48 protein-coding genes (2 of these 48 only partly in view) are annotated in these 57,296 nt (G+C 69.9%); 22 read left to right on the forward strand and 26 right to left on the reverse strand.

Going from position 1 to position 57,296, the window contains the following annotated elements:
- On the forward strand, positions 1-424 hold the 3' end of the coding sequence (locus tag H9L41_RS19740) for an MBL fold metallo-hydrolase (protein ID WP_034606221.1). 659 nt of this gene lie to the left of the window's left edge; 424 of the gene's 1,083 nt are visible here — the last part of the coding sequence; the start codon falls outside the window, past its left edge; the stop codon is at positions 422-424.
- A 71-nt stretch (positions 425-495) separates the two neighbouring features.
- Here the strand turns inward: H9L41_RS19740 and H9L41_RS19745 are convergent, their stop codons facing one another.
- The 3 genes from H9L41_RS19745 to mpl form a co-directional block, all read right to left on the reverse strand.
- The gene (locus H9L41_RS19745) at positions 496-972 is read right to left on the reverse strand and encodes a DUF4234 domain-containing protein (RefSeq protein ID WP_028444960.1); all 477 of its coding nucleotides are present in this window, start codon (positions 970-972) and stop codon (positions 496-498) included.
- Positions 973-1,006: 34 nt separating this feature from the next.
- Positions 1,007-1,516 carry a Crp/Fnr family transcriptional regulator gene (locus H9L41_RS19750; RefSeq protein ID WP_051318741.1) on the reverse strand — a complete coding sequence of 170 codons (510 nt, stop codon included), beginning with the start codon at positions 1,514-1,516 and terminating at the stop codon, positions 1,007-1,009.
- Between the two features lie 170 nt (positions 1,517-1,686).
- On the reverse strand, positions 1,687-3,075 hold the full coding sequence (gene mpl, locus H9L41_RS19755; RefSeq protein ID WP_028444959.1) for a UDP-N-acetylmuramate:L-alanyl-gamma-D-glutamyl-meso-diaminopimelate ligase: 1,389 nt from the start codon (positions 3,073-3,075) through the stop codon (positions 1,687-1,689).
- Positions 3,076-3,255: 180 nt separating this feature from the next.
- On the opposite strand from mpl, the gene H9L41_RS19760 reads away from it, so the two are divergent.
- Together H9L41_RS19760 and H9L41_RS19765 are read left to right on the forward strand one after the other, a co-directional pair.
- Positions 3,256-4,119, forward strand: coding sequence for a GGDEF domain-containing protein (locus tag H9L41_RS19760; protein WP_157461868.1), 864 nt, complete (start codon positions 3,256-3,258; stop codon positions 4,117-4,119).
- Between the two features lie 275 nt (positions 4,120-4,394).
- Positions 4,395-5,330, forward strand: a complete 936-nt coding sequence (locus H9L41_RS19765; protein ID WP_051318740.1) for a GGDEF domain-containing protein — start codon at positions 4,395-4,397, stop codon at positions 5,328-5,330.
- A gap of 492 nt (positions 5,331-5,822) precedes the next feature.
- Here H9L41_RS19765 and H9L41_RS19770 read toward each other — a convergent pair whose 3' ends face one another.
- From H9L41_RS19770 to H9L41_RS19785, 4 genes are read right to left on the reverse strand one after another with little or no spacing between them, the layout of a single operon-like run.
- A complete protein-coding gene (locus H9L41_RS19770) occupies positions 5,823-7,043 on the reverse strand; it encodes an ABC transporter permease (RefSeq protein WP_028444957.1) in 1,221 nt (406 codons plus the stop codon).
- Positions 7,040-7,744, reverse strand: coding sequence for an ABC transporter ATP-binding protein (locus H9L41_RS19775; RefSeq protein ID WP_028444956.1), 705 nt, complete (start codon positions 7,742-7,744; stop codon positions 7,040-7,042). Before H9L41_RS19775 ends, H9L41_RS19770 begins: the two co-directional genes overlap by 4 nt.
- Positions 7,744-9,039, reverse strand: coding sequence for an efflux RND transporter periplasmic adaptor subunit (locus tag H9L41_RS19780; protein WP_034606215.1), 1,296 nt, complete (start codon positions 9,037-9,039; stop codon positions 7,744-7,746). Before H9L41_RS19780 ends, H9L41_RS19775 begins: the two co-directional genes overlap by 1 nt.
- Before the next feature lie 28 nt (positions 9,040-9,067).
- The gene (locus H9L41_RS19785; RefSeq protein ID WP_051318739.1) at positions 9,068-10,393 is read right to left on the reverse strand and encodes a TolC family protein; all 1,326 of its coding nucleotides are present in this window, start codon (positions 10,391-10,393) and stop codon (positions 9,068-9,070) included.
- Between the two features lie 720 nt (positions 10,394-11,113).
- Between H9L41_RS19785 and H9L41_RS19790 the strand changes: the two genes are divergently transcribed.
- Together H9L41_RS19790 and H9L41_RS19795 are read left to right on the forward strand one after the other, a co-directional pair.
- Positions 11,114-11,698 carry a DUF2087 domain-containing protein gene (locus H9L41_RS19790; protein ID WP_028444955.1) on the forward strand — a complete coding sequence of 195 codons (585 nt, stop codon included), beginning with the start codon at positions 11,114-11,116 and terminating at the stop codon, positions 11,696-11,698.
- A gap of 125 nt (positions 11,699-11,823) precedes the next feature.
- Positions 11,824-12,696 (forward strand): GNAT family N-acetyltransferase, encoded by an 873-nt coding sequence (locus tag H9L41_RS19795; RefSeq protein WP_028444954.1) that lies wholly within the window; start codon positions 11,824-11,826, stop codon positions 12,694-12,696.
- 43 nt (positions 12,697-12,739) lie between these two features.
- Here the strand turns inward: H9L41_RS19795 and H9L41_RS19800 are convergent, their stop codons facing one another.
- From H9L41_RS19800 to ybaK, 8 genes are all read right to left on the reverse strand, one after another.
- A complete protein-coding gene (locus tag H9L41_RS19800; protein ID WP_028444953.1) occupies positions 12,740-12,910 on the reverse strand; it encodes a hypothetical protein in 171 nt (56 codons plus the stop codon).
- A gap of 315 nt (positions 12,911-13,225) precedes the next feature.
- Positions 13,226-14,284, reverse strand: a complete 1,059-nt coding sequence (gene mutY, locus H9L41_RS19805; RefSeq protein ID WP_051318738.1) for an A/G-specific adenine glycosylase — start codon at positions 14,282-14,284, stop codon at positions 13,226-13,228.
- A 268-nt stretch (positions 14,285-14,552) separates the two neighbouring features.
- Positions 14,553-14,996, reverse strand: a complete 444-nt coding sequence (locus H9L41_RS19810; protein ID WP_028444951.1) for a VOC family protein — start codon at positions 14,994-14,996, stop codon at positions 14,553-14,555.
- A 306-nt stretch (positions 14,997-15,302) separates the two neighbouring features.
- Complete coding sequence (locus H9L41_RS19815) at positions 15,303-16,889, reverse strand: ABC transporter substrate-binding protein (protein ID WP_034606088.1); 1,587 nt, start codon at positions 16,887-16,889, stop codon at positions 15,303-15,305.
- Positions 16,890-16,985: 96 nt separating this feature from the next.
- The gene (locus tag H9L41_RS19820) at positions 16,986-18,575 is read right to left on the reverse strand and encodes an ABC transporter substrate-binding protein (protein WP_028444949.1); all 1,590 of its coding nucleotides are present in this window, start codon (positions 18,573-18,575) and stop codon (positions 16,986-16,988) included.
- Between the two features lie 346 nt (positions 18,576-18,921).
- Entirely contained in the window at positions 18,922-20,037 is a 1,116-nt protein-coding gene (locus tag H9L41_RS19825) for a beta-ketoacyl-ACP synthase III (protein WP_028444948.1), read from the reverse strand.
- Positions 20,038-20,145: 108 nt separating this feature from the next.
- Entirely contained in the window at positions 20,146-21,549 is a 1,404-nt protein-coding gene (gene mdtD, locus H9L41_RS19830) for a multidrug transporter subunit MdtD (RefSeq protein ID WP_028444947.1), read from the reverse strand.
- A 332-nt stretch (positions 21,550-21,881) separates the two neighbouring features.
- Complete coding sequence (gene ybaK, locus H9L41_RS19835) at positions 21,882-22,376, reverse strand: Cys-tRNA(Pro) deacylase (protein ID WP_028444946.1); 495 nt, start codon at positions 22,374-22,376, stop codon at positions 21,882-21,884.
- 249 nt (positions 22,377-22,625) lie between these two features.
- Here ybaK and H9L41_RS19840 point away from each other — a divergent pair, with 249 nt between their 5' ends.
- Complete coding sequence (locus H9L41_RS19840; RefSeq protein WP_028444945.1) at positions 22,626-23,183, forward strand: GNAT family N-acetyltransferase; 558 nt, start codon at positions 22,626-22,628, stop codon at positions 23,181-23,183.
- Between the two features lie 36 nt (positions 23,184-23,219).
- Here H9L41_RS19840 and H9L41_RS19845 read toward each other — a convergent pair whose 3' ends face one another.
- Positions 23,220-23,930: a substrate-binding periplasmic protein gene (locus H9L41_RS19845; RefSeq protein ID WP_028444944.1), complete on the reverse strand. Its 711-nt coding sequence runs from the start codon at positions 23,928-23,930 to the stop codon at positions 23,220-23,222.
- A gap of 120 nt (positions 23,931-24,050) precedes the next feature.
- On the opposite strand from H9L41_RS19845, the gene H9L41_RS19850 reads away from it, so the two are divergent.
- The gene (locus H9L41_RS19850; protein WP_034606087.1) at positions 24,051-25,496 is read left to right on the forward strand and encodes a protein adenylyltransferase SelO; all 1,446 of its coding nucleotides are present in this window, start codon (positions 24,051-24,053) and stop codon (positions 25,494-25,496) included.
- Between the two features lie 121 nt (positions 25,497-25,617).
- On the opposite strand, the gene hutG is transcribed toward H9L41_RS19850, so the two are convergent.
- On the reverse strand, positions 25,618-26,556 hold the full coding sequence (hutG, locus tag H9L41_RS19855; protein ID WP_028444942.1) for a formimidoylglutamase: 939 nt from the start codon (positions 26,554-26,556) through the stop codon (positions 25,618-25,620).
- A gap of 112 nt (positions 26,557-26,668) precedes the next feature.
- Here hutG and H9L41_RS19860 point away from each other — a divergent pair, with 112 nt between their 5' ends.
- The 3 genes from H9L41_RS19860 to H9L41_RS19870 all read left to right on the forward strand — a co-directional run bounded on the left by H9L41_RS19860 (position 26,669) and on the right by H9L41_RS19870 (position 29,640).
- Positions 26,669-27,718, forward strand: coding sequence for an ABC transporter substrate-binding protein (locus tag H9L41_RS19860; protein ID WP_211236813.1), 1,050 nt, complete (start codon positions 26,669-26,671; stop codon positions 27,716-27,718).
- Between the two features lie 240 nt (positions 27,719-27,958).
- Positions 27,959-28,828 (forward strand): ABC transporter permease, encoded by an 870-nt coding sequence (locus H9L41_RS19865; protein WP_034606085.1) that lies wholly within the window; start codon positions 27,959-27,961, stop codon positions 28,826-28,828.
- Entirely contained in the window at positions 28,825-29,640 is an 816-nt protein-coding gene (locus H9L41_RS19870; RefSeq protein ID WP_051318737.1) for a quaternary amine ABC transporter ATP-binding protein, read from the forward strand. Before H9L41_RS19865 ends, H9L41_RS19870 begins: the two co-directional genes overlap by 4 nt.
- 250 nt (positions 29,641-29,890) lie before the next feature.
- Here the strand turns inward: H9L41_RS19870 and hutI are convergent, their stop codons facing one another.
- Positions 29,891-31,123, reverse strand: coding sequence for an imidazolonepropionase (gene hutI / locus H9L41_RS19875; protein WP_028444939.1), 1,233 nt, complete (start codon positions 31,121-31,123; stop codon positions 29,891-29,893).
- Between the two features lie 486 nt (positions 31,124-31,609).
- Positions 31,610-32,707: an ABC transporter substrate-binding protein gene (locus H9L41_RS19880; protein ID WP_187523548.1), complete on the reverse strand. Its 1,098-nt coding sequence runs from the start codon at positions 32,705-32,707 to the stop codon at positions 31,610-31,612.
- 202 nt (positions 32,708-32,909) lie between these two features.
- Between H9L41_RS19880 and H9L41_RS19885 the strand changes: the two genes are divergently transcribed.
- Positions 32,910-33,050: a DUF1289 domain-containing protein gene (locus tag H9L41_RS19885; RefSeq protein ID WP_265583852.1), complete on the forward strand. Its 141-nt coding sequence runs from the start codon at positions 32,910-32,912 to the stop codon at positions 33,048-33,050.
- 204 nt (positions 33,051-33,254) lie between these two features.
- Entirely contained in the window at positions 33,255-35,888 is a 2,634-nt protein-coding gene (locus H9L41_RS19890) for a bifunctional diguanylate cyclase/phosphodiesterase (protein WP_028444937.1), read from the forward strand.
- Positions 35,889-36,241: 353 nt separating this feature from the next.
- On the opposite strand, the gene H9L41_RS19895 is transcribed toward H9L41_RS19890, so the two are convergent.
- Both H9L41_RS19895 and aceA read right to left on the reverse strand, forming a co-directional pair.
- The gene (locus H9L41_RS19895) at positions 36,242-38,407 is read right to left on the reverse strand and encodes a malate synthase G (protein WP_028444936.1); all 2,166 of its coding nucleotides are present in this window, start codon (positions 38,405-38,407) and stop codon (positions 36,242-36,244) included.
- A 349-nt stretch (positions 38,408-38,756) separates the two neighbouring features.
- Positions 38,757-40,055, reverse strand: coding sequence for an isocitrate lyase (gene aceA, locus H9L41_RS19900; RefSeq protein WP_028444935.1), 1,299 nt, complete (start codon positions 40,053-40,055; stop codon positions 38,757-38,759).
- Between the two features lie 363 nt (positions 40,056-40,418).
- Here aceA and grpE point away from each other — a divergent pair, with 363 nt between their 5' ends.
- From grpE to H9L41_RS19950, 10 genes are all read left to right on the forward strand, one after another.
- On the forward strand, positions 40,419-40,976 hold the full coding sequence (gene grpE / locus H9L41_RS19905) for a nucleotide exchange factor GrpE (protein ID WP_034606083.1): 558 nt from the start codon (positions 40,419-40,421) through the stop codon (positions 40,974-40,976).
- A gap of 262 nt (positions 40,977-41,238) precedes the next feature.
- Entirely contained in the window at positions 41,239-43,155 is a 1,917-nt protein-coding gene (gene dnaK / locus H9L41_RS19910; protein ID WP_028444933.1) for a molecular chaperone DnaK, read from the forward strand.
- A gap of 24 nt (positions 43,156-43,179) precedes the next feature.
- Positions 43,180-43,518 (forward strand): four helix bundle protein, encoded by a 339-nt coding sequence (locus H9L41_RS19915; RefSeq protein WP_265583853.1) that lies wholly within the window; start codon positions 43,180-43,182, stop codon positions 43,516-43,518.
- Between the two features lie 63 nt (positions 43,519-43,581).
- Positions 43,582-44,706, forward strand: coding sequence for a molecular chaperone DnaJ (gene dnaJ / locus H9L41_RS19920; RefSeq protein ID WP_028444931.1), 1,125 nt, complete (start codon positions 43,582-43,584; stop codon positions 44,704-44,706).
- A gap of 205 nt (positions 44,707-44,911) precedes the next feature.
- The gene (locus H9L41_RS19925; RefSeq protein ID WP_157461867.1) at positions 44,912-45,061 is read left to right on the forward strand and encodes a hypothetical protein; all 150 of its coding nucleotides are present in this window, start codon (positions 44,912-44,914) and stop codon (positions 45,059-45,061) included.
- Between the two features lie 25 nt (positions 45,062-45,086).
- Positions 45,087-45,299, forward strand: coding sequence for a hypothetical protein (locus H9L41_RS19930; RefSeq protein WP_028444930.1), 213 nt, complete (start codon positions 45,087-45,089; stop codon positions 45,297-45,299).
- Between the two features lie 48 nt (positions 45,300-45,347).
- Positions 45,348-46,445, forward strand: a complete 1,098-nt coding sequence (locus H9L41_RS19935) for a sensor histidine kinase (RefSeq protein WP_051318736.1) — start codon at positions 45,348-45,350, stop codon at positions 46,443-46,445.
- Between the two features lie 229 nt (positions 46,446-46,674).
- Positions 46,675-47,484 (forward strand): glutamate racemase, encoded by an 810-nt coding sequence (gene murI, locus H9L41_RS19940; RefSeq protein ID WP_028444929.1) that lies wholly within the window; start codon positions 46,675-46,677, stop codon positions 47,482-47,484.
- A 294-nt stretch (positions 47,485-47,778) separates the two neighbouring features.
- Positions 47,779-49,146: an adenylosuccinate lyase gene (purB, locus tag H9L41_RS19945; protein ID WP_028444928.1), complete on the forward strand. Its 1,368-nt coding sequence runs from the start codon at positions 47,779-47,781 to the stop codon at positions 49,144-49,146.
- A gap of 232 nt (positions 49,147-49,378) precedes the next feature.
- Positions 49,379-50,890, forward strand: a complete 1,512-nt coding sequence (locus H9L41_RS19950; protein WP_028444927.1) for a YdgA family protein — start codon at positions 49,379-49,381, stop codon at positions 50,888-50,890.
- An 88-nt stretch (positions 50,891-50,978) separates the two neighbouring features.
- Here H9L41_RS19950 and ppnP read toward each other — a convergent pair whose 3' ends face one another.
- From ppnP to H9L41_RS19975, 5 genes are all read right to left on the reverse strand, one after another.
- Positions 50,979-51,260 carry a pyrimidine/purine nucleoside phosphorylase gene (gene ppnP, locus H9L41_RS19955; RefSeq protein WP_028444926.1) on the reverse strand — a complete coding sequence of 94 codons (282 nt, stop codon included), beginning with the start codon at positions 51,258-51,260 and terminating at the stop codon, positions 50,979-50,981.
- A gap of 333 nt (positions 51,261-51,593) precedes the next feature.
- Complete coding sequence (locus H9L41_RS19960) at positions 51,594-52,277, reverse strand: GAF domain-containing protein (protein WP_028444925.1); 684 nt, start codon at positions 52,275-52,277, stop codon at positions 51,594-51,596.
- Positions 52,278-52,344: 67 nt separating this feature from the next.
- On the reverse strand, positions 52,345-54,498 hold the full coding sequence (locus H9L41_RS19965; RefSeq protein WP_084299845.1) for a putative bifunctional diguanylate cyclase/phosphodiesterase: 2,154 nt from the start codon (positions 54,496-54,498) through the stop codon (positions 52,345-52,347).
- A 95-nt stretch (positions 54,499-54,593) separates the two neighbouring features.
- Entirely contained in the window at positions 54,594-55,205 is a 612-nt protein-coding gene (locus tag H9L41_RS19970) for an arylesterase (protein ID WP_028444924.1), read from the reverse strand.
- Positions 55,206-55,694: 489 nt separating this feature from the next.
- A protein-coding gene (locus H9L41_RS19975) for an IPT/TIG domain-containing protein (RefSeq protein WP_028444923.1) crosses the window boundary here: on the reverse strand, positions 55,695-57,296 show its 3' portion. The gene runs 1,080 nt beyond the window's last position; only the last 1,602 of its 2,682 coding nucleotides appear in the window; its start codon lies off the right edge, out of view; its stop codon occupies positions 55,695-55,697.

Here is a 57,296-nt window from a genome sequence, read left to right on the forward strand (position 1 = left end):
CTCCGGCCGCGGCCTGCGCGACGGCAACCGCACGCTGTGGGCTTCGTGGGTGATCGAGGCCGACGACCTCAAACTGTTCTTCAGCGGCGATAGCGGCTATTTCGACGGCTTCAAGGCGATCGGCGAGCGCTTCGGCCCGTTCGACCTGACGCTGATGGAGACCGGCGCCTACGACGCCCAGTGGCCCGACGTGCACATGCAGCCGGAGGAAACGCTGCAGGCCCACCTCGACCTGGGCGGCAAGTGGCTGCTGCCGATCCACAACGGCACCTTCGACCTGGCGCTGCACGACTGGTACGAGCCGTTCGAGCGGATCGCCGCGCTGGCGGCCGCCAAGGGCGTGCCGATCAGCACGCCGCAGATGGGCGAGGCGGTGACCATCGCCCAGCCGCCGGCGATGCAGGCATGGTGGCGCCAGGGCTGAACCGCCGGCGCGCAAGGGCAGGCGCCGCGCGGCGGGCCCGCAGTGTGCGCGGGCCTCGCGGCCGGGGCCGCTCAGTCGGTGGCGGGATCGCGGCTGCGCAGGTACTGGTTGGCCTTGTACTGGTGGTAGAACATGCTGAACACCAGCGCGAAGAACAGGTTGTTCCACAGCCGGTCGCTCGATCCGGCCCGGGTGAGCCGGTTGAAGCCGCCGCGGAAGGCCAGCGTCCAGCCGAGCCACAGCAGGTTGCCGAGCGTGCCGACGGTGTCGATCTGCTGGAGCGACACCGGCAGGACGCCCACGCTGGCCAGGAGGTAGGCCAGCACCAGGACGACCTGCAGGATCACGATGGCCCGGGCCAGGTGGAAGACCATGCGCGCGTCCGGCGCGATCTCGGCCAGCGCGGCCGAACGGGTCCAGAGCCAGTAGTACAGGTACAGGCTCAGGGTCACGACCGACAGGCCGATCATAAGCCAGACGCTGCAGTACTTCAGTTCGCGCGGCTTGTCGTGGATGGCGGCTTCGGTCGCCGCGTAGGGATTGGTCATGTTCGCTGCTCGAGGAATGGGGCGGATGACGGGATCAACCGACGAAGAAGCGCTGCGTCTCGCTGGCCAGCTTCTCGAACGCGCTGTTCTCGGCGTTCTGCTCGGCCGCCTCGGCCAGCCGCGCGTCGGTCTCGCGCAGCCGGTGCGCCATCATGATGGCCAGGTTGCGGTAGAGCTTGGTCTCCAGCGCCGGCAGGCGGAACAGGCTGGCACGCTCGAACACCAGCACCCGCACGTCGGTCAGCGCCACCACGCTGGCCGAGCGGTCGCCGAAGTCGATCAGCGCCAGCTCGCCGAAGGTATCGCCCGGCCCCAGCCGCGCCAGTTCGTGCTCGGCCACGCCGCCGAAGCGGCGCACCGCCACCTCGCCCGACAGCAGCACGTAGAGCTCGCGGCCCGGCTCGCCCTCGCGCAGCAGGCGCTCGCCGGCGGCATGCTGCTCGAAGCGGCAGGCCGACAGGAAATGCCGCGCCTCGTCCTGGGTGAAGCTGGCGAACAGGCGGACCGACTGGATCATCTTGTGGACGAGGGCTTCGTTGTTCATGTCGGTCTCGCATGCCGCCTGGGGCAGCTGACTGCTGTTGAAAGGCCCGGATCTCGCGTCGGCGAGGGCGGGGGTGCGGAATAGAACGGCGACCGCTCGTCGATCTTCATCGTCGCCCAAGCGCCCGGCATAGCCGGGCGGAGCGCCGAATCGAACGCTTGGCCGCCGTCTCAGCGACCTGCCAGGGCGTCGAGCAGCTTCTGGTGTACACCACCGAAGCCGCCGTTGCTCATCACCAGCACCTGGTCGCCCGGCTGCGCGGCCGCCGCCACCGCCTGCACCAGCGGCTCCAGCGCGTCGAAGGTCTGCGCGCGGGCGCCGAGCGGCGCCAGCGCCTCGGCCGGATCCCAGCCGAGCTTGGCGCCGTAGCAGAACACCCGATCGGCGTCGGCCAGGCTGCCCGGCAGCGCGTCCTTCATGGTGCCGAGCTTCATGGTGTTGGAGCGCGGCTCCAGCACCGCCAGGATGCGCGCGCCGGCGCCGACCTTGGCGCGCAGGCCGGCCACCGTGGTGGCGATCGCGGTCGGGTGGTGGGCGAAGTCGTCGTACACCGTGACGCCGCCGGCCGTGCCGCGCACTTCCATGCGCCGCTTCACGTTGCGGAATTCGCCGAGCGCGGCGATGCCGACCTCGGCCGGCACGCCGACGTGGCGCGCCGCGGCCAGCGTGGCCAGCGCGTTGAGCTGGTTGTGCTCGCCCATCAACGGCCAGCGCAGCCGGCCCTGCGATACGCCGTCGAGCAACACTTCGAAGCCGTCGTCGTAACGCTCGCCGATCTGCCAGCCGGCCGTGCCGCCGAAGCGCTCGACCGGCGTCCAGCAGCCGCGTGCCAGCACGCGGTCGAGACTGGCCTCGCGGCCGTTGGCGACGATCAGGCCCTGGCCCGGCACGCTGCGCACCAGGTGGTGGAACTGGGTTTCGATGGCGGCCAGGTCGGCGAAGATGTCGGCATGGTCGAATTCGAGGTTGTTGAGGATCGCGGTGCGCGGCCGGTAGTGGACGAACTTGGAGCGCTTGTCGAAGAAGGCGGTGTCGTACTCGTCGGCCTCGATCACGAAGAACGGCGAGCGCCCGCCGGGCTCCTGCCTCGGCGCGCCCGGCAGCCGCGCCGAGATGCCGAAGTTCTCCGGCACGCCGCCGACCAGGAAGCCCGGGGCGAGGCCGGCGTAGTCGAGGATCCAGGCCAGCATCGAGGTGGTGGTGGTCTTGCCGTGGGTGCCGGCCACCGCCAGCACCCAGCTGTGGATATCTCCATCATGCAGCACGTGCTCGGCCAGCCACTGCGGCCCCGATACATAGGGCAAACCCGCATCCATGATGGCTTCCATCAGTGGATTGCCGCGCGACACGACATTGCCGATGACATAAATATCGGCGCCCAGCTTGAGTTGGCCGGCGTCGTAGCCTTCAATGAGCTGGATGCCCGACGCCTCGAGCTGGGTGCTCATCGGCGGGTAGACGTTGGCGTCGCAGCCGGTCACCGTATGGCCCGCCGCGCGCGCGAGCTGGGCGATGCCGCCCATGAAGGTGCCGCAGATACCGAGGATGTGGATGTGCATGAAGGATTCTTTTGGACTGCGACGCTGCGCTGCACCGCCGGCTGCGGCGGGCTGGACAGGTCTGGTAAGATAAGTGGTTGACGATAAACGATCGAGTGCTCGATGCCCCCTACGCCTTCGCCCACGTTGACGCCGTCGGACATTGCCCGAATCGCGCTGAAGCGGCTTGCCGAGCTCGGTTTGCCGCCCACGCCCGAGAATTACACGAAATTCTACAACGCCATCGCCGCGATCAAGTCGCCGACCGACAAGACCGAGGAGGAGTTGAAGAGCGCCTACCAGGTGCTGTTCCGTGTGTCCGACGTGCTCGACGGCATGACCGAGACCTCCGAGGCCCTGCTCGAGGACCTGGTGCGCGGCGGCGAAGTGATGACTGACTCGCTCGACACGCTGCGCTCGGGCGTCGACCAGGCCACCATGGAAACGGTGCTGAGCAGCCTGATCGAATCGACCGGCTCGGTGCAGCAGACCGTCAGCGCCTCGCAGCGCGACCTGCAGGAACTCAAGGCGGTGATGGACAAGATCCAGTCCGACCTCGCCATCAACCGCAAGACGCTCGAGCAGGACCCGCTGACCGGCGCGCTGAACCGCCAGGGCCTCGAACACGTGCTGGCCAAGGAAGTGAAGCGCGCGCGCCGCGCCGCGCATCCGCTCACGGTGGCCATCATCGACCTCGACGAATTCAAGCTGGTCAACGACCGCCACGGCCACCTGGTCGGCGACAAGGTGCTGATGCACTTCTCCAGCATCACCAAGGCGGTGCTGCGCGAGAGCGACACCCTGGTGCGCTACGGCGGCGAGGAATTCCTGCTGCTCTTGCCCGAGACCGACATCAACGGCGCCCGCTACCTGATCGACCGGCTGCGCCAGGTGAACGCCCGCACGCCGTTCTTCCATCACAGCCACCACGTCGACGTGCGCTTCTCGACCGGCGCCGCCCAGCTCAAGTCCGAGGAGAACGGCCACGCCATGCTGATCCGCGCCGACGAGGCGATGTACCGCGCCAAGAACAGCGGCCGCGACCAGGTGGTCCTGGCCGACTGAGCCTGCGCCCCGCCGCGACGAGGCCGCCCATGGGCGGCCTTTTGCGTTCGCGGCGGCCTCGAACCGGCCGCATCCGCACGGGCGGCGCAGCGGTTCGCCGCAGCCGTGCCGGCCGGCGTGAAAAAATCGCTTTCACCGGACTTTCAACTTTTCACACTGTTCGCCCGCGGCAAATGGGCCGAGAATGATAACGATAGCTAAATAGAATATATTGAAGAAGTGATCCGGACCGGTGCGCGGCACCAGGCCACTTCATGACCGAGGATGGAACGACGATGATCTCCAAGCCCACGCTGACTCCTTCGGACATCGCCCGGATCACGCTCAAGCGGCTGGCCGAACTCGGCCTGTCGCCGACGCCCGAGAACTACGTCAAGTTCTACAACGCGATCGCCGCGATCAAGTCGCCGACCGAGAAGACCGACCAGGAACTCAAGAGCGCCTACCAGGTGCTGTTCCGCGTCTCCGACGTGCTCGACGACATGGCCGAGACCTCCGAGACGCTGCTGGGCGACCTGTCGCGCGGCGGCCAGGCGATGAGCGATTCGCTCGACGCGCTGCGCGGCGGGCTCGATCTGGAATCGCTGGAGAAGGTGCTCGACGGCCTGATCGAATCGACCGGCTCGGTGCAGCAGACCGTCAGCGCCTCGCACCAGGACCTGCAGGAACTCAAGGCCTCGATCGACAAGATCCAGTCCGACCTCAGCATCAACCGCAAGAACCTCGAGCAGGACCCGCTGACCGGCGCGCTGAACCGCCAGGGCCTCGACCACCTGCTGGCCAAGGAGGTGAAGCGTTCGCGCCGCGCCGTGCGGCCGCTGTCGGTGGCGCTGCTCGACCTGGACCGCTTCAAGCAGGTGAACGACCGCTACGGCCACATGGTCGGCGACAAGGTGCTGATGCACTTCGCCAGCCTGACCCGCGCGGTGATCCGCGAGAGCGACACGCTGGTGCGCTACGGCGGCGAGGAATTCCTGATCCTGCTGCCCGAGACCGACCTCAACGGCGCGCGCTACCTGATCGACCGCATGGGCAAGGCCACCGCCCGCACGCCGTTCTTCCACCAGGGCCAGCCGATCGAGGTGCGCTTCTCGGCCGGCGTGGCCCAGCTCAAGCTCGACGAGACCGGCAATGCGTTGCTGCTGCGCAGCGACGAGGCGATGTACCGGGCCAAGAACGGCGGGCGGAACCAGGCCGTGTTCGCGGACTGAATGCTTCCGGTCTCGATGGTCAGCGCAGCGCCCGGCAAAGCCGGGCGTTTATGCTTCGTGAGGAACTCCACCAACGGCCTGACCCTGTTTCAATCCAACTCCCCCCGCCTCGCCGCCGCGAGGGAGCCTCGCTGACGCTCGTCAGCGTCTATTTCAACCATCAATGCGACTCGGCCCGCCAGTCACCCTGTAGGAGCGGCTTTAGCCGCGAATGGCGGTCGCACTCACTCCAGCAATTCGCGGCTAAAGCCGCTCCTACAAAACCCACCAACAGCGCCGGCAACCGGCATGAGCGCAGCGACATGCCTAGCTGCAAGCGATACGGAGAGCGAACGAGCGCCAGCGAGGCTCCCTCGCGGCGGCGAGGGCGGGGGAGTTGGGGTAGATCAGGCAGTGAACCTTGGTCGAGCACATGCAGGCCTCGAACACCCGGCTCCGCCGGGTGCTGCACTAGAGATTCGAGCGGAACGGATGCATGCAGGCCAGCAAGGTTCACTGGTAGCGCAAAGCCTCGATCGGATCGAGCCGCGCCGCCTTCCACGCCGGATACAGCCCGAAGCCGACCCCGGTCGCGGCCGAGATGGCGAAGGCCGCCAGCGGCACGCTCCACTGCACCGCCACCTCCATCCCCATCGCCGCCGCCACCGCGAAGGCGCCGCCGACGCCGAGCGCGAGGCCGACCAGGCCGCCGATCAGCGACAACAGCAGCGCCTCGAGCAGGAACTGCATCAGCACGTCGCGGCCGCGCGCGCCGATCGCCATGCGGATGCCGATCTCGCGGGTCCGCTCGGTCACGCTGACCAGCATGATGTTCATGATGCCGATGCCGCCGACCAAGAGGCTCACCGAGGCGATCGCGCCCAGCAGCAGCGACATGGTGCGGGTGGCCTCAGCCGCCGAGTTGGCCACCGCGGTCAGGTTGTTGACGTAGAAATCGTCGTCGGCGCCCTCGCGCAGCCGGTGGCGCTGGCGCAAGAGGTCGGCCATGCCGGCCTCGACCGTCGCCATCGCGGCATCGGATTCGGCCTGCACCATGATCATCCGCACCGTGTTGCGGAAACGGCTGCCCGACAGGTTCCGCTGCGCCGCGGTCAGCGGCACGATCACGCTGTCGTCCTGGTCGCGGCCATCGAGGCTCTGGCCCTTGGCCGCCAGCACGCCGACCACCGTGAACGGCGAGGCGCGGATGCGCAGCGTCTTGCCGACCGGGTTCTCCTCGCCGAACAGGTTGCTGGCCACCGTCTGGCCGATCAGCGCGACGCGGCGGCCCGACTGCAGGTCGGACCAGTCGAAGCCGTCGCCGGCCTCGATCGGCCAGTCGCGGGCGTCGAGGTAATCGGGCGTGGTGGCGGTGATCTGCGAATTCCAGTTCTGGCCACCGTAGACCAGCTGCTGCATCACCGGCATCACCGGCGCCGCCGCGGCCACGCCGGGCAGCTCGCGGATCGCCTGGGCATCGTCGCTGGTCAGGCTGGTGGCGTTGCCGCCGCCGGTGCGCACGCCGGCCGCCTGCTGCGAGCCGGCCAGCACGATGAACAGGTGGCTGCCCATCGAATCGATGCTGCGCTTGACCGCCTGCTGGGCGCCCTGCCCCACCGCCATCATCAGCACCACCGCCGCCACGCCGATCACCATGCCCAGCATGGTCAGGCCGCTGCGCATGCGGTTGGCGCCCATCGCCTGGCGCGCCTCGTGGAACATCGCGGCGCTCATGGCCAGCTCCGCTGCGCCACCGGCGCGTCCTCGACCAGCAGGCCGTCGCGGAAGCGCACCAGCCGCTTGGCGTACTGCGCGATATCGGGCTCGTGGGTCACCAGCACGATGCTGGCGCCTTCGTCGTTGAGCCGGCAGAACAGCGCCATCACGTCCTCGCTGGTCTTGCTGTCGAGATTGCCGGTCGGCTCGTCGGCCAGGATCAGGCTGGGCCGGTTGACCAGCGCGCGGGCGATCGCCACGCGCTGCTGCTGGCCGCCCGAGATGCGGTTGGGCAACGTCTGGTGGTAGCGCGCCAGGCCGACCTGGTCGAGCACCGCGCGGGCGCGCGCCAGCCGCTCGCCGCGGCCGACGCCGGCGTAGACCAGCGGCAGCGCCACGTTGTCCTCCAGGCTGGCCCGCGGCAGCAGGTTGAAGCCCTGGAACACGAAGCCGATCGCATGGTTGCGCAGGCCAGCCAGCGCGTCGCGGTCGAGCGCGCCGGTGTCGCGGCCGGCCAGCCGGTAGCGGCCGGCGCTGGGCCGGTCGAGGCAGCCGAGGATGTTCATGAAGGTCGACTTGCCCGAGCCCGACGGCCCCATCACCGCGACGAACTCGCCGGCCTCGAGCCGGAAGTCGATGCCGTGCAGCACCGGCAGCGGGCCGGCCGCCGTCTGGTAGGTCTTTTCGAGACCGGCCACCTCGATCACCGCGTCCGCCATCAGAACCCCCGCATGCCGGGGCCGCCCGGGCCCATGCGGTTGCTGCCGCGGCCAGCGGCGGCCGGCGCCGCCTTGGCGTCGATCTTCTCGCCGACGATCACCTGGTCGCCCGGCTCGAGCTGGTCGCTGCTCACCGCGGTATTGCGGCCATCGCTGAGGCCGGTGCGCACCGGCACCATCGCCGGCTTGCCCTCGCGCAACACCCAGACTCGGCCGGGCCGGCCCTGCGGCCGTTCGCCGACCGGCGCACCCGCCTGCGCCTGTCCGGCATTGCGCGGCCGGCCCGCCGCTTCGCCGCCGGCCTGCCCGTCGCGGCCGCCGCGCTGGCCGTTCTGGCCGGACTTCCAGCCCTTGGCCTCGGGCGCGTCGGACGGCCGGTAGCGCAGCGCGGCGCTCGGCACCAGCAGCGTGTCGGCGACGCGGCCGACTTCGATATCGACGTAGGCGGTCATGCCGGGCAGGAGGCGCTGGCCCGGGTTGGCCACGTCGACCACCACGTCGTAGGTGACCACGTTGGAGGTGGTGGTCGGATTGAGCCGGATCTGCCGCACCCGGCCGGTGAAGGCCGAATCGGGAAAAGCATCGACGTTGAAGCGCGCCGGCATGCCCTCGCCGATCCGGCCGAGGTCGGCCTCGGCCACGCTGGCGTTGATCTGCATCTGGCTCAGGTCGCGCGCGATCTTGACCAGGGTCGGCGTCTGCAGGCTGGCCGCCACGGTCTGGCCCTCGTCGACCTGGCGGTCGATCACCACGCCGTCGACCGGCGACCGGATGATGGCGTTCTGCACGTTGACGCGGTCCTGCTCGACCTGGGCGGCCGACTGCGCCACCGAGGCGCGGGCAGCGCCGAAGTCGGCCTCGGCCTGGTCCAGTTCCTGGCGCGACACGTAGTTCTGCGCCGACAGCGCACGCATGCGCTCGGCACTGGCCCGCGCCAGCGTCAGCCGCGCCTGGTTGCTGGCCAGCGTGGCGCGGCTCTGCGCCAGCCGCGCGTCGAGCTGGGCGGTGTCGAGCTCGAGCAGCAGCTGGCCGGCCTTCACCGGGCTGTTGAAGTCGACGTAGAGCTTCTTCACCGTGCCCGACACCTGGGTGCCGATGCTGACCACCCGCACCGGGTTCAGCGTGCCGGTGGCGTTGACGGTCTGCACCAGCGCGCCGCGCTCGACGCGTTCGGTGCGGTAGCGCTCGGCGTCGGCCGCCGGATCGCGCCGCAGGTACCAGCCCAGCGCGGCCGCGGCGGCCAGCAGCAGGACGAAGGGAATGGCGTAGCGCCGCAGTCGGGAGGTGGGCTTCATGGGGTCGAGGCTCATGGGATTCGGGGGATCAGGGCTGCAGCGGGCCGGCCGGGTCGGCCGGCAGTTCGCCGCCGAGCGCCCAGGCGAAGCGGGCGCGCGCGTCGAGCCAGTCGTAGCGCGCCGCCACGCGCTGCTGCTCGGCCCGCGCCGCGGCGCTCTGGGCGTTGAGCAGCGCCAGCACGTCGCCCAGGCCGGCGCGGTAGCGGCCCAGCGCGTTGTCGTAGGCGGCGCGTGCGCTGTCGGCCGCCACCTCGGCCGCGCGGGCGGCCTGCTGCGCGGTGACCAGGCCATGCCAGGCCTGCCAGGCGTCGCTCTGGGCGCCCTGGCGCACGCGGTCGAGTTCGGCCGCCCGGCTGTCGCGCTGGGCCGCCGCCTGGGCGCGGCTGGCGCCGATGCTGCCGTCGAGGTCGAACGGGATGTCGAGCGACAGGCCCAGGCCCTGGCTGTGGTTGCTCGGGCTGCCGCTGTTCTTGCTCAGATTGGCCGAGGCGCTGACCGCCAGCGTCGGCCGGCCGGCCGCCCGGGCCGCCGCCACGCCGGCCTCGGCGGCGCGCAGGCTGGCCTCGGCGCCGGCCACCTCGCCGCGCTGGCGGGCGGCGGCATCGAGCAGCGCGTCGACGTCGGCGCGCGCGATCGGCAGTTCGAGCGGCGCCTGCGGCAGCGGCGCCAACGGCGGCAGCTCGGTCGGCCGGATGCCGAGCGCGACCGCGAGGCCGGCCTGGGCGGTGGCGATCTGGCCGTCGAGACGGATCTGGTCGAGCACCGCCTGGGCATGGGCCGACCTGGCCTGCAACTGGTCGAGCGGCGTGCCGCTGCCGACCTTGAGCCGCGCGTCGGCCGCCGCCAGCGCCGCCGCGGCGGCCTCCTCGGCGCGGCGGGCGGCGTCGCGCTGGCCTTCGGCGGTGGCCAGCGCCAGGTAGGCGTCGACGGTGGCGAGCCAGTTCTGCGCCAGCGTGCTGCGCGCGCCCGAGCGGGCCGCGTCGAGCAGCGCACGGGCCTGGTCGCGCCGCGCCTCGCGCTGGCCGAAATCGAGCAGGGTGTAGCCGAGCCGCGCGCTGGCGCCGAGCTGGCTGCCGCCGGCGCCATCGCCGAGCGGGCGGTTGGCCGAGGCCGACAGCGCCAGGCCGGGCCGGTAGGCCGCCTGGGCCGCGTCGACGCCGGCCTCGGCGCTGCGCAGGCTGGCCCAGCTCAGGCGCGTCTGCGGCTGGTGGCACAGCGCGAAGTCGACCGCCGCGGCCAGCGTCAGCGGGCTGGGTGGCCGCGCATCGGTGCACGGCTGGGGCAAGTCGGCCGCCGCGGCGGCGAGCGGGCCGAACAGCAAGGCGGCAAGGAAGAGGCGCAGGCGGGGCGGCATGGGCATGGTCGGCGGCGGGCGGTCCGGTCGGATTCGATGCGCTCCAATCTAGGGCGCAAATGTTCGGCAAATGTGTGGGCCGGCCCGGGCGGGTGTTTCAAGCTGTAACAATGCCTGCGGCCTTGCCTCGTTCCATTTTTGTGAGCCTGCGCGGCCAGCGTGGTTCACCGGACTCGGCCGACGCGCGCCGCCGCCGGTCAGAACAGCGCCGGCACGCTCGGCCGCACGCGCGCCATGCTCGGCGACAGCGCGACCGCGTCGCCGCCGGTTCAGCCAGACCTCGCCGCCGCCGGCCATCGCGATCGTCTTCGAGACTGGCACGGTAGGGCCCGACATCGCCGGCCAGGTATCCGTCGTCCGGCAGATCGGCTGAACGGGCCGGCAGCGCGCCCGGTAAATTGCGGCAAATGCAGGCAAAAGTCTGGAATTGCAATGAAACACCGCGGGTTCTCCAACAGGCCGAAGTAGCCAGGAGCCGCCGAATCCAGAGCCCCCGGTTTTACATTTGCACGCGCACGGCTGTATCCTGCGTCCCCTCGGTCGGCAGTTCACCCAGGCGTCGCCGGTTCGTCCCGAACCACGCTAAACCTGCCCGGCAACCTCCCCGGTGCGCGCCTCGCGCACCGCACGCTTGGCTCGAAACCCGAGTGCCAGGCCACAACGGCGACCATGGCATGCTTGCCCGCAAGGGCGGCAGGCACGACGACAAGGATTCGAACCATGTCTCGTCCCGTTTTTCCGTTCCACGCTCCCGACATCTCCGCGCTGGCCCGCTCGCTGGTCAAGCAATGGGCCGAACAGCCCGAGCCGCCCGGCCACCTGCAGATGCTCAACATGCTGGCGCGCGGCGCCGGCTTCCAGAACTTCCAGCACTTCCGCGAGCAGGCCGAGGCCATGCCGGCGCTCGACGCCGCCGCCACGCCGCCGATCGAACCCGATCCGTCGGCCCGCCGCGCGGCGAACCCGCCGCCGGGCGGCCAGGCCGACCTCCGCAAGCTGCTGCGCCATTTCGACGCCCAGGGCCGGCTGCTGCGCTGGCCCGGCAAGTTCTCCGAACAGTTGCCGGTGCTGTGGACCGTCTGGGCCCGCATCCCGGCGCGGCGCGACCTGAGCGAACGCGAGGTCAACGACTTCATCCGCCAGGGCGAGAGCTTCGGCGATCACGTGCTGTTGCGGCGCGAGCTGGTCAACTACAAGCTGCTGGCCCGCACGCCCGACGGCCGCGTCTACCGCCGGCTCGAACAGCCGCTGCCGGCCGAGCTGCTGGAACTGGTGCGCACCACGCTGGGCAGGGCCGCAGCATGACGCCGATGGCTTTCTGTCGAGGTCCGCGGGGCATCGACCGACCTCCGAAGGACGTCGGCCGGTACCCGCGCAGTGCCGCCGTTCATTCCCCTCGCCCCTTCGACCCATTCCTGCCGGAGCATGCAATGCCGAATCAGCTGGAAATCCGCCCCTACGACCCGGCCACGGCGCCTGCGCTGCAGGCGCTGCGCGACCGGCTGCTGGCCCCTCACCTCGAACCCGGCCTGGCCGACGAGCTGGGCGACGCCGCACGCGGCCACGGCGCCCAGGTGCGCGTGGCCTGGCGCGGCGGCGAGCCGGTCGGTTGCGTCGGCTGGGTGCTGATCGGGGTGGAGCAGGACGGCTGCGCCTACGGCTCGCCGCTGCACGCGGCGGACCAGGCCGCGGCAGCGGCGCTGATCGATGTGGTGAAAGACGCGGCGCGGACGGCCGGCGCGCGCGAGCTGCGCATCACCGCGCGGCGGGCCGAGACCGCCAAGCACGCGGCGCTGGCGGCGGCCGGCTTCGGCGTGGCGTTCGAGTTCGTCTGGTTCGGGCTGGCAGCGCCGCTGCAAGGATCGGTCGATCTGCCGGAAGGCCTGCGCGAAGTGCCGATCGCGGCGGTCGACTGGCCGCGGCTGCATGCCTGCTATGCCGAATGCTTCCGCGGCGTGCCGAATGCGCCGGTGCCGGAACTGGCGCAGATGCGCGAGGAATGGTCGACCGCCGACTGGCAGGCCGGCCGGGTGCTGGCCGATGCGGCCGGCGACTACCAGGCCTTCTCGCTGATCGAGCGCGGCGAGGTCGACGCGGTCGGCGTGCGGCTGGGCTGGCGCGGCCGCGGCGTGGCCGACGTGCTCTACCGCATCGCCGACCGCTCGCTGGCGAGCCGCGGCCTGCCGCCGTTGCGCGCGCTGGTGGCCGGCAGCAATGCGGCCTCGCTGCGCTTCCACCGGAAGCTCGGCTTCGCCGAGGTGGCGCCGCGCTGGACCACCTATGCGCTGGCGCTGGCCGGCTGACGGCCGCGGCGTGGCGGACAGCCTGCGCCGCGGTCCGGGCGCCTCAGTTGGTGTCCTTGGCGCGGGTGCGCGACACGCCGATCACGATGCCGAGGCCGAGCAGGATCAGCGCGGCGATGATGGTGTACTGGGTCGATACCCCGGCCACGACCAGGGCCCAGGCCACGCCGCCGATGAAGATGGCGAGGCCGGCGAGATAGATGAGGAAGGACATGGCGGGTCTCCTGTTGATCGGCGCCTGGGCCGGTTAACAGGTGGGACTGGCGGCTGGGGTCGGCGTTCCGGCGAGCCCCGGCCGCGCCGATGGAGTCGGGCCGGACAGACTTGCCGGCGCGGAAGATTCGATAGGCGTGGATGCGCGTGCAGGCGCGGCTTTAGCCGCGAATGGACGTTCGCTGCCGCATCGGCGGTTCGCGGCCGAAGCCGCTCCTGCATGGGAATTTTCACCGTCAGTGGCAAGCTCGCCGGCAAGCGGTGGGGCGTACCGCCCAGTCGACACTCGATCGACGCTCCCTCGCCCGAAGCCGCTCTAGAACAAGCTCTCTTGCCGCCCCTCGGCCAGCAGCAGCTTGCGCACCGGCGTCGGAATGCCGGCCTTGAGCGCCTCGCCGCGGGCGAACCAGCGTGCATCCGCTTCGGCCACCCGCGGCAGTTCGCCGGCCACCTCGAGCGGCAGCGGCGTGATGGTCAGGCGGAAATGGGTGAAGGTGTGCACCAGCGCCGGCTGCGGCGCGCCGGGCGTGGCGGCCAGGCCGAAGCGCTCGGCGCACAGCGCCACCGCCTGCGCCGCCGTCTCGGCCTCGGGCAGGCTCCACAGGCCGCCCCAGATGCCGGTCGGCGGCCGCCGCTCGAGCAGCAGCTGGCCGCCCTGGCGGATCAGCAGCATCAGCGTGGCGCGCTCGGGCACGGTCTTCTTCGGCCGCGGCGTCGGCAGCTCGGCCTGTCGGCCCTCGATATGGGCGCGGCAATCGTCGCGCAGCGGGCAGCGCGGGCAATCGGGCCGGCGCGGCGTGCAGACGGTGGCGCCGAGGTCCATCAGGCCCTGGGTGTAGGCCGGCATGTCGGCGGCATCCGTCGGCAGCAGGCCGGCGGCCAGCGCCCACAGCTTGTTCTCGGTCTTCTTCTCGCCGGGGAAGCCGTCGATGCCGGCCCAGCGCGCCAGCACGCGCTTGACGTTGCCGTCGAGGATGGGGGTGCGCTCGGCATAGCAGAAGCCGGCCACCGCCGCCGCGGTCGAGCGGCCGATGCCGGGCAGCTCGATCAGGCCTTCGGCGCTCGGCGGGAAGACGCCGCCGAAGCGGTCGCGCACCATCCGCGCCGCCTGGTGCAGGTTGCGCGCGCGGCTGTAGTAGCCGAGCCCGGCCCAGTGCGCCAATACCTCGTCGAGCGGCGCATCGGCCAGCGCGGTCACGCTGGGGAAGGACTCGGTGAAGCGCTGGTAGTAGGGGATCACGGTGGCGACCTGGGTCTGCTGCAGCATGATCTCGGACAGCCAGACACGGTAGGGATCGTCGGTCTGCCAAGGCAGGTCGTGACGGCCGTGGGCGCGTTGCCAGCGGACGAGGCGGGTGGAGAAGGGATCGGGCATGGGGGCGATTATCGCCGGTGGAGGGTGAGGTGTGAGGGGTTAGGTGTGAGGGGTTAGGTGTGAGGGTTAGGTGTGAGGGGTTAGGTGTGAGGGGTTAGGTGTGAGGTGTGACCCCATCCCCCACCCAGCCTCCCCCTTGAAGGGGGAGGAGCGGGGTGCGTGAAATCCAGTCGTCAGTGATCGTCAAACGTGTCGCAGTGCAGCTCCCTCCCCTTCAAGGGGAGGGTTGGGGTGGGGATGGGGTCACACTTCCCTCTTCCCACAATCCCTACCGCGCCCGCCGATTCTCGAAATGGAAATTCCCCGCCGCATCGAGATAGCCGCCCGGATTCCACGCCACCTCCCACAGGTAGCCGTCCGGATCGGAAAAGTAGCCGGTGCGGCCGCCCCAGAACGCGTCCGCCGCCGGCCGCACGATGGTGGCGCCGCGGCCGGCCAGCTCGGCCAGCAGCGCATCGACCTCGTCGCGCTCGCACACGTTGTAGGCCAGCGAGATGCGCGAATGGCCGCCCACCGCCGACTCGGGCAGGCCGGCGTCGCGCGCCAGCGCCTCGGCCGGGAACAGCGCCAGCACGAAGCCGTTGAGCTGGAAGAAGGCGACGCCGTCCTGGCTCTTGGCCGACAGCGGCCAGCCGACCACGTCGCGGTAGAAGGCGCGGGCGCGCGGCAGGTCGGCGACGCCGAGGGTGATGAAGCTCAGGCGCGGTTCCATGGGCGGCTCCCTGTGATGGACATATCGTGAGTTCTAGACCCAAGGACAGCGGCCGGCTGCGGCGCGTTCCGGCCGACTGGCGCAAGACGCCGGCCGGATCGGCATTCGGTGCCATAGCGCGCCCGCGGCGAGACAGGCCCTGCGCTTGCGTCCACCGCGAAGCGAGCCGTAGGAGCGGCTTCAGCCGCGAATGGGCGTTCGCAGCCACGCCGACCATGCGCGGCTGAAGCCGCTCCTGCGAGCCATATGCCGATGCGCCATGAAAAACGGCGGCCGAGGCCGCCGTCCGTTCGATGCGCGGTCGGATCACTTGACCGTCACGTTCTCGAAGTTGTTGTTGGTGAACGGGCTGGGCTTGAAGCCGACCACGTTCTTCTGGAACGCCACCGTCGTCATCGGCTCGACCAGCGAGGCCCAGGGCATCTCGTCGATGAAGATCTTCTGTGCCTTCTCGTAGAGCTTGGTGCGCTCCTTGAGGTCGGTCACGCGCTTGGCCTGGTCGACCAGCTTGTCGAATTCCTTGTTGCACCAGCGCGAGCGGTTCTCGCCGCTTTCGGCGGACGAGCAGGTCAGGTTGGGCGTCAGGAAGTTGTCCGGATCGCCGTTGTCGCCGGCCCAGCCGTAGATGGTGGCATCGTGCTCGCCGGCCTTGGTGCGCTTTTGCAGCTCGACCCACTCCATCACCACGATCTTGGTCTTGACGCCGATCTTGGCCCAGTCGGACTGGATCATCTCGGCCGTCAGCTTCGGATTCGGGTTGGTGCCGCCGCCGCCGTTACGCACGTAGAGCGACATCTCGAAGCCGTTCGGGTAGCCGGCTTCCTTCAGCAGCTTCTTGGCCTTCTCAATGTTCTGGGTGTAGGCCGGGATCGACTTGTCGTAACCCCACATGGTCGAGGGCACCGGCAGGTGGGCCGGCGCGGCCGAGCCCTCGTACACCGCCTTGACCATGGCCGGCTTGTCCAGCGCGAAGGCCAGCGCCTGGCGCACGCGCTTGTCCGACAGGTTCTTGTGCTGGACGTTGAAGGCCAGGTAGGCGATGGTCAGCGCCTTGTGGTCGAGCACCGTCAGCTTCGGGTCGGCCTTGAGCATGGCCTTGTCGGCCGGCTTGGGGTAGACCATGAAGTTGCACTCGCCGCGCTTGAGCCGCTGCGCGCGCACCGCCGGGTCGACCGTGATGGCGAAGATCAGCTTGTCGCTGCCGGGCTTGCCGCGCCAGTAGCTCGGGTTGGCCTCGTAGCGGATCTGCGCGCCCTTGTCGTAGCGCTTGAACACGTAGGGGCCGGTGCCGACCGGCAACAGGCCGATCTGGCCGTCCTTGCCGGCCTTGGAAAGCTGCTGGGCGTACTCGGCCGACACCACGTCGGCGAAGCCCATCGCGAGGTCGGCCAGGAACGGCGCCTCGGGCTTGCTCAGGGTGAACTTGACGGTGTACGGATCGATCTTGTCGATCTTCTTGATCAGCGCCGGGAAGCCCATGTCGCTGGCGTAGGGCCAGCCCTGCAGGCTGGCCTTGGCGCCCGGATGCTTGTCGTCGATCATGCGCAGGAAGGTCCACAGCACGTCGTCGGCATTGAAATCGCGGCTGGGCTTGAACCAGTCGGTGGTGTGGAACTTCACGCCGCGGCGCAGGTGGAAGGTGTATTCCAGGCCGTCGGCGCTGATGTCCCACTTCTCGGCCAGCGCCGGCACCACCCGGGTGCCGCCCTTCTCGAATTCGACCAGGCGGTTGTAGATCGCCTCGGACGCCGCGTCGTGGGTCACCGCGGCGGTGTACATGCCGCCGTCGAAGCCCTCGGGCTCGGCTTCCGAGCAGAACACCAGCGGCTTGGCCTGCGCGGTGGCGGCCAGGGCCAGGCCCAGTGCCGCCGCACTCAGTTTGAATCGGTTCATCGCAAATTTCTCCTCGCTCGCCGCGCCGGCAGGCGCAGCCTTACGACGCGAAAAAGGACAGGCGGACCTGTCCTTTTCCCATGGCTCGACGCCGGCTTACTTGACCGTGACGCCCGAGAACGACATCAGGCCGAAGGGGCTGATCTTGAAGCCCTGGACCTTCTTGCTCATCGGTACCGTGACGGTCGAGTGGGCGACCGTGGTCCACGGCAGTTCCTGCTTGAAGATCTCCTGCGCCTTCATGTAGTCGGCGGTGCGCTTGGCGACGTCGGTGGTCTGCTTGGCGCGCATGATCAGGTCGTCGAACGGCTTGTAGCACCATTGCGCGTAGTTGTTGCCGCCGACCGCGTCGCAGCCGAGGTTCACGCCGAGCCAGTTGTCCGGATCACCGTTGTCGCCGGTCCAGCCGACCAGGATGGTGTCGTGCTCGCCCTGCTTGGCGCGCTTGAGGTACTCGCCCCACTCGTAGCTGACGATGTTGGCCTTGACGCCGATCTTGGCCCAGTCGGCCTGGATCATCTCGGCCATCTGCTTGCCGTTCGGGTTGTACGGACGCACCACCGGCATCGCCCACAGCGTGATGGTCAGATCCTTCACGCCGGCCTTGGCCAGGTTGGCGCGGGCCATGTCGGGGTTGTAGCCGGCGTCCTTGAGGTTCTTGTTGTACGACCACTGGGTCGGCGGCATCGGGTTGGTGGCCGGCTGGCCGGCGCCCTGGTAGACGGCCTCGATGATCGCCTTCTTGTTGATCGCCATGTCGAGCGCGCGGCGCACGGCGGCGTTGTCCAGCGGCTTGTGCTTGACGTTGTAGGCGAGGTAGCCGACGTTGAAGCCGGCCTGGCTCAGCACGGTGATCTTCGGGTCCGCCTTGAGCACGGCGGTATCGGCCGGCTTGGTCTGGAAGCCGATGTCGCACTCGCCGCTCTTGATCTTCTGGGCCCGCACGGTGCTGTCGGTGGTGATCGCGAAGATCAGGTTGTCGACCTTCACCTCGCCCTTCTTCCAGTAATCCTTGTTGGCCACGTAGCGGATCACCGCGTCCTTCTGGTAGCTCTTGAACACGAACGGGCCGGTGCCGATCGGCGCGCTGTTGATCTGCTGCGGCTTGCCGGCCTTGAGCAGGCCGTCAGCGTATTCGGCCGAACTGATCGAGGCGAAGGACATCGCCAGGTTCTGCAGGAAGGCGGCGTCGACGGCCTTGAGGGTGAACTTGACGGTCTGCGGATCGATCTTCTCCACCTTGACGATGTTGGCATCCATGCCCATGTCGGTGAAGTAGGGGAATTCGGTCGGATAGGCCTTGCGGAACGGGTGGTCCTTGCTGAGCATGCGCTCGAAGGTGAACACCACGTCGTCGGCGTTGAAGTCGCGCGTGGGCTTGAAGCTGTCGTTGCTGTGGAACTTCACGCCCTTACGCAGATGGAAGGTGTAGCTCAGGCCGTCCGCGCTCACGTCCCACTTCTCGGCCAGGCCCGGCTGGACCTTGGTGCCGCCGCGCTCGAACTCGACCAGCCGGTTGAAGATGGTCTCGGCCGAGGCGTCGAAATCGGTGCCGGCGGTGAACTGGCCCGGGTCGAAACCGGCGGGGCTGCCTTCGGAGCAGTACTTCAGCGTGGAGGCGGCGGAAGCACCGGCGGCGGCGAAGGCCGCGGCCAGCGCGAAGGACAACACGGACAGACGCTTCATGAGTTCATCCTCGTGGGTGTGAATGCATACGCTTGGATGGGCGCCACCGCTACGCACGGGTTCGTGGCCGCGGCCGGCACTCGTTGACTTGGATGCGGGGTTCCGCATGGCGCGAGACGGTAACACAGCCGTCATGGCGAAAACAGAGAGCCGGCGTATCCGGATGACGTCGTGGTGAAGCGAGCCGCCAAGCCGGCCCCGGGCCGATCCCGGACGGCCGCGCCGGCGCGCCGCCGCGCCCTGCGTCAATCCTGATCTTTCTGACACTTGCGGCATCCGGGGCAGTGCCGAAGGCGCGCCGGCAGCGGCTTTTGCGCCGCGCAAGCGCGACCTTGCCGAGGTGTAGCTACTGTTTCCTAACTACAACGCTGCCGACCGAGTAGCCGGCGCCGAAACTCGAGATCACCCCGACTTCGCCCGGCGCGAGATCGCCGTGCAGGTGGAAGGCGATGATCGAGCCGGCGCTCGAGGTATTGGCGTAGCGGTCGAGGATCACCGGCGCTTCTTCCGCCGTCGGCTCGCGTTCGAGCAGGCGGCGGGCGATCAGCTGGTTCATGCCGAGGTTGGCCTGGTGCAGCCAGAAGCGCTTCACCTGCGCCGGCGCCAGCTCGAGCGCGGCCAGGTGGCCGGCGATGTGCTCGGCCACCATCGGGCAGACTTCCTTGAACACCTTGCGGCCCTCCTGCACGAACAGCTTGTCGCGCAGGTCGCCGGTCTTGTCCTCGCAGCGGTTGAGGAAGCCGGCGTTGTTGCGGATGTTGTTGGAGAACACCGTGGCGAGTCGGGTGCCGAGGATCTCGTAGCCGGCCACGCGCGCGTCGGCGGCGCGCTCGACCACCACCGCGGTGGCGACGTCGCCGAAGATGAAGTGGCAGTCGCGGTCGCGCCACTCGAGGTGGGCCGAGCAGACTTCCGGATTGATCATCAGCACCACGCCGGCGCCGCCGCTGCGAACCGCGTTGGCGGCCTGCTCGATGCCGAAGGTGGCCGAGGAGCAGGCCACGTTCATGTCGAAGGCCCAGCCGCCGATGCCGAGCGCGGCCTGCACCTCGATCGCCAGCGCCGGGTAGGCGCGCGGCATGTTGCTGGCGGCGCAGATCACGCCGTCGACCTCGGCCGCCGTGCGGCCGGCCCGCTCGAGCGCCTGGCGCGCGGCGGCCACGGCCATCTCGGCCATCACCGACAGCTCCTCGTTGGCGCGCGGCGCGATGCGCGGGCACATGCGCTCGGGGTCGAGGATGCCCTCGCGGTCGAGCACGTGGCGCTGCTTGATGCCCGAGGCCTTCTCGATGAACTCGACCGAACTCTCGGCCCGCGCCTCGATTTCGCCGCGGGCGATGGCGTCGGCGTGGTCGTCGTTCCAGCGGCGGATGTATTCGTTGAAGCTCGCCACCAGTTCGGCGTTGGTGACGACGTCCGGCGGCGTGAACAGCCCGGTGCCGGTGATGACGGCTTGATGCATGGCGGCCAACCCTTTGATCCGTTGGGGGTGCTTGCTTTCGAGCAAGCATTCGAATGGGCGCGATGATAGCAGATGGGCCGCGGCGGCTTCGCAGCACGGCGGCGCGGGCTACGGCGTCCCTTCCTCCGCGGCCGGCGGGGCGTCGTCGAGCTGGGCGAACACCGTCGCCGCCACCGCGCCGAGCACGCCGACGCAGGCCAGGGTGGCGCGGAACACCGTCAGCGTATGGTCGTCGGCGCCGTGCGGATGGCCGAAGTGCTTGGAGAAGGCCGACAGCAGCGCCGCGGCGCTGGCCACGCCGAGGCTCATCGACAGCTGCATGGTCATCGACAGCAGGCTGTTGCCGCCGCTGGCCAGCGGGCCTTCCAGATCCTTCAGCGTCACCGTGTTCATGGCGGTGAACTGCATCGAATTGATCGCGCCGAAGCAGGCCATGTGGAGCGCCAGCCACCAGGCCGGCGTGGCCGGGCCGAGCAGCGCGAAGCTGGCGATCATCGCGCCGACCAGCACGGTGTTCACCGTCAGCACCCGGCGATAGCCCCAGCGCGTCAGCACGCGCTCGGCGAAGGTCTTCACCGTCATCGCCGCCAGCGCGCTCGGCACCAGCGCGAAGCCGGCCTGCAGGGGCGTGAAGCCGAGGCCGACCTGCAGGAACAGCGGCATCAGGAAGGGCATGGCGCCGCTACCGAGGCGAGCGAACAGGTTGCCGAAGATGCCGACCGCGAAGCTGCGGACCCGGAACAGCGCGAGGTCGAACAAGGGCTCCTCGGCGCGGCCGGCATGCAGCCAGTAGGCCACGATGGCGGCCAGCCCGCCGACCAGCAGCAGCGTCGACCAGGCGCGGGCGAAGCCGAGCTCGCCCAGGCCCTGCAGGCCCAGCGACAGCATCACCATGCCGCCGCCGAGCAGCAGGTAGCCGGGCCAGTCGAACGGCGCGCGGTCGAGGCTGACGTAGTCGGGCATGTAGCGCCGTACCGCCCAGGCGCCGACCAGGCCGACCGGCAGGTTGATCAGGAAGATCCAGTGCCACGACGCCGCCTGCACCAGCCAGCCGCCCAGCGTCGGCCCGATCAGCGGCCCGACCAGGCCCGGCAGGGTGACGAAGCTCAGCGCCGCCACCAGTTGCTTGCCGGGGAAGACGCGCAGCACGGCGAGCCGGCCGACCGGCATCAGCAGCGCGCCGCCGATGCCCTGCACCACCCGCGCCGCCACCAGTTGCCACAGCTGGCGCGATTCGGCGCAGAGGAAAGAGCCGATGGCGAACACCAGCACCGCGAAGTAATAGGTGCGGCGGGTGCCGAAGCGGTCGGCCAGCCAGCCCGAGGCCGGCATCAGCAGCGCCACCGTGAGCATGTAGGCGATCACCACCGACTCCATCCTGAGCGGGCTCTCGCCGAGATTGGCGGCGATGCTGGGCAGCGCGGTGTTGAGGATGGTGGCGTCGAGCGCCTGCATGAAGAAGCCGAGCGCCACCAGCCAGAGCAGGGGGCGATTGCGGTCGGGCGTGTTCACGACGCTGGCTCCGTAGTCATGATTCGTGTGATTCGACCAGTTGTGCTGGCGCCCGGCGGAGCCGGGCGCTTACCGTTAGTGAGAGCCCAACCGTCGGGCGCCGTCCCGATCCATCCCTACTCCCCCGCCCTCGCCGCCGCGAGGGAGCCTCGCTGCGCTCGTTCGCTCTCCGTTGGAGCTGTAGCTAGGCATATCGCTGCGCTCATGCCGGCTACCGCCGTGGCGCTTGGGGCTATGTAGGAGCGGCTTCAGCCGCGAATGGTGAGAGTCCAACCGTCGCCATTCGCGGCTGAAGCCGCTCCTACAGCATCCTGCAACGGTCTTCGCAGCACTCAAGCCTCATGGGGATTGGCGACTTCGACGGGTACGGGTTGCAGGATGGGCAGCAGCGCCTTGGGATCGAGCCCGACCAGGAAGCCGCGCTTGCCGCCGTTGAGGTAGATGCGGTCGAGCTCGAGGATGGTCTTCTCGATGTAGACCGGGATCGGCTTCTTGGTTCCCAGCGGCGAGGTGCCGCCGACCAGGTAGCCGGTGTGGCGGTTGGCCGCCTCGGGCGTGCACGGCTCGACGTGCTTGCGGCCGGTCTGCCGCGCCAGGTTGCGGGTCGAGGTCTCGCAGTCGCCGTGCATCAGCACGATCAGCGGCTTCTTCGCCTCGTCCTCCATCACCAGCGTCTTGATCACGGCATGCTCGGGCACGCCGAGCTGCCGGCACGACTCGGCGGTGCCGCCCTTGTCGACGTAGTCGTACAGGTGTTCGGTGAAGGCGACCTTGTGCTGGCGCAGCACGCGGACGGCCTGGGTGACGGGGGCTTTGTCCTGGCTCATGGGCGGTTCCGGCGCGGGGAATGGGCGGGATTCTAAAAGAGTGTGAGGCGGGAGGGGAGGGGGTAACCCCATCCCCTCCCAACCTCCCCTTGAAGGGGGAGGAGTAGGACGCGCAAGGTTCGATCGTCAGAGATGATTAGACGTGTCGCAATGCGGCTCCCTCCCCTTCAAGGGGAGGGCTGGGGTGGGGATGGGGTTACCCCTCACCCCTCACCCCTCGCACCTCACCCCGCTCTCCTACAATCCCCCATGCTGATCGAAACTCAACGCCTCCGCCTGCGCCCACTGGCCGAGCCCGACCTGGCCACCTTCATGGTCTACCGCAACGACCCCGAAGTCGCCCACTGGCAGGGCTTCGACGTGCCCTACCCGCTCGAATCGGCCCAGGCGCTGTTCGCCGAGTGCGACGCCGCCCGTCCGCCGAGCCCCGGCGAATGGCGCCAGATCGCCATCGCCCGGCGCAGCGACGACGCGCTGCTGGGCGACTGCGCCGTCTGCCTGTCGGCCGACGGCCGCCAGGCCGAACTCGGCATCACGCTGGCGCCGCAGCACCAGGGCCAGGGCTACGCCGCCGAAACGTTCGCGGCGCTGTTCGACTGGCTGTTCGGCAGTTGCGGCCTGCACCGCGTGCACGCCAGCTGCGACCCGGCCAACCTCGCCTCGGCCCGGCTGCTGCGGCGGGTGGGCATGCGCCAGGAAGGCCATCTGCGGCAGAGCCTGTGGTTCAAGGGCGGCTGGGCCGACGACCTGGTGTTCGGTCTCCTGGCCGAGGAATGGAAGGCGGCCCGCCGGTCGCCGCCGGGCTGAACCCACAGCGGCCGAAGACCGGCGGTGGAGCGGCGGCTACTGGTAGCGCGAGGTATAGATCGCGACCACGCCCTCGGCGATCGCCGCGCGCACGCCCTCGTCGAGCCGGCGGAACACCTCGTCGTCCAGCCGCAGATTGCAGGCCAGCCACATCTGGGTCGAACGCGGATCGCCGCCGCGCACCACCTCGCGGATCTCGTTGGCATAGCCGTCGCGCCGGGCGCGGTAGCGGCCGCTGATCGCGCCGGCCACCCACAGGTCGATGCGGCCGGCGCGCAGCTTGGGCAGGTTGTGCAGGTCGGCCGGCGCGCGCTCCAGCGTCACGCCCTGCCGCTCGACGTAGTCGCCGTAGGCGTCCGACTGGTAGCCGCCGACGCGATAGGCGCGCGCATCGGCGATGCGGGCCAGCTTGATCGGGCTGTCGGCGCGGGCGAACAGCGCGATGTGATCCTCGACCAGCGGGCCGATCCACTTGAAATCGCCCTCGCGATCGGGCGTGCGCACCGCCGAGTAGACGCAGCTGTCCTCGCGCGTGCGCGCCAGGCTCAGCGCGCGGGTCCACGGCAGGAGTTCGAAATGCGCGCCGAGCCCGGCGCGGTGCAGTCCTTCGCGCAGCACCAGGGTGGAGATGCCGCTGACCACGCCGGCCTCCATCATGTTGAACGGCGGGTAGTCCTCGGTGTACAGCGTGAGCGCCCGCGCCGGCAGGGCCAGCGCGAGCAGCAAGGCGGCGGCGGTTCGGGTCATGGCGCAGTCCCTCGATTTATTTTCTGCTTGCCTTACGAACTTAGCCCGTCATGGGCCGGCTGCGCCAGTCCGGCAGACGGAGAAAGCTTAGAATCGGCGCAAACCCGACGGATATTGCCGATGACTCCCGATCTCCCTTTCGCCGCCGGCCTGCATGCGCTCGGCCCGGCCTTCTACTCGCAGGTCGCGCCCACGCCGCTGGCCGAGCCGCGCCTGGCCGCCTGGAACGGCGAGCTGGCCGTGGCGCTCGGCCTGCCGGCCACGCTCGACGCCGCCGCCGGCCTCACCGCGCTGCTGGCCGGCAACGCCTCTCCCGGTGCACCGGCCAGCATCGCCACCGTCTACTCGGGCCACCAGTTCGGCGCCTGGGCCGGCCAGCTCGGCGACGGCCGCGCGCTGCTGCTGGGCGAGCTGGCCGGCCAGGAGATCCAGCTCAAGGGCGCCGGCGAGACGCCCTACTCGCGCATGGGCGACGGCCGCGCGGTGCTGCGCTCGTCGATCCGCGAATACCTGTGCTCCGAGGCGATGCACGGCCTGGGCATCCCGACCACCCGCGCACTGGCGCTGGTGGCCTCGCCCGAGCCGGTCTGGCGCGAGACGCTGGAGACCGCCGCGGTGGTGACGCGGGTGGCGCCGAGCTTCCTGCGCTTCGGCCACTTCGAGCATTTCTTCTACAAGGGCGAGCACGAATCGCTGAAGCAGCTGGCCGACTATGCGCTGGCGCGCTACTACCCCGCTTGCCTCGAGGCGGCCAACCCCTACCAGGCCATGCTGGAGGCGGTGATCGCGCGCACCGCCGAACTGATCGCCGGCTGGCAGGCGGTCGGCTTCTGCCACGGCGTGATGAACAGCGACAACATGTCGCTCCTGGGCCTGACGCTCGACTACGGCCCGTTCGGCTTCCTCGACGGCTTCGACGCCGGCCACATCTGCAACCATTCCGACCCTGGCGGCCGCTACAGCTACGCCAACCAGCCCGAGATCGGGCTATGGAACCTGCACTGCCTGGCCCAGGCGCTGCTGCCGCTGCTCGACCGCGACGCCGCGGTAGCGGCGCTCAAGCGCTACCAGCCGCAGTTCGAGGAGGCGCTGACCGCGCGCTTCGGCGCGAAGCTGGGCCTGACGACGCAGGAGGACGAAGACTGGCGGCTGCTGACCCGGCTGTTCGACCTGCTGCAGGCCGGCCGCACCGACTGGACCATCTTCTGGCGCAAGCTGGGCGATTTCGACAGCGCGCCCGCTGCGATCAATGCGCCGGTCCGCGACCTGCTGGTCGACCGCGCGGCATTCGACGGCTGGGCCGCCGACTACCGCGCGCGGCTGGCGCGCGAAGGCTCGGTCGATGCGGTGCGGCAGGCGGCGATGCGGGCGGTCAATCCGAAGTACGTGCTGCGCAACCACCTGGCCGAGGCGGCGATCCGCGCCGCCAAGACCGGCGACTTCGGTGAGATCGACCGGCTGCGGACCTTGCTGGCACGCCCCTTCGACGAGCAGCCGGAACACGAGGCCTATGCCGGCCTGCCGCCCGACTGGGCGCAGGATCTGTCGGTGAGCTGCTCGTCCTAGGCACGGGCCGCGAGTGCACCGGTAGGTCGGGCTTTATGCCCGACAGCGACCCGATTCAGGGCGCTGTCGGGCATAAAGCCCGACCTACATCACTCCACGTCCTTTGCGGTCCCCAGCCGCCTCAGCGCGCCAGCCGCCAGGCCAGCCGCGCCGCCACCTTGGCGGTGATGCCGTCGCGGTCGAAGGCCGGGTTCAGTTCGGCGATGTCGGCCAGCATCAGCTTGCCGGTCGCCTTGGCGGCGTCGATCAGCGCTTCCACCACCGCCAGTTCCACCCCGCGCGCGGCCGGCGCCGAGACGCCCGGCGCGACCGCGGCCGGCAGCACGTCGAGGCAGACCGTCAGGTAGAGCCAGTCGACCTCGTCGGCAAAGAAGGTCAGCGCGTCGAGCAGGTCTTCCAGGTTCTCGCGGCCGCAGTCCTCGTCGCCGCGCCACTGCACGCCGAGTTCGCGCGCACGGTGGAACAGCGCCTCGGTATTGCCCGGCTCGGAGATGCCGTAGACCAGGTAGTTGAACGGCGCGCCGTTGGCCGCGCAGGCGTCGGCGATCTGGCGGAACGGCGTGCCCGAGCTGCCGCGCGCGCCGGCGCGCAGGTCGAAGTGGGCATCGAGGTTGACGATGCCGATGGTCGGCACCCGCGCCTGGGTCTCGGCGTGGCGGGCCAGGCCGAGGAAGCTGCCGTAGGCGATCTCGTGGCCGCCGCCCAGCACCAGCGGGAAGTGGCCGTCGGCCAGCAGGTGGGCGACCTGGCGGCCGAGCTCGGCCTGGGCCGCTTCCAGCTCGTCGCCCTGGCAGCGCACGTCGCCGGCGTCGTAGACGTGGCCCTCGTGATGCCAGGCCAGGTTGGCCAGCGCGCGGCGGATCGCCACCGGGCCGTCGGCGGCGCCGGGCCGGCCGTGGTTGCGTGCGACGCCGGCATCGCTGGCGAAGCCGAGCAGCGCCACGCCGGCCGGCGCGTCGGGATTGAGGCCCTGGATGCGCTCGTGCCAGCGGCGCGCCAGCGCGCCCTCCTCGGCGTCGATGCGGCCTTGCCAGAGCGTCGGGTCGTACGGGGTATGCATGGGAGGATGTCCTGTGGGGCGAAACGCGGCGGAAAAACGCGCAGGGTTGAATTCCGCCGGCTTAAATGAGTCTGCACGGTGGCGTGTCTTCGATCATCGACAAGGGTAAATCATGAGGATGGGGAACGGAAAATCGATCGCGGCCGGCACGCTGGCCGCACTGGCCTGCCTCTTGGCGGGCCAGCCGGCGCAGGCGGCCGGCGCGGCGGCCTCGCCGTGGTGCAAGGCGGGCAAGCCGGTGAAGCTGGCCGGGCTGGACTGGGAGAGCGGCGCCTTCCTGACCGCGACGCTGCAGCTGGTGCTCGAGCACGGCTACGGCTGCCGCACCGAGACCGTGCCGGGCAACACCGTGACCATGGAGACGGCGCTGGCCAACGACGACATCCAGCTGCTGGCCGAGGAATGGGTCGGCCGCAGCGACGCCTGGAACGCCGCCGCGCGCGCCGGCAAGGTGAAGGCGGTCGGCCACGTGATCGAGGGTGCGGCCGAGGGCTGGTACGTGCCCGACTACGTGGTGAACGGCGATGCCCGGCGCAAGATCAAGCCGCTGGCGCCGGGCCTGAAGTCGGTCGGCGACCTGCCGCGCTACAAGGCGGTGTTCGCCGACGAGGAGGAGCCGGCCAAGGGCCGCTTCCTCAACTGCCCGACCGGCTGGACCTGCGAGGGCGTCAACAGCCAGAAGCTCAAGGCCTACAAGCTGACCGACAGCTACGTCAATTTCCGCCCCGGCAGCGGCGCGGCGCTCGATGCCGAGATCGCCTCGGCCATCCTGCGCGGCAAGCCGGTGCTGCTGTACTACTGGTCGCCGACCGCGCTGATGGGCAAGTACCGCTTCGTGCGGCTGGCCGAGCCGGCTTACGACGCGCGCTGCTTCGCCACGCTGGCCGACAAGGACCACCCGGCGCCGTGCGGCTCGGCCTCGCCGGCCGCGCTGATCCAGGCCGGCGTGTCCAAACCGTTCGCCGAGTCCGATCCGGTGCTGGTGGGGATGCTGGAGAAATTCAACGTGCCGCTCGACCAGCTCAACCGCGCGCTGGCCGAGATGGCCGAGCGCAAGGTCGACGCCCGCGCGCAGGCGCGCGCCTGGATGAAGGCCAATCCGGCGGTCTGGCGCAAGTGGGTGCCGGCCGATGCGGCGGCGCGGATCGCGGCGGGGCTCTAGCGGTGAGGCGTGAGGGGTTAGGCGTGAGGTGTAACCCATCCCCCTCCCGGCCTCCCCCTTGAAGGGGGAGGGGTAGTTCAGCGCCGCATCTACCGGCACTGATCGTCATTGCGTCGCAGCCCTGCTCCCTCCCCTTCAAGGGGAGGGCTGGGGAGGGGATGGGTTACACCTCACACCTAACCCCTCACACCTCACTCGGGTTACCCCCTCACATCCATCCCCTTATTCCTCACACCCCAGATGAGCACGCCCTTCTTCATCCCCCTGTCGTTCAAGGACGCCGTCAACCATGCCGTCGAATGGCTGGTCGGCCAGTACGGCGACCAGTTCCGCCAGCTGTCGGGCCTGCTGCTGCGCGGCGTGCTGCTGCCGCTCGAAAGCGTGCTGCGCGCGGCGCCGCCGTGGCTGGTGCTGCTGGCGGTCGCGCTCCTGGCCTGGCACGCCAGCCGCAGTGCCGGGCGCAGCCTCGGCCTCGCCGCGCTGCTGTACCTGATCGGCTGCTTCGGCCTGTGGGACGCGCTGATGCAGACACTGGCCATCATGCTGGTGGCGCTCGCGCTGGCACTCGCGATCGGCATCCCGCTCGGCATCGCGGCGGCCTGGTCCGACCGGCTCCGGCGCGTGCTGCTGCCGGTGCTCGACGTGATGCAGACGCTGCCGAGCTTCGTCTACCTGGTGCCGGTGCTGATGCTGTTCGGCCTGGGCAAGGTGCCGGCGATCCTGGCCACCGTGGTCTACGCCCTGCCGCCGCTGGTGCGGCTGACCGACCTCGGCATCCGCCAGGTCGACCCGGGCCTGACCGAGGCGGCCTGGTCGTTCGGCACCACGCGCTGGCAACTGCTGCTCACCGTGCAGTTGCCGCAGGCACGGCCGACCATCATGGCCGGCATCAACCAGGCCACCATGATGGCGCTGGCGATGGTGGTGATCGCCTCGATGATCGGCGCGCGCGGCCTGGGCGAGGACGTGCTGGCCGGCATCCAGACGCTCGACGTCGGCCGCGGCATGCAGGCCGGCCTCGCCATCGTGATCCTGGCCATCGTCGCCGACCGCATCGGCCAGGCCTACGGCCGGCCGCGCGCGCGCCGGACCGCGGAGCCGCGCCGATGAGCCGCATCCGCCTGATCGAGGTCAGCAAGGTCTACGGCCCGGCGCCGCGCGAGGCGCTGGCGCGGCTGGCCGCCGGCGAGGACAAGGCCGCGGTGCTGGCCGCCACCGGCAGCACGGCCGGGCTCGACCGCGTCTCGCTCGAGATCGGCGCCGGCGAACGCTTCGTGGTGATGGGGCTGTCCGGCTCGGGCAAGTCGACGCTGGTGCGCCACCTCAACCGCCTGGTCGACCCGAGCGCCGGCCGCATCGAGGTCGACGGCGAAGACATCCTCGGCTACGGCGCGGCGGCCCTGCGCGACTACCGCCGCCACAAGGTCAGCATGGTGTTCCAGGGCTTCGGCCTGCTGCCGCACCGCGACGTGCTGGGCAACGTCGCCTACGGCCTCGAGGTGCGCGGCGAGCCGCGGCGGCGGGCGCAGGCGCGGGCGGCCGAGTGGCTCGAACGGGTCGGCCTGGCCGGCTATGCCGCGGCGCTGCCGGATGCGCTGTCGGGCGGCATGCGCCAGCGCGTCGGCCTGGCGCGCGCGCTGGCGATGGATACGCCGATCCTGCTGATGGACGAACCGTTCTCGGCGCTCGATCCGCTGATCCGCGCCGAGATGCAGGCGCAGCTGCTCGAGCTGCAGGCGGCGCTGGGCAAGACCGTGGTGTTCATCACCCACGACCTGGACGAGGCGCTGCGGCTGGGCCAGCGCATCGCCATCCTGCGCGACGGCCGCGTGGTGCAGGTCGATACGCCGGAACGCATCCTGGCGGCGCCGGCCGACGACTACGTGCGGCGCTTCGTCGAGCGGCGGGCGGCAGCGGGCTGACCGGGAGCGATGCGCCCCCTGCAGGAGCGGCTTCAGCCGCGAATCGTGGCGCTTGCCGCGATGGTGGACGGAACGACCATTCGCGGCTGAAGCCGCTCCTACGGGGGCGCGCCAGCGTCGGCGGGGCGGTGGCGACATCACTTCGCCACCCAAAGCCGATAGTCGGAAGGCCCGCCAAGGAAAACCTCGGCCGGTTTCCTTGGCGGGCCTCCGTGTACAGGCCGTTGCTGTAGCCGAGCCTCCGCGGCAATCAAGCCATCTTCACGCCGCCCACCCAGCGTCCCGCCAGCGGCGCCGCGCCGAGCCAGTAGCACAGCTCGGCCGGCCGGCCGATGCGCCACAGGGCCAGGTCGGCGCGCTTGCCGACTTCGAGCGTGCCGGCCTGGTCCTGCACGCCGAGCGCGCGCGCGGCGTGGCAGGTCATGCCGGCCAGCGCCTCGGCCGGGGTCAGGCGGAACAGCGTGCAGGCCATGTTGAGCGCCAGCAGCGCGCTGGTGCACGGCGCGGTGCCCGGGTTGCAGTCGGTCGCCACCGCCATCGCCACGCCGGCCGCGCGCAGGGCGTCGATCGGCGGCAACCTGGTCTCGCGCAGGTAATAGAAGGCCACCGGCAGCATCACCGCCACCGTGCCGGCCGCGGCCATGGCGGCGATGCCGTCGGCGTCGAGCCACTCGAGGTGGTCGGCCGACAGGCCGCGGCGGCGCGCGACCAGGCCGGCGCCGCCCTGGTCGCTCAACTGCTCGGCGTGCAGCTTGACCGGCAGGCCGAGCGCGCCGGCGGCGTCGAACAGCCGTTCCACCTGGGCCGGGCTGAAGGCGATGTTCTCGCAGAAGGCGTCGACCGCATCGATCAGCCCTTCACCGTGCAGGATGCCGAGCCAGGCGATGCAGGCGGCGACGTAGTCGTCCTGGCGGCCCTGGTATTCGGGCGGCAGCGCGTGGGCGGCCAGGTAGGTGGTGTGCACCGCGGCGCCGCCGGCCGCGCCGAGCCGGCGCGCCACCCGCAGCATGCGGCGCTCGCTGTCGAAATCGAGGCCGTAGCCGGACTTGATCTCGACCCGGGTGACGCCCTCGGCCTCGAGCCGCGCCAGCCGGCCGCGCGCGGCGGCGAACAGCGCGTCCTCGCCGGCCGCGCGGGTGGCCGCCACGGTCGAGCGGATGCCGCCGCCGGCGCGGGCGATCTCCTCGTAGCTGGCGCCTTCGAGCCGCAGCTCGAATTCGTGCGAGCGGTCGCCGCCGAAGACCAAGTGGGTGTGGCAGTCGATCAGCCCGGGCGTGAGCCAGCCGCCTTCGCCGTCGATCTCTTCGGCCACGCCGGCGGCGATCTCGCCGGTCAGCGCGTCGGCGCGGCCGAGCCAGGCGATGCGGCCGTCGCGCACCAGCAGGGCGGCGTCGCGCAGCTCGCCGTAGCCCGCGCCGTTGGCGGTCGCGGCGGAGTCGGCCATGGTGGCCAGGTGGACGTTGCGGATCAGGGTGGCGGACATGGCGGCGCAGGCAGGAATGGAAGGGTGCGCCGCCGATCGCTGCCGCGGCGCCGGGCGGATTTTCCCGCATCCGAAGTCCGGCGGGTAGCAGGGAAGACGTGAGGAGTGAGGGGTGAGGAGTGAGGGGTGAGGGGTGAGGGGTGAGGGGTGAGGGGTGAGGGGTGAGGGGTGAGGGGTGAGGGGTGAGGGTGAGGGGTGAGGGGTGAGGGGTGAGGGGTGAGGGGTGAGGGGTGAGGGGTGAGGGTGAGGGGTGAGGGGTGAGGGGTGAGGGGTAACCCCATCCCCACCCCAACCCTCCCCTTGAAGGGGAGGGGGCCGCATTGCGACAGGTCTGACGATCACTGACGTTTGAACCTTGCGCGCCCCGCTCCTCCCCTTCAAGGGGAGGCTGGGAGGGGATGGGGTTACCCTCACCCCTAACACCTCCCCCCTCACTCGAAGGGGTTACCCCTCACGCCTAACCCTCACCCCTCGCCCGCACTCAATTCACCAGCAACCCCGCCGCGAGAACACCGCCATGTCGACATAGCGCGAAGCGCGCTGGCCGCCGCGCAGCGACAGCACCGCGCCGCCGACATCGGCCTGGTAGCCGTCCAGCGCGCGCCGCAGCGCGACGCCGCCCTCGCCGCCGGCCGCGCGCAGGTTGTCGGCCAGCATGCGCGCGGCCATATAGCCCTCGAGCGAGGCGTAGCTCGGCGGCTCGTCGCGGTATTTCTTCAGCGTCGCGACGAATTCGCGCGCGATCGGCGACAGCGGATTGTAGGGCGAGGGCACCAGCGCGCTGACCGCCACGCCGCGTACCGACTCGGGGCCGAGGAATTCGCGCATCGTCTGCGGGTTGACCCAGCTCAGCGCATAGAACTGGGTACCGGGCCGCAGCGCCTGGTAGGCGCGCACGAAGGCGGCCGAGCTGACGGTGGGCGCGGCCAGGATCACGCCCTGCGGATTGCTGGCCGCCAGTCGCGCCGCGGCGGCCTCGACCTCGATGCTGTCGGTCGGCAGCCCGGCCTGGCCGACCAGCGCGGCCTTCACCTCGGCCAGCCGGACCGGTACCTCGAGGCGCGCGGCGCGACCCAGCGCGTCCTCGCCGCTGACCAGCGCCAGCCGCGTCAGCCCGCTGGCATTGGCGATGCGGGCGATCTTGCCGACCTCCGCGGCGAGGCCGGCGCGCAGGTAGTAGACGCCGCCCTCGCCCTTCACGTCGATGCCGAGGTAGGGCGCCACCAGCGGCAGGCCGGCCAGCGCCTTGTCGGCCAGCACCGCGCGGATGCCGTCGGCGCCGATATAGCCGAACAGCGCCTGCGGCCGCTGCTCGGCCACCAGCTTGCGGCTCAGCGCCAGCGTGGCTGCCGGCTCGCCGCCGTCGTCGGCCACCACCAGGTTGACCGGCCGGCCGTTGATGCCGCCGCGCGCGTTGAGCTGGTCGAAATACACCCGCGCGCCGGTGACGAAGTCGCGCCCGGTGTCGCCGTTCGGGCCGCTCTGGTCGGCCACCTGCACGACGTTGATCGGCGCGCCGGCCGCGGCGGCGGACGCGAGGATGCACAGGAAGCTGCACAGGGCAGGCAGCAGGGAACGGAGCATGGCGGCGGTCCGGGGGAAACGGTTAGGCCGCCAATGTGCCGTCATATTGTTATCCGCTCATGAAGCCGCCGGCCCGGCGCAGGCCCGTCCCGGCCGGCTGCGCTAGAATCGGCCCTCCCCGCCGCCCCGCCCGCCATGACCGCCACCCGCCCGATTCCCCTGCGTCGCCCTGTGCTCCACCGCGCTCGGCGACGAGACCTGCATGGGCTGCGGCCGCAGCTTCATCGAAGTGGCCAACTGGGTGTTCATGACCGAGGCCGAGAAGGAAGCGGTCTGGCAGCGGCTCGAGGCGCACTGGCGCGCCCGCGGCCAGACGCCGCCCTGGCTGCGCTGCCGCGGCTGACGCGCCGGCGCCGTTACCTTCCTCCGCGTCGCGCCGGCCGCTTGCACGGCGCCGGCGCAAGTCCATGGGCTATATATAGTCCTGAGAAGGGCCATGCCGGCCGTCGGATCGGCGCGTCCGCCGCCGGGCGCGCCGTCCCCGCTCGCCGCGGTCCGGCGCAAGACCTATTCAAGACCTAGTGGATTGGACGGATCGGAGGAAGTCTTGAACCAGCGGCCCCAGTCGTCGTCCGGCATCTTCGACCGCTTCGCCGCGTTGATGCTGCTGCTGTTGCTGGCCCTCTTGTGCGGCCTGGCCTGGCTGATGCTGCGCACCGCCGACCAGCAGAACCTGGCCGCCATCCGCGCCGAGGAGACGCTGGTGCGCGCGCTGCTCGACCAGTCGCGCCGCCAGCTGCCGCCCACGCTGTACGACTACGCGCAGTGGGACGACATGTACCGGCGCGTCGGCCTGCCGGCCAAGGCCGATCTCGCCTGGTTCGACGAGAGCACCACCGAGACCATCCACAGCAAGCTCAAGATCGACCTGATGCTGCTGGTCGACGTCGACGGCCGGGTCGACCGGCTGATGTACAAGGGCAAGCTGCTCGACCCGGCCGGCTTCGACCTGGCGCGCCTGCCCGACTGGCGCGCGCTGATCGACGCGGTGCTGCGCCAGCCGCCGGCCGGCGAGGCGACCCTGCGCGACCTGGCCTGGAACGACCATGCCTACTGGGTCGCCGCCCAGCGCATCGCGGCCCAGTCGCCGGGCCCGCAGGACGGCCGCCGCGCGCTGCTGTTCGCCCGCCGGGTCGATACCGCCCGCATGCTCGACCTGCTGGCTGCCCAGCGGCTGCCCGACCTTGCCCTGCACGATGCGCCGCGGCCCGAGGCCGCCTGCGTCGCCGCCACGCCGCTCACCGGCGTGCAGGCGCGCTACCTGTGCTGGACGCCGATCCGCAGCGGCAGCGCCTTCCTGCAGGCGCTGGCCTTGCCGGCGACGCTGCTGATCCTGCTGATGGTCGGGCTGTGCTATGCGCTGCTGCTCGACGGCCGCCAGCGCCACCGCGCGCTGCAGGCCAAGGCCGAACGGCAGGCCGGCCAGCGCGGCGCCACGGTCGCGCTGGTCGGCCACATCTATACCCACCGCCACGACGAGACCCAGGACGAAGCCGCCTTCTGGCGCGGCTTCGCCCGCCTGGTCGGCCAGACGCTGCGGGTCCGCCGGGTGCACCTGCTGCTGTATACCGACGATGCCGACGGCGTCCGCACGGTGGTCGATCTGGACGTCGCCGCCGACCGGCCGGCCGAGGGCAAAGCGCCGCGGCGGCCGGCCGACCAGCGCCAGGTGCTGGCCGAGCGCTACCTGCTCGTCACCGGCAGCCCGAACCCCGGCGCCTGCGCGGCCATCATGCGCGACGGCAAGCTGATCGGCGAACTGTCGGTCGAGCACGGCGGGACGGTCGAGTGGGCTTCGGAAGATGCCAACTTCCTGGTCACCGCCGCCGCGCTGGCCGCGCTGTCGCTGGAAAGCTCGACCCGGCGCGGGGTCGAGCACAGCCTGCACCGGCAGGTCTACTTCGATCCGCTGACCGGGCTCTCCAGCGCGCTGCGGCTGAGCCAGGAGCTCGACAGCCGGCGCACCGACTGGACCGGCGCGGTGGTGGTGGCGGTGGTGCGCATCGAGGGGCTGGAGGACATCAACCTGCTGTACGGCCGCGAGGCCGGCGACCGGCTGCTGGTGATCCTGGCCGGCCGGCTGACCGCCGCGCTCGGCGACGACGAGCTGGCGGCGCGCAGCGGCGGCAAGCGTTTCGACCTGCTGTTCCATGCCGGCGACGCCGAATCGGGCCGGCGCCGGCTGGCCGACCTGGAGGATCGGCTCGGCGCGCCGTGCCAGCTCGACAGCGGCGTCTACCGGCCGCAATGCCGCATCGGCGCGGTGTTCTGCAATGCCGGCGTGCTCAGCCTGGCGCGGCTGCAGGAAGCGAGCCTGGCGCTCGACTACGCCCAGCACAGCAACCAGGACAAGGTGGTGTGGTACGACGCCCGCCTGCGCGCGCTGTCGGAGCGCCGGCTGGCGCTGGCCCAGGCGCTGCGCCAGGCGCTGAGCCAGGGCGGGCTGTCGCTGGTCTACCAGCCCTATGTCGACGCCCACAGCGGCCAGCCGGTCGGCGCCGAGGTGCTGCTGCGCTGGACCCACGCCGCCTTCGGCGCGGTCTCGCCGGCCGAATTCATCCCGATCGCCGAAGAAAGCGGGCTGATCGGCGAGCTCGGCGACTGGGTGGTCGACACCGCGCTGGCGCAGCTGCGGCGCTGGCGCGACGAATTGCCGGTGGTACTCAAGCTGGCCATCAACCTGTCGCCGCGCCAGCTGGCCGACCCGGCGCTGGCGCTGCGGCTGTTCACCGCGATGGCGCGCCACGACGTCGGCTGCAGCGGCATCGAGTTCGAGGTCACCGAGGGCCTGGCGCTCGAATCGTCGCCGGTCATCACCGCCAACCTGCAGGCACTGCAGGCGGCCGAGATCGACATCGCGATCGACGACTTCGGCACCGGCTATGCCACCTTCAGCTACCTGCGCCGCTACAAGGTCGAGAAGATCAAGCTGGACAAGCTGTTCATCGACGGCGTCAACGACGAGGCGGCGCAACTGCTGGTGCGCAGCATGATCACCATGGGCAAGGGCCTGGGCGCCGGCGTCACCGCCGAGGGCGTCGAGCACGAGGCGCAATGGCGGCTGCTGCGCGACATGGGCTGCGACTACATCCAGGGCTATTACTTCGGCCGGCCGATGGCGGCCGAGGCGTTCGAGAAATGGGTGGACGAGCGGATGCACGGCGACGGGATCGACATCTGAGGCGGCGGCCGGCGTGCGCCGACGCGGTCTGGAGCGTCCGGCAGGCAGCGCAGCCGATGCGCAACGGTCGGTCGGACTTCGGTCCGACAGCGGCCTCGAACCCGATCGCTGTCGGACTGAAGTCCGACCTACACCGGCCGCGGCGACGACACCGGCGATGCCGGGACCACGAGGCTCACCGTAGGAGCGGCTTCAGCCGCGAATGGCCGAGCGTCCACGGCCGCCATTCTCGGCCGAAGCCGCTCCTGCATCGCTCCTGCGCGTGTGCGCAGGCCCCGGCTGCGAATGCAGAACGGGCCTGTCCGCGGACAGGCCCGTTTCGTTTCGGCCGAATATCCGGCAAGCGGAAAGGATCAGCCGCGCCGCTGCGCCTTCACCGCCAGCCGCGCCTTGTGCAGCAGCGGCTCGGTATAGCCGTTGGGCTGCTTCGTGCCTTCGAACACCAGGTCGCAGGCCGCCTTGAAGGCGATGCCGTCGAAGCCGGGCGCCATCGGCCGGTAGTTCGGGTCGCCGGCGTTCTGCGCATCCACCACCGCCGCCATCCGTTCCAGCACCTCGCGCACCTGCGCCGCGCTCACGATGCCGTGGCGCAGCCAGTTGGCCACGTGCTGGCTCGAGATGCGCAGCGTGGCGCGGTCTTCCATCAGGCCGACGTCGTGGATGTCGGGCACCTTGGAGCAGCCGACGCCCTGATCGACCCAGCGCACCACGTAGCCGAGGATGCCCTGGCAGTTGTTCTCCAGCTCGGTGCGGATCTCGTCGGCGCTCCAGTCGGTCGTCGGCGCCAGCGGCAGGGTCAGGATGTCGTCGACCGAGGCGCGCGGCCGCGCCTTCAGCTCGTCCTGGCGTGCCGCCACGTCGACCTGGTGATAGTGCAGCGCATGCAGCACCGCGCCGGTCGGCGACGGCACCCAGGCGCAGTTGGCGCCGGCGTTCGGGTGGCCGATCTTGGCCTTGAGCATCTCGGCCATCAGGTCCGGCTTGGGCCACATGCCCTTGCCGATCTGGGCGCGGCCCTTGAGCCCGCACATGAGGCCGACGTCGACGTTGCTGTTCTCGTAGGCGCCGATCCAGGTCGTGCCCTTCATCGCCTCCTTACGCACCACCGGGCCGGCTTCCATCGAGGTGTGGATCTCGTCGCCGGTGCGGTCCATGAAGCCGGTGTTGATGAAGATGATGCGTTCGCGCGCGGCGCGGATGCATTCCTTCAGGTTGACCGAGGTGCGGCGCTCCTCGTCCATCACGCCGATCTTCAGCGTGTTGCGGGCCAGGCCCAGCGCCTCCTCGACGCGGCCGAACAGCTCGACCGCGAAGGCCACTTCGGCCGGGCCGTGCATCTTGGGCTTCACGATGTACATCGAGCCGGTGCGGCTGTTGCGCAGCGCGCCGCGGCCGTCGATGTCGTGCTTGGCGATCAGCGCGGTGACGGCGGCGTCCATGATGCCTTCGAACACCTCGTCGCCGTCGTGCAGGATGGCCGGGTTGGTCATCAGGTGGCCGACGTTGCGCAGCAGCATCAGCGAACGGCCGTGCAGGCGCAGCTCGCCGCCGTCGGCCGCGGTGAACGTGCGGTCGCCGTTCATGCGGCGGGTGAGCTGGCGGCCGCCCTTGTCGAAGGTGTCCTCCAGCGTGCCCAGCATCAGGCCCAGCCAGTTGCGGTAGACCTCGACCTTGTCCTCGGCGTCGACCGCGGCGATCGAATCCTCGCAATCCTGGATGGTGGTGACAGCGGCCTCGAGGCACAGGTCCTTGACATGGGCCGCGTCGTCCTTGCCGATCGGATGGTCGGCGTCGATCTGGATCTCGACGTGCAGGCCATTGTGGCGCAGCAGCACGCCGGCCGGCGCGGCCGCGTCGCCGCGGTAGCCGACGAACAGCGCGGGCGTGGCGAGGCCGACGGTGCGGCCGTCCTCGAGCGTCACCGCCAGCCGGCCGTCCGCCACCGCGTAGCGGGTGGCGGCCTGGTGCGAACTGGTCTCCAGCGGGAAGGTGGCGTCGAGGAAATTGCGCGCGAAGGCGATCACGCGGGCGCCGCGCACCGGGTTGTAGCCCTTGCCCTTCTCGGCGCCGCCGTCCTCGGCGATCGCGTCGGTGCCGTACAGCGCGTCGTACAGCGAGCCCCAGCGCGCATTGGCGGCGTTGAGCGCGTAGCGCGCGTTCTTCACCGGCACCACCAGCTGCGGGCCGGCCAGCGTGGCGATCTCGGCGTCGACGTTCTCGGTGCTCACCTCGAAATCCGGCCCCTCGGCCTCGAGGTAGCCGATCTCGACCAGGAAGGCCTTGTAGGCCACGGCGTCGAAGGCCGGGTTGGCGCGGTGCCAGTCGTCGATCTGCGCCTGCAGCGCGTCGCGGCGGGCCAGCAGCGCGCGGTTCTTCGGCGCCAGGTCGGCGACGATGCGCTCGAAGGCCGACCAGAAAGCCTCGGCCTCGACGCCGCTGCCCGGGATGGCTTCGGTATTGACGAATTCGTACAGCGCCCGGTCGATGGCCAGGCTGCCGTGCTGGATGCGTTCGGTCATGGAGCACCTCTATGTGGGAAGCGCAAAGTAGCCAAGGACACGACTGATGACAAGGCGGACGCGACTACGCAGTCGGCCGGCTTCGGGGTCCACGGCACTACTCTTCGCATTGATTCTTTAATGCAAACCCAGATGAACGAACGCCGCCCACTCAAAGAGTATGGCGGCGTCCATTCGCAACACTGAAGGCGTTTGGCGTCGCTGACGAGCGTCAGCGAGGCTCCCTCGCGGCGGCGAGGGCAGGGGGAGTCGGATTGAATCAGGGACTGATCCTGCCACCCGCGACAGGCCAAACCCGGCCGGCTTTGCCGGTCGCACTCAGCCCATCACCCCACAACCAAACCCCGGATCAGTGAAATTGCTCTTCTTCGGTCGAACCGGTCAGCGCGGTCACCGAGGACGCACCGCCCTGGATCACGGTGGTGACGTCGTCGAAGTAGCCGGTGCCGACTTCCTGCTGGTGGCTGACGAAGGTGTAGCCACGCTCGCGGGCGGCGAACTCGGGCTCCTGCACGCGCTCCACGTAGGCCGACATGCCGCGCGCCACGTAGTCCTGGGCGAGGTCGAACATGTTGTACCACATGGAATGGATGCCGGCCAAAGTGATGAACTGATACTTGTAGCCCATCGCGCCGAGCTCGCGCTGGAACTTGGCGATGGTGGCGTCGTCGAGGTTCTTCTTCCAGTTGAACGACGGCGAGCAGTTGTAGGCCAGCAGCTTGCCCGGGTGCTTGGCGTGCACCGCCTCGGCGAACTTGCGGGCGAATTCCAGATCGGGCGTGCCGGTCTCGCACCACACCAGGTCGGCGTACTCGGCGTAGGCCACGGCGCGGCTGATCGCCTGCTCGATGCCCTTCTTGGTCTTGTAGAAGCCTTCGGCGGTGCGTTCGCCGGTCAGGAAGGGCTTGTCGTTGTCGTCGTAGTCGCTGGTCAGGAGATCGGCGGCTTCGGCGTCGGTACGCGCGATCACCAGGGTCGGCACGCCGTAGACGTCGGCGGCGAGACGGGCGGCGATCAGCTTCTGCACGGCTTCGGCGGTCGGCACCAGCACCTTGCCGCCCATGTGGCCGCACTTCTTGACCGAGGCGAGCTGGTCTTCCCAGTGCACGCCGGCGGCGCCGGCGCGGATCATCGACTTCATCAGCTCGTAGGCGTTCAGCACGCCGCCGAAGCCGGCTTCGGCATCGGCCACGATCGGCGCGTAGTAGTCGACGAAGCCCTTGTCGCCCCGCTCCACGCCCTTGCTGTGCTGGATCTCGTCGGCGCGGGCGAAGGCGTTGTTGATGCGCTCGACCACCTTGGGCACCGAGTCGACCGGGTACAGCGACTGGTCGGGGTACATGGCCGAGTATTCGTTGTTGTCGGCGGCGACCTGCCAGCCCGACAGGTAGATGGCCTTCACGCCGGCCTTGACCTGCTGCATCGCCTGGCCGCCGGTCAGGGCGCCGAGGCAGTTGATGTAGGGTTCGTTGTTGACCAGGTTCCACAGCTTCTCGGCGCCGCGGCGGGCCAGGCTATGCTCGTTCTGGACGGAGCCGCGCAGGCGCTCGACGTCGGCAGCGGTATAGCCGCGCTTGATGCCCTTCCAGCGCGGGTTGGTGTCCCAGTCCTTTTGAATGGCGGCGATGCGTTCTTCGCGAGTCGACATATCTTCTACCTCGTTGGGCGGCGTGCCCCGGGCGGCCCCGGCGGCGCGCGAATCAAATGGGGAGTAGCTCGGAGGGGCCCGCGGGTGTTGCTGCGAGCCTGCGCCCCGGCTGGATGCTGCTTGGGGCGATATGGACCCGGGTCTGGCGGAGGGTGGGAGCCAGCTAGGGTGTTCCTGTAGTGATGTAGTCGATTATAAGCAGTTTCAGTTGCGATGCAGCAAAAATTTCAAACGAGCGTATGATTTGTTGAATCCGCAACAACGGCGTGGCGGCGCGGCCACAGCACGGCGTGCGTCCCGGCCCTCTTGAAATCCGAATAACCATCCTCATCTTGGGGCTTATCGATTCAGGAGGCATGCGACATGCAACAGGAACCCCAGCAGGAAAACCAACAGGATCAAGCATTTGAGGTGGAACCGACGGCTGCGGCGGTCGAACACGAGGAAGCGGTGGCGGCCGAGAGCCTGGAAGCCCAGGTGCAGGCGCTCGAGGCCAAGGTGGCCGAGCTGCAGAGCGCGCTGCTGTATGGCAAGGCCGAGGCCGAAAATCTGCGCCGCCGTGCGCAGGACGACGTTGCCGCGGCGCACAAATACGCGGTCGGCAAGTTCGCCGGCGAGCTCCTGGTGGTCAAGGACTGCCTGGAGATGGCGCTGAAGGACAACTCGTCGATCGAGAACATCAAGATGGGCGTGGAGATGACGCTGCGCAACCTGGCCGGCGCCTTCGACAAGTTCCAGATCAAGGAAATCGACCCCAAGGCCGGCGACAAGCTCGACCCGAACAAGCACCAGGCGATGAGCGCGGTCGAGGCCGAGCAGGAGCCCAACACGGTGGTCGACGTGATGCAGAAGGGCTACGCGATCGCCGAGCGCGTGCTGCGGCCGGCGATGGTGGTGGTGGCGAAGGCGCGTGAGGAGTGAGGTGTAAGGCGTGAGGGGCGCGGATGACCGCCGGCGCTAGATCGCCCGCAGGTGCCCGCGTCCAGAATCGCGCAACGGCCGGACGCGGGTGACAAGGGAGTGAACTTGATGCTGCAGCGGCCTCGCGAACACCTCACACCTAACGCCCCACACCTCACGTAAAGCGCTTGAAAAGCGCGCCCCAACCCCACTTAAGCAGCAAGGTTATTCAGGATTCGCGCCGGCCCCGTCCGGCACCCAGACACTCAAGAGGATTGCAGACATGGCAAAGATCATCGGTATCGACCTCGGCACCACCAACAGCTGCGTGGCCGTGCTCGAAGGCGGCAACGTCAAGGTCATCGAGAACGCGGAAGGCGCGCGCACCACGCCGTCCATCATCGCCTACACCGACGACGAGATCCTGGTCGGCGCGCCCGCCAAGCGCCAGGCCGTCACCAACCCGCGCAACACGCTGTACGCCGTCAAGCGCCTGATCGGCCGCAAGTTCGAAGAGAAGGAAGTGCAGAAGGACATCGACCTGATGCCCTACTCGATCACCCGCGCCGACAACGGCGACGCCTGGGTCGAAGTGCGCGGCAAGAAGATGGCCCCGCCGCAGATCAGCGCCGAAGTGCTGCGCAAGATGAAGAAGACCGCCGAGGACTACCTGGGCGAGGAAGTGACCGAGGCCGTGATCACGGTGCCGGCCTACTTCAACGACAGCCAGCGCCAGGCCACCAAGGACGCCGGCCGCATCGCCGGCCTCGAAGTGAAGCGCATCATCAACGAACCGACCGCCGCGGCGCTCGCCTTCGGCCTCGACAAGAAGGAAAAGGGCGACAGCAAGATCGCGGTGTACGACCTCGGCGGCGGCACCTTCGACATCTCGATCATCGAGATCGCCGACGTCGACGGCGACAAGCAGTTCGAAGTGCTGGCCACCAACGGCGACACCTTCCTCGGCGGCGAGGACTTCGACCAGCGCCTGATCGACTACATCGTCACCGAGTTCAAGAAGGAGCAGGGCATCGACCTGAAGAAGGACGTGATGGCGCTGCAGCGGCTCAAGGAAGCGGCCGAGAAGGCCAAGATCGAACTGTCCAGCACCACCCAGACCGAGATCAACCTGCCCTACGTGACGATGGACGCGACCGGTCCGAAGCACCTGGCGATGAAGATCAGCCGCGCCAAGTTCGAGAGCCTGGTGGAAGACCTGATCGAGCGTTCGATCGAGCCGTGCCGCATCGCGCTCAAGGATGCCGGCATCAAGGTCAGCGACATCGACGACGTGATCCTGGTCGGCGGCCAGACCCGCATGCCCAAGGTCATCGACAAGGTGAAGGAGTTCTTCGGCAAGGAAGCGCGCCGCGACGTGAACCCGGACGAAGCCGTCGCCGTCGGCGCCGCGATCCAGGGCTCGGTGCTGTCGGGCGACCGCAAGGACGTGCTGCTGCTCGACGTCAGCCCGCTGAGCCTGGGCATCGAGACGCTGGGCGGCGTGATGACCAAGCTGATCGCCAAGAACACCACGATCCCGACCAAGGCCTCGCAGGTGTTCTCGACCGCCGACGACAACCAGAGCGCGGTGACCATCCACGTGCTGCAGGGCGAGCGCGAGAAAGCCTCGGCCAACAAGTCGCTGGGCCAGTTCAACCTCGAGGGCATCCCGGCCGCCGCCCGCGGCGTGCCGCAGATCGAGGTCGAGTTCAACATCGACGCCAACGGCATCCTGCACGTGAGCGCCAAGGACAAGGCCACCGGCAAGGCCAACAACATCACCATCAAGGCGAACTCGGGCCTGTCGGAAGACGAGATCCAGCGCATGGTGAAGGACGCCGAGGCCAACGCCGAGGAAGACAAGAAACTGACCGAACTGGTCGGCGCCCGCAACCAGCTCGAAGGCCTGATCCACTCGGTGAAGAAGTCGCTGGCCGAATTCGGCGACAAGATCACCGCCGACGAGAAGAGCGCGATCGAATCGGCCCTGAGCGACGCCGAGGGCGTGGTGAAGGGCGACGACAAGGCCGCGATCGATGCCAAGAGCGAAGCGCTGATGACCGCCTCGCACAAGCTGGCCGAGAAGATGTACGCCGCCCAGCAGGGCGCCGAAGCCCAGCCGGCCGGCGGCGAAGCCAAGCAGGACGACGGCAACGTGGTCGATGCGGAGTTCACGGAAGTGAAGGACGACAAGCAGTGAGGGGTTAGGCGTGAGGAGTGAGGCGTGGTGAAGCGCAAGCATCACGAGCTGCGGGTGTGGCAAGCTGCCATGACGCTGGTTCGTGAGGTTTACGCGATCAGCGCCTCGTTTCCTCGCGAAGAGACCTTCTGCCTGACCTCCCAGATGCGGCGGGCCGCCATATCGGTGCCCAGCAACATCGCGGAGGGTGCAGCGCGCGCCACACAGAAAGAGTTTCTGCACTTTCTGCATGTGGCGCGTGGTTCATTGAGCGAGCTGGAAACGCATTACCTGATCGCGAAACAGCTCGGCTATTTCGCGTCTTTCAACGTCAACGCTTTCGAGGAGAGGCTGGAAGAAGTGTTCGGTCTGCTGGGGGCTTGATCCAGTCGCAACGGCTGGGATGAGCGCACACCTCACACCTCACACCTCACACCTCACGGACACATGGCTAAAAAAGATTTCTACGAAATCCTGGGCGTAAACAGGGACGCCAGCGACGAGGACATCAAGAAGTCCTATCGCAAGCTGGCGATGAAATACCACCCGGACCGCAACCCCGACAGCAAGGATGCCGAGGAGAAGTTCAAGGAGGCCAAGGAGGCCTACGAGATCCTGTCCGACGGCCAGAAGCGCGCGGCCTATGACCAGTACGGCCATGCCGGGGTCGACCCGCAGGCCGGCATGGGCGCCGGCGGCTTCGGCGGCGGCGGCTTCGCCGATGCCTTCGGCGACATCTTCGGCGACATCTTCGGCGGTGGCGGCGGCCGCGGCGGGCGTTCCAACGTCTATCGCGGCTCGGACCTGCGCTACAACCTCGAGGTCAGCCTCGAGGAAGCGGCGCGCGGCACCGAGACCAAGATCAAGATCCCGACCCACGACGAGTGCGAGACCTGCCACGGTACCGGCGCCAAGCCGGGCACCCAGGCCAAGACCTGCGGCACCTGCGGCGGCCACGGCCAGGTGCGGGTGCAGCAGGGCTTCTTCTCGCTGCAGCAGACCTGCCCGACCTGCCACGGCACCGGCAAGGTGATCCCCGATCCCTGCCGCACCTGCCACGGCGCCGGCCGGGTCAAGACCCACAAGACGCTCAACGTGAAGATCCCCGCCGGCGTCGACGAGGGCGATCGCATCCGCCTGTCGGGCGAGGGCGAGCCGGGCGTCAACGGCGGCCCGCCGGGCGACCTGTACGTGGTCATCCACCTCAAGGCGCACAGCGTGTTCGAGCGCGACGGCAGCGACCTGCATTGCGAGATGCCGATCAGCTTCGCCACCGCGGCGCTCGGCGGCGAGATCGAGATCCCGACGCTCGACGGCGCGGTCAAGCTCAAGATCCCGGCCGAGACCCAGACCGGCGCGGTGTTCCGCCTGCGCGGCAAGGGCATCAAGGGCGTGCGCAGCGCGGTTACCGGCGACCTGATGTGTCACGTGGTGGTCGAGACGCCGGTCAAGCTGACCGACCGCCAGCGCGAGCTGCTGCGCGAATTCGAGACCATCAGCCTCGAGGACGACGCCAAGCACAACCCGCGCGCCAAGTCGTGGATGGACAAGGTGAAGGATTTCTTCAACTGATCCGCCGCGCGACGCGCCCGCGCCGATTGCACGTCGGCACCAGCGAACAGGCCCTGCGGGGCCTGTCGCTTTTTGCGCCGCCGGCCAGCCGCCGTCACGTCCGGGCCATGACAAACGTCACGGTCATGTCCTGACGCTTGCGACTGCCGTGCGCCGCGCGCCACGGGAACAATGGCAGCCATCCCAACCCGTGGAGCAGACCGCGATGTGCCCTTCCCTTTCCGCTCGGCCGATCGTCGTGATCGCCGCCATCGCCGTCGCGCTGCTGTCGGCGCCGCCGCCGGCCAAGCGCAGCCCGGCCGACCGCACCGCCCCCGCCGCGCAGCCCGCCCACCGCGCGCCGAACGCCGCCTGACCGCCAGCCCAACCCGGAGCCCGCCATGCAATCGACCCAGCGCGCCGCCGTGGTCGGCATCGTCTGCGGCCTGTTCGGCCTCGGCGCCGGCAGCTGCTTCGGCATCGGCCAGTTGCCGCAGCCGTGCGACCCCGCCCTGCTGCTGCGCAGCGCGGGCGGCCTGGTCCTGCTGGCCGGCCTGTGCGGCTCGCTCGGCGGCGCGCTGTTCGCCTGGCTCGGCCCACGCGCCCCGCGCTGACGGCGCCGTCCAGCCCACGCTATGCTCGTCCCACCCGGAGACATCGCCATGTTCCAGTCCCAAACCCTCAAGCAACGTTGCAGCCAGCTCGCCGGCCCGATCGGCTCGCTGCTGTGGCTCGGCTTCCTCTACGCCCCGCTGCTCGACCGCGCCCGCGACTGGGGCGCGATCTTCGACCTGCAGCTCACGCTCCTCGCCACCGCGCTGTTCCTGCCGCTCCACTTCTGGAGCTACTACGCCAGCGGGCCGCGGCTGTGGATCTCGCAGGCCGGCATCTTCCTGATCGGCCTGTGGCTGATGCCGCACAACCCGGCGGCCCATACGCTGTTCATCTACGCCGGCCTGCCCGGCGAGCGCGCCGGCCGGCGCGAGGCCTTCATCGGCATGTTCGCGGTCACCGCCGCGGCCTTCGTGGCCTTCGACCACTACCAGATGAGCGGCTCCTATTTCGGCGTCACCGCCGGCCTGATCCTCGGCCTCGGCTCGACCATGCTGGGCCAGCGCGAGGCGCGCAGATCGAAGCAGGCGATCGCCGAGAAGGACGTCGAGATCGCCCGGCTGGCCAAGGTGGCCGAGCGCGAGCGGATCGCCCGCGACCTGCACGACCTGCTCGGCCATACGCTGAGCCTGATCGCGCTCAAGGCCGAGCTCGGCCACAAGCTGGCCGCCGCCGAGCCCGAGCGCGCCGCGGCCGAGATGAAGGAGGTCGCCGCCACCGCGCGCCAGGCGCTGACCGAGGTGCGCCAGGCCATCGTCGGGCTGCGCTCGGTCAGCCTGCCCGAGGCGATCGAGCGCGCCGACGCGGCGCTGCGTGCGGCCGGCGTCGAGACCACGCTGGGGCTGGCGCCGATCCCGCAGCTCGACGCGGCGGCCGAGCATGCGCTGGCGCAGGCGGCGATGGAGGCCAGCACCAATATCGTCCGCCATGCCTCGGCCCGGCGGGCCGAGCTGCGGCTGCGCGAGGTGGACCGGCAGCTGACGCTGACGGTCAGCGACGACGGCCAGGGCATCGGCGAGGCGAGCGCCGGCCAGGGCCTGGCCGGCATGCGCGAGCGGCTCGAAGCGGTCGGCGGCCGGCTCGAGATCGCTGCGGCGCGGCCCGGCACGCTGCTGCTGGCGACCGTGCCGCTGGCGCAGCGGGGTTGAGCGTCGGCCCGCATGGATACCGCTATTCCAGCAATCGACCCGCGGGGGTGGTAGGTCGGACTTCAGTCCGACCTACGGTGGCCGAGCACCGTAGGAGCGGCTTCAGCCGCGAATGCTGTCGGTTGAGCACTCGACCATTCGCGGCTGAAGCCGCTCCTACGCGGCCCTCCTCGCCGCTCACCCCGCCGCCGCTGGCGTAGAATCGCGCCTTCGCCAGGAGCCCCACCCCATGCCTTCCCCGCTCGCCTCGCGCCCCATCGGCGTCTTCGATTCCGGCATCGGCGGCCTCACCGTCACCCGCGCGCTGATGGAACGGCTGCCGTTCGAGGACATCGTCTACTTCGGCGATACCGCGCGCGTGCCCTACGGCGTCAAGTCGGTCGCCACCATCGAGCAGTTCACCCAGCAGATCGTCGACTTCCTGCTGCAGCAGGAGGTGAAGCTCCTGGTGATCGCCTGCAACACCATCTCGGCGGTGGCCGCGCACAAGATCCGCAGCCGCGTGTCGGTGCCGGTGATCGACGTGATCGAGGCCGGCGCGCGCAACGCGGTGGCGGTGACGCGCAACCACGCGATCGGCGTGATCGCCACCCCGACCACCGTCAACAGCAATGCCTATGCGCGCGGCGTGCACGCGCTGAACGCCGAGGCGCGCATCTACTCGCAGGCCTGCCCGCTGCTGGTTCCGCTGGTCGAGGAGGGCTGGCTCGACCACCCGGTGACGCGGCTGACGGTGCAGGAATACCTGAAGCCGGTGCTGGCCGAGCGCATCGACACCCTGGTGCTCGGCTGCACCCATTACCCGCTGCTCAAGCCGCTGCTGGCGCAGGAGATCGGCGCCGGCATCGCACTGGTCGATTCGGCCGTCAGCGTGGCCGAGCAGGTGGCCGCCGTGCTCGGCCAGCTCGACCTGGCCAACCCGCAACGCATCGAGCCGACCTACCGCTACTACGTGACCGACATCCCGCTGCGCTTCCAGACCGTGGGCGAGCGCTTCCTCGGCCGCAGCCTCAAGCACCTGGAGATGGTGGCGCTGTAGCGGTAGGCCATGTAGGAACGGCTTCGGCCGCGATTCGCGGGGCTGCCACCATCGTCGTTCGCTGCCAAAGCCGTGGCTATGCAGGATCGAACGTCACGTGGCGGAGATGCCACCATTCGCGGCCAAAGCCGCTCCTACATGATCGAGCGCAGGTCGAACCAGCGGTGCCGCCCGCAACCCGTGCCACATCTGCCCGAGCCTGTGAACCGGCTTGTTGTCGCAGGGGCAGCACGAAAGAGCCGCGTGCTACAATCGCGGGCTTGTTTTGATTGAGATTTTTCCGAGATTTTCGCCATGACCCTTTCGACGCTCACCGCCCTTTCGCCGCTCGACGGCCGTTACCACAAGCAGGTCGACGTCCTGCGCGACTGCTTCAGCGAATTCGCGCTGATCAAGTACCGGGTCAAGGTCGAGGTCGAATGGCTCAAGGCCCTGGCGGCCGAACCGGGCGTGATCGAAGTACCGGCCTTCTCCGCCGCCACCATCGCCGAGCTCGACGAAGTGGTCGCGCATTTCTCCGAAGGCCACGCCGAAGAGGTGAAGGCGATCGAGAGCCGCACCAACCACGACGTCAAGGCGGTCGAGTACTGGCTCAAGGAACGGCTGTCGGGCAACCCGGAGATCGGCCCGGTCAGCGAATTCCTCCATTTCGCCTGCACCAGCGAAGACATCAACAACCTGTCGCACGGCCTGATGCTGCAGGCCGGCCGCACCGCCACGCTGCCGCGGCTCGAAGGCATCCTGGCGCGCCTGAAGACGCTGGCGCACGCGCTGGCCGACAAGCCGATGATGTCGCGCACCCACGGCCAGCCGGCCACGCCGACCACCATGGGCAAGGAACTGGCCAACGTCGCCTACCGGCTCGAGCGCCAGCTCGAGCGCATCGCCGCGGTCGAGCTGCTGGGCAAGATCAACGGCGCGGTCGGCAACTACAACGCCCACCTGGCCGCCTACCCCGACGTCGACTGGCCGGCCTTCGCCCAGCGCTTCGTCGAATCGCTCGGCCTGACCTTCAACCCCTACACGATCCAGATCGAGCCGCACGATTACATGAGCGAGCTGTACGACAGCTTCGCCCGCATCAACACGATCCTGATCGACATGAACCGCGACATCTGGGGCTATATCTCGCTCGGCTTCTTCAAGCAGAAGGTCAAGGAAGGCGAAGTCGGCAGCTCGACCATGCCGCACAAGGTCAACCCGATCGACTTCGAGAACTCGGAAGGCAACCTCGGCCTCGCCAACGCCATGCTGACCCACCTGAGCCAGAAGCTGCCGATCTCGCGCTGGCAGCGCGACCTGACCGACTCGACCGTGCTGCGCAACATGGGCGTGGCGCTCGGCTACGCGGTGCTGGGCTACGCCTCGGCGATCAAGGGCCTGGACAAGCTCGAGGCCAACCCGGCCGCGATGGCCGCCGACCTCGACGCCAACTGGGAAGTGCTGGCCGAGCCGATCCAGACCGTGATGCGCCGCTACGCGGTGCCGAACGCCTACGAGCAGCTCAAGGACCTGACGCGCGGCAAGGCCGGCATCAACCGCGACACGCTGCACGCCTTCATCCGCACGCTGGCGATCCCGGAACCGGAACGCGCCCGCCTGCTCGAACTGACGCCGGCCAGCTACCTCGGCCGCGCCGTCGAACTCGCCCGGAACATCTGAGGGACTGTGGCGCGCGCGATCACTGCAGCTCAGGCCCCCGGCAAAGCCGGGGGCTTACGATCATCTCGTGCTCGACGGCCTCTCTTGATTCATTCCTACTCCCCCGCCCTCGCCACCCCGGGGTCCCGTGAAGTCGAAGGCTTCGCGGGTGGGCCTGAGGGTGCCTCGCTGCGCTCGAGGGTGGATGAATCAACCGTATGTGCGTCAGCCACCTAGCCAACAAGGTCTCCCCGTGAACCAGAAGCAGAAACTCCCTATCCTCATCGGCGCCGCCGTCGGCGCGCTGGCCATCGCCTACACCGGCGCGAGCTGGTGGGCCGGCAAGCAGGCCGAGATCACGCTGGCCAAGCAGCACCGGCTGATCGCCGACCTGCCCTACTTCGTGGTCAAGTCGCGCGACTACCAGCGCGGCGTGTTCAGCTCGCACGAGCGCACCACCATCGCGCTGAACCCGACGCTGGCGGCGCCCTATCTAGAGATGCTCAAGCTGGCCGGCGAGGACGCCCCCAAGCTCGAGCTGAGCTACACCCAGACCGTGCGGCACGGCCCGCTGCCGTTGCTGCTGTCGGGCAACCCGACGCCGCTCAAGGCGGCGGTGACCACCGACGTCGAGTTCAACGCCGACACCCAGGCGGTGCTGAAGAAGATCTTCGGCGAGCAGAAGCCCTTGCAGATCGAGAACCGCATCCGCTTCGACGACGACGGCGTGTTCTCGGTCAAGGTGCCGGCCTTCACCTACGAAGAGACGCTGGCCAAGGTCAAGGCGGTCTGGCAGGGGCTCGACGCCACGCTGGCCTACGGCGGCGACTTCAACAAGGTCGACATCGCCGCCGTCGCGCCCGGCCTGACCTTCCAGGCCGGCCCCAAGGGCTCGCTCGAGGTCAAGGACCTGCGCTTCGAGGCGCACAACGCGCGCGGCCGCGCCGGCATCATGCTCGGCGAGGGCAAGCTGTCGCTCGCCTCGGCCCACTTCACCCAGACCGAAGGCCGCAATATCGACGCCAGGCTCGAAGCGCTGAGCTACCTGGTCAAGACCGCCGAACAGGGCGAGTTCATCGATTCCAGCGGCGACGTGGCCGCCAAGACGCTGGTGCTCAACGGCAAGAGCTACGGCCCGGCCAAGCTGTCGGTGGCGGCCACCCACCTGCACGGCCCGACGCTGGCCAAGCTGTCCAAGATCGTCTCGAAGATCCAGCGCGAGATCCCCGATCCGCGCCAGCAGGCCGCGGCGATGTTCGACGCCTTCCGCAAGGACGGCAAGCCGCTGCTGCGCAACGACCCGGCGCTGGCGATCAAGGAACTGACGGTGAAGCTGCCCGAGGGCGAGGTGTCGGTGAAGGCCGACCTGGCGCTCAAAGGCTTCGAGGACCAGGACCTCGACATGCCGATCAAGCTGCTGGAAAAGCTCGACGCCAACGCCGACATCAAGCTGCCCAAGCAGGTGATCGAGACCTACGTGCTGTGGCAGGCGCGCGGCATGATCGCGATCGACACCGAGGACGGCGATCATCCCGATGCCTCCGAGCTCGACAACCTGGCGCGCAACCTGATGGAAAGCCAGATCCGCAAGCTGGCCGATCAGAACCTGATCCGCATCGACGGCGAGATGCTGAGCGCCACCGCCAAGTGGCAGAAGGGCCGGCTCAGCGTGAACGGCAAGGCGATCCCGCTGCCGTGGCAGGCCACCGCGCCGGCCGAAGCGGAAGCCGGCGACGAGGACGAAGACGCCGCCGCAGTGCAATAGCGGCCGCGTCCACCCCGCCAAGCAAAACGCCCGGTCGATGCCGGGCGTTTTGCTTTGGGGCGCGGCATGCGTACCCGCGCCGTCAGCCTCAGCGGTATTCGCACAGGTAGGCGGTATCGACCGCCACCTTGAGCTGGAAGCGGCTGTCGCCCGGCACCTCGAAGCGCGCACCGGCGCCGAATGCCTGCCAGCCCGCGCTGCCCGGCAGTTTCACCGTCAGCTCGCCGGCGATCACCTGCATCACCTCGCGCTGGGCGGTGCCGAACTCGTATTCGCCCGGCGCCATCACGCCGATGGTGGCTGGGCCTTCCGCCATGCCGAAGCCGATCGATTTGACCGTGCCGCCGAAGTATTCGTTGACCTTGAACATGTGCGCTGACCTCGTCGAAGAGTGGGGAGCAGGCGAGTATGCCCAGGCCGGCCGGGACGGACCATAACTTGTGATTCGGCGCTTAGAACCGGCCGGACATGGCGGGGCGGATGAAGATTGACCGAACCACGCCAGTCCGCCGAGGCGCAGCAAGGGCTCCTCGGCGGGTCTTCGCATCCCGGGTGGGGAGGGATTGATCCTTCGTCGGGAAGGCTTTTGTAGGAGCGGCTTCAGCCGCGAATGGCGAAGGCGGAACTGGCGCTTTCGCGGCTGAAGCCGCTCCTACGGGTTTCCACTCCGCGATCCGGGCAGAGCAGGAAGCCCGCGGCGGCCTCAGTCCGGCAGCCAGCCCGGCGCCAGCAGGCACAGCGCCGCCAGCCGCTCGATCACGTCGCCGGCGAAGAAGCCCGGCCGGGCGTCCTCGGCGTCGACGATGCCGACCAGCGCGCCGGCCTCGTCGAACAGCGGCAGGCAGGCCTCGCTGCGCACTTCGAGATCGCAGGTGTAGTAGGCGCCGCCGGCGTCGCGCCAGTCGGCCACGTCGTCGATCAGGCGGGCCTGGCCGCTCAGGCCGACCGCGCTGTTGTTCGAATGCGCGGCGAAGTCCTCGGTCAGCGGGAATTCGGCGCGGCTGGGCTTGCCGACGTAGGCCAGCTTGACCAGCGCCGGTCCGGCCGCCACGGCGCGCGCCTGGTAGACGCCGATCCAGCCGCAGCCGGTCTCGGCGGCGAAGCGGCGGGTCAGCTCGGTCAGCACTTCGAGCCGCAGCGAGATTTCCTCGCTCGTGCCGCCGAGCGCGGCGGCCAGGTCGTAAGGCGCCTCGGCGAGCTGGTCGGGCAGCGAGCAGGCGCCGCCTTCGCCGAGTTCGGGCACGCGGTAGCTGTAGAGCACGGCGACGTCGCGCGGCAGGCGCGCGGTCTCGGCGATTTCGGTGTAGGCGGCGAGGTGGCCGGCAATGCGCTCGGCGTCGAGCGGGCGGGCAAGGCCGGCGCGGTCGAGGTAGTCGGCAGGGGTCATGGATCGGCTCGGGTCAAGGAACGCGGCGATTCTACGGGGAATCGGCCGCCGCGGTCGCGCGCACGGCTCAGGCGCCGACGGGGTCGCCCGCCACCGGGCCGTCCGGCATCCGTTCGTCCGGCCCGGCCGCGGCCGGGTCGACCGGAGCCGGATCGACGGCCGCCGGGGTGGGTTCGCCGCCGATCTGCTCGGCCGGCACCGGCCGGCCCAGGTGGAAGCCCTGCAGCGCATCGCAGCCGAGCGCGGCCAGGAAGTCGCGCTGCGGCGCGGTCTCGACGCCCTCGGCGACCACCGTCAGGCCGAGCGCGCGCGCCAGCGCCACCACCGCGGCGACGATGGCGGCGTCGTCCGAGCCGGGCGCCAGCTCGTGCACGAAGCTGCGGTCGATCTTGAGCTCGCTGGCCGGCAGCCGCTTGAGATAGGCCAGGCTCGAATAGCCGGTGCCGAAGTCGTCGATCGACAGCCGCACGCCCATCTCCGCCAGCTCGCCGAGCCGCGCCAGGCTCGCCTCGGCGTCGTCCATCGCGGTCGACTCGGTGATCTCCAGCGTCAGCCAGCACGCCTCGATGCGGTGGCGCTGCAGCGTCTCGCGCACCATCGCCACCAGTTGCGGATGGCGGAACTGGGCCGGCGACAGGTTGACCGCCACGTTCAGGGGCGACCGGCCGGCCTCGAGCCATTCGCGCATCTGCGCGCAGGCGCGGTCGAGCACCCAGGCGCCGATCGAGACGATCAGCCCGGTCTTCTCCGCCACCGGGATGAAAGCCGCCGGCGCGACCATGCCGCGCGTCGGGCTCTGCCAGCGGATCAGGGCCTCGACGCCGAGCATGCGGCCGCTGCCGGCCTCGAACTTGGGCTGGTAGTGCAAGCGGAATTCCTCGCCCGCCAGCGCCTGGTGCAGCTCGCTCTGCAGCAGCAGCAGGTCGTGGGCGTTGTTGTTCATCGACGCCTCGAAGAAGCGGTAGCCGTCGCGGCCGGCCTGCTTGGCGGCGTACATGGCGGCGTCGGCATTGGTCATCAGCGTGCGGCCGTCCTCGCCGTCGGCCGGATGGATGGCCACCCCGATGCTGATCGACAGGTGCAGCACGCGGCTGAACTCGAACGGCCGGCGGATCGCCGCGGTCAGCCGCTCGCAGATCTCGACCACGTCGCCGGGCATCTCCAGGTCTTCCAGCACCGCGACGAACTCGTCGCCGCCGATGCGCGCCAGCGTGTCCTGCGCGCGCAGCGCGGCGGCCAGCCGCATGGCGGTCTCCAGCAGCAAGAGGTCGCCCATCTGGTGGCCGAGCGAGTCGTTGACCGACTTGAAGCCGTCGAGATCCATGAACAGCACCGCGAAGGTGCCGCCATCGCGCGCGGCCTTCTTCTGCGCCTGGTTCAGCCTATCCTCGAGCAGGATGCGATTGGGCAGCCGGGTCAGGTTGTCGTGCAGCGCCAGCTGGGTCAGCTCCTGGTTGGCCTTCTGCAGCGACAGGCTGAGCTGGGCGGTGCGCGATTCCATGCGGGCGTCGAACAGCGACAGCAGCAGCACCATGCCCAGCACGCCGGTCGAGCCGACCACCACGAACAGCGCCAGGTAGTGCGTGTCGAGCCCTGCGCTCACCGCCAGGCAGACGCTGCCGAGCGGGAAATCGGCTGCGGCCATGCCGCTGTAGTGCATGCCGACGATGGCCAGCCCCATCACCACCGCGGCACCGGCCCGCAGCAGCCGCACGTGCGGTTGTTCGCGCTTGAGCTGGACGGCGATCCACAGCGCGGCGCCGGCCGCGCCGACCGCGATCGCGACCGAGACGGCGAACCAGCCCGGATGCCAGACGATGGCCGGCGCCATGCGCAGCGCCGCCATGCCGGTGTAGTGCATGCCGCAGATGCCGCCGCCCATCCACAGCGCGGCCCAGGCCAGCTGGCGAGCGGACAGCTGATGGCAGCTGATGCGTTCGAGCGCGTAGCCCGACACGCCTACCGCGATCGCCAGCGACAGCAGGGTATAGCCGAGGTCGTAGCCGAGCGGGATGGGCAGGCTGAAGGCCAGCATGCCGATGAAGTGCATCGACCAGATGCCGAGCCCCATCGCGCCGGCGCCGGCGGCCAGCCAGGCCTGCGCCACCCGGCCGTGGCTGGCGGCGACGCGCGCCGACAGGTCGAGCGCGGTGTAGGACGCGATCATGGCGATCACGATGGAAAGCAGGACCAGGACGGTGCTGTAGCTGCCGACGAGCATGGCGGGGGACCTTTGAGGATGTCCTGTTCAGTACAGGATAGCCAAGCGCGTCACCGGCGTCGGGGTTTGCAAGGGGGGAAAGGTAACGGCGGCGCTCAGCGTTTGCCCAGCAGCGGCGCCAGCGCCGGCCAGACGTTGTCGACCAGCCGAGCCTGCGCGCCGGCGACCGGGTGCAATTGGTCGGCCTGGAACAGCTCGGGCTTGTCGGCGATGCCGTCGAGCAGGAAGGGCGGCTGCGGCAGCTTGTACTGCTTGGCCAGCTCGGCGAACAGCGCGTCGAAGCGGCGGGTGTAGGGGCCGCCGAAATTGGGTGGCAGCCGCACCGCCACCAGCGCGACCTGGGCGCCGGCGCGGCGGCCCTGCTCGATCATGGCGGCCAGGTTGCCGCGCGCGGCCTCGACCGGCAGGCCGCGCAGGCCGTCGTTGGCGCCCAGCTCGATCAGCAGCACGTCGGGCTTGTGCGCCTTCAGCGCGGCCGGCAGCCGGGTCAGTCCGCCGGCGGTGGTCTCGCCCGACTGGCTGGCGTTCACCACCTTCCAGCCCTCGCCCAGCCGCTGCTGCAGCAATGCCGGCCAGGCCTCCTCGGCGCGCAGGCCGTAGCCGGCCGACAGGCTGTCGCCGAACACCAGGAGGCGCTTGGGCTCGGCCGCGGCGGCGGGCAGGACGAGGCCGAGGACGAGCAGCAGGGGAAGGAAGAAGCGGGCCATGGCGGGCGATCTCGTGGGGCGGCGAAACGGAAGGCGGATTGTGGTGGGCGGTGGCGCGGCGGGCAAGTGCGCGGGGCCTGGGCGTACGACCGGGGCGGCGCATCGGGTTCGCGGGCCGATCGATCGCCGCTCGCCGCCGTCGGGGGCGGCGGGGTCACGGCGGAGTGGAATAAGAAGCGCCGGTCAGCTCTCGCTCGACCGGCGCTCCCTCACCCTGCCCGCTCCCGGGGGAGAGGGTGGATGGCATCCGTTCCACCTTCCGTGCCTTGCTCAGCCATTCCCATTCCACGCTCGGGCGAAGGTATTCGGTATGAAGCGGAGCCGTGTTTCGGCATTTCACTACGGCTCGAGCAAGCCGCTGCACGATCGCCCCGCTCCAACCGGAGAGGGGCGGGAGGGAGCGACGGTCGACGGACATGCGACCGTCGCCCCCAGGCAGCCCCCTGCCCTCCCCGAGCAAAAGGCCGCGCGACGTCCCCTCGCAAAGCGCTAGCGCGCCACCGTCAGCAAGCGCGCATTGAGCCCGTCGCTGAGGCTGAACTCGAAGCTGCCGCCGCTCGGCAGCCCCGCCAGCGACAGCGCCGCCCGTCCGCCGCCCAGCCGGCTGGCCAGCACCGTGCGCGCGCCGCCGCTGCCGACATGCCGCACCGCCAGATAAGGCTGGCGCACCGCATCCCAGCCCAGCAGCAGTTGGCCGCCCGATTCGCGCCAGCTCAGCCCGGCGGCGACCGGCGCCGAACCCTGCTGCTGCGCGGCGGCCATCGGCGCCATGGCCAGCGTGGTCCCGCCGCGGCGCACCGCCAGCGCCGCGATGCGGCCCGGATCGGGCAGGCGCAGGCGGAAATGCCCGACCGCCGCGCCGCCCGGATGGTCGGCCACCGTCACCGGCTCGAACGGCAACAGCAGTTGCCCGCCGCCAGCCAGGGTCAGCACCAGCTGGTGATCGCCGCCGGCCGGCGGCGGCACCTCGCCGTGGCTGGCCTGCACCGGCTCGAACGCCACGCCGCGCGGACCGATCTCGCCGGCGATCTCGACCAGGTCGACCGGTGCCGAGAAGCCGGCCGCGCGCACCAGGCCCGAGCCCGAGCGGCCTTCGAGGTTGAGCTGGGCCTTGTAATAGCCGTAGTCGGAGAACCAGGTCCCGTCGCAATAGCTCATCACGTCGTGGTCGCCCTGCGGCTTCACCACCTGGCCGAGCCGGCCGTCGTACAGCGGCGCGGGGCCGAGGCCGCCGTCGGCATAGGGGAAGCCGGCCTCGCCCGCCACCCCGCACGGCGCATGCGGCCGGCCCAGGTTGTGGCCCATCTCGTGGGTCATGGTGCTCAGCACGAAGTCGAAGCGCGCATCGAGGCCGATCGCGGTGCGGCCCGGCACGTAGCCGATGCCGGCGGTGCCGCCGCCGAAGTCGGGCTCGGGCACGAAACCGTAGTAGAAGCGGTCGGCCGCCTCGGCCTCCTGCAGCCGGGCCACCTCGGCCAGCGCGGTGCCCCAGCCGTCGCGCACGCGCCGCACCGAGCTGACGCGGTAGGGCGAACGGAGCTTGACGTCGATGTCGACGCCGGCGACCGGGAACACCCGCTCGACCAGCTCGCGCACCTGCTCCGCCGTCGGCAGCTTGCCGGTCACCGCCGCGCCGGCGGCATCCTCGGTGATCAGCGGCACCAGCGTCAGGCGGAACACCGTCGGCGTGCCCACCGCCGGCTTCACCGTGGCGACCGCGCCGGCCGTGCTCTCGCGCGCCGGATCGGCCTCGACGCGCAGTTCCAGCGCAGCGCGCACCCAGCTCGGCGGCAGCGCGGCGGTGAAGCTCTGGCCCAGGTCGGCGTCGGCCACGCTGGCCGGCAGCTGGGCCGGGCCGCTCATGCGCACGGTGCCGAGCAGCTGGCCGCCGGCATAGGCCACCAGTTGCACCGCCGGGCTGGCCAGCTTGCCCGGCGCCACCACGCGGGCGCGCACCAGCGCGGCCTTGCCCGGCACCAGCCGCTGGTAGCCGCTGCCGGCCGCCTGCACATAGCTCTGCGCCACGTCGACGCGCGCCACGCTGATGGCCGGCAGCGCCGGCGTCGCACTCAGGGCGAAGTCGCCGGCGGC

The organism is Chitinimonas koreensis, from assembly GCF_014353015.1.
GTDB classification, from domain to species: domain Bacteria; phylum Pseudomonadota; class Gammaproteobacteria; order Burkholderiales; family Chitinimonadaceae; genus Chitinimonas; species Chitinimonas koreensis.

Coding starts and splice junctions, on each gene's coding strand:
- H9L41_RS19745 (WP_028444960.1), bottom strand. CDS start 972: ATGACCAATCCCTACGCGGCGACCGAAGCCGCCATCCACGACAAGCCG.
- H9L41_RS19750 (WP_051318741.1), bottom strand. CDS start 1,516: ATGAACAACGAAGCCCTCGTCCACAAGATGATCCAGTCGGTCCGCCTG.
- mpl (WP_028444959.1), bottom strand. CDS start 3,075: ATGCACATCCACATCCTCGGTATCTGCGGCACCTTCATGGGCGGCATC.
- H9L41_RS19765 (WP_051318740.1), top strand. CDS start 4,395: ATGATCTCCAAGCCCACGCTGACTCCTTCGGACATCGCCCGGATCACG.
- H9L41_RS19770 (WP_028444957.1), bottom strand. CDS start 7,043: ATGAGCGCCGCGATGTTCCACGAGGCGCGCCAGGCGATGGGCGCCAAC.
- H9L41_RS19775 (WP_028444956.1), bottom strand. CDS start 7,744: ATGGCGGACGCGGTGATCGAGGTGGCCGGTCTCGAAAAGACCTACCAG.
- H9L41_RS19780 (WP_034606215.1), bottom strand. CDS start 9,039: ATGAAGCCCACCTCCCGACTGCGGCGCTACGCCATTCCCTTCGTCCTG.
- H9L41_RS19785 (WP_051318739.1), bottom strand. CDS start 10,393: ATGCCGCCCCGCCTGCGCCTCTTCCTTGCCGCCTTGCTGTTCGGCCCG.
- H9L41_RS19790 (WP_028444955.1), top strand. CDS start 11,114: ATGTCTCGTCCCGTTTTTCCGTTCCACGCTCCCGACATCTCCGCGCTG.
- H9L41_RS19795 (WP_028444954.1), top strand. CDS start 11,824: ATGCCGAATCAGCTGGAAATCCGCCCCTACGACCCGGCCACGGCGCCT.
- H9L41_RS19800 (WP_028444953.1), bottom strand. CDS start 12,910: ATGTCCTTCCTCATCTATCTCGCCGGCCTCGCCATCTTCATCGGCGGC.
- mutY (WP_051318738.1), bottom strand. CDS start 14,284: ATGCCCGATCCCTTCTCCACCCGCCTCGTCCGCTGGCAACGCGCCCAC.
- H9L41_RS19810 (WP_028444951.1), bottom strand. CDS start 14,996: ATGGAACCGCGCCTGAGCTTCATCACCCTCGGCGTCGCCGACCTGCCG.
- H9L41_RS19815 (WP_034606088.1), bottom strand. CDS start 16,889: ATGAACCGATTCAAACTGAGTGCGGCGGCACTGGGCCTGGCCCTGGCC.
- H9L41_RS19820 (WP_028444949.1), bottom strand. CDS start 18,575: ATGAAGCGTCTGTCCGTGTTGTCCTTCGCGCTGGCCGCGGCCTTCGCC.
- H9L41_RS19825 (WP_028444948.1), bottom strand. CDS start 20,037: ATGCATCAAGCCGTCATCACCGGCACCGGGCTGTTCACGCCGCCGGAC.
- ybaK (WP_028444946.1), bottom strand. CDS start 22,376: ATGAGCCAGGACAAAGCCCCCGTCACCCAGGCCGTCCGCGTGCTGCGC.
- H9L41_RS19840 (WP_028444945.1), top strand. CDS start 22,626: ATGCTGATCGAAACTCAACGCCTCCGCCTGCGCCCACTGGCCGAGCCC.
- H9L41_RS19845 (WP_028444944.1), bottom strand. CDS start 23,930: ATGACCCGAACCGCCGCCGCCTTGCTGCTCGCGCTGGCCCTGCCGGCG.
- H9L41_RS19850 (WP_034606087.1), top strand. CDS start 24,051: ATGACTCCCGATCTCCCTTTCGCCGCCGGCCTGCATGCGCTCGGCCCG.
- hutG (WP_028444942.1), bottom strand. CDS start 26,556: ATGCATACCCCGTACGACCCGACGCTCTGGCAAGGCCGCATCGACGCC.
- H9L41_RS19860 (WP_211236813.1), top strand. CDS start 26,669: ATGAGGATGGGGAACGGAAAATCGATCGCGGCCGGCACGCTGGCCGCA.
- H9L41_RS19865 (WP_034606085.1), top strand. CDS start 27,959: ATGAGCACGCCCTTCTTCATCCCCCTGTCGTTCAAGGACGCCGTCAAC.
- H9L41_RS19870 (WP_051318737.1), top strand. CDS start 28,825: ATGAGCCGCATCCGCCTGATCGAGGTCAGCAAGGTCTACGGCCCGGCG.
- hutI (WP_028444939.1), bottom strand. CDS start 31,123: ATGTCCGCCACCCTGATCCGCAACGTCCACCTGGCCACCATGGCCGAC.
- H9L41_RS19880 (WP_187523548.1), bottom strand. CDS start 32,707: ATGCTCCGTTCCCTGCTGCCTGCCCTGTGCAGCTTCCTGTGCATCCTC.
- H9L41_RS19885 (WP_265583852.1), top strand. CDS start 32,910: ATGGGCTGCGGCCGCAGCTTCATCGAAGTGGCCAACTGGGTGTTCATG.
- H9L41_RS19895 (WP_028444936.1), bottom strand. CDS start 38,407: ATGACCGAACGCATCCAGCACGGCAGCCTGGCCATCGACCGGGCGCTG.
- aceA (WP_028444935.1), bottom strand. CDS start 40,055: ATGTCGACTCGCGAAGAACGCATCGCCGCCATTCAAAAGGACTGGGAC.
- grpE (WP_034606083.1), top strand. CDS start 40,419: ATGCAACAGGAACCCCAGCAGGAAAACCAACAGGATCAAGCATTTGAG.
- dnaK (WP_028444933.1), top strand. CDS start 41,239: ATGGCAAAGATCATCGGTATCGACCTCGGCACCACCAACAGCTGCGTG.
- dnaJ (WP_028444931.1), top strand. CDS start 43,582: ATGGCTAAAAAAGATTTCTACGAAATCCTGGGCGTAAACAGGGACGCC.
- H9L41_RS19925 (WP_157461867.1), top strand. CDS start 44,912: ATGTGCCCTTCCCTTTCCGCTCGGCCGATCGTCGTGATCGCCGCCATC.
- H9L41_RS19930 (WP_028444930.1), top strand. CDS start 45,087: ATGCAATCGACCCAGCGCGCCGCCGTGGTCGGCATCGTCTGCGGCCTG.
- H9L41_RS19935 (WP_051318736.1), top strand. CDS start 45,348: ATGTTCCAGTCCCAAACCCTCAAGCAACGTTGCAGCCAGCTCGCCGGC.
- murI (WP_028444929.1), top strand. CDS start 46,675: ATGCCTTCCCCGCTCGCCTCGCGCCCCATCGGCGTCTTCGATTCCGGC.
- purB (WP_028444928.1), top strand. CDS start 47,779: ATGACCCTTTCGACGCTCACCGCCCTTTCGCCGCTCGACGGCCGTTAC.
- ppnP (WP_028444926.1), bottom strand. CDS start 51,260: ATGTTCAAGGTCAACGAATACTTCGGCGGCACGGTCAAATCGATCGGC.
- H9L41_RS19960 (WP_028444925.1), bottom strand. CDS start 52,277: ATGACCCCTGCCGACTACCTCGACCGCGCCGGCCTTGCCCGCCCGCTC.
- H9L41_RS19965 (WP_084299845.1), bottom strand. CDS start 54,498: ATGCTCGTCGGCAGCTACAGCACCGTCCTGGTCCTGCTTTCCATCGTG.
- H9L41_RS19970 (WP_028444924.1), bottom strand. CDS start 55,205: ATGGCCCGCTTCTTCCTTCCCCTGCTGCTCGTCCTCGGCCTCGTCCTG.